The 43,002-nt window shown below is 66.5% G+C and carries 44 protein-coding genes and 2 pseudogenes (1 of these 46 only partly in view); 13 read left to right on the top strand and 33 right to left on the bottom strand.

Annotated elements, in window-relative coordinates; genetic code table 11:
- On the bottom strand, positions 1–652 hold a 652-nt coding region (locus A9W99_RS13875; RefSeq protein WP_156623093.1), incomplete at its 3' end, for an IMP dehydrogenase.
- Between the two features lie 154 nt (positions 653–806).
- Between A9W99_RS13875 and A9W99_RS13870 the strand changes: the two genes are divergently transcribed.
- Complete coding sequence (locus A9W99_RS13870; protein WP_067241274.1) at positions 807–1,217, top strand: DUF5319 domain-containing protein; 411 nt, start codon at positions 807–809, stop codon at positions 1,215–1,217.
- An 8-nt stretch (positions 1,218–1,225) separates the two neighbouring features.
- Here A9W99_RS13870 and A9W99_RS13865 read toward each other — a convergent pair whose 3' ends face one another.
- The 3 genes from A9W99_RS13865 to A9W99_RS13855 all read right to left on the bottom strand — a co-directional run bounded on the left by A9W99_RS13865 (position 1,226) and on the right by A9W99_RS13855 (position 3,600).
- Positions 1,226–2,119 (bottom strand): anti-sigma-D factor RsdA, encoded by an 894-nt coding sequence (locus A9W99_RS13865; protein ID WP_067378465.1) that lies wholly within the window; start codon positions 2,117–2,119, stop codon positions 1,226–1,228.
- Positions 2,112–2,687, bottom strand: a complete 576-nt coding sequence (sigD, locus tag A9W99_RS13860; RefSeq protein ID WP_067241159.1) for an ECF RNA polymerase sigma factor SigD — start codon at positions 2,685–2,687, stop codon at positions 2,112–2,114. Before sigD ends, A9W99_RS13865 begins: the two co-directional genes overlap by 8 nt.
- Before the next feature lie 82 nt (positions 2,688–2,769).
- Complete coding sequence (locus A9W99_RS13855) at positions 2,770–3,600, bottom strand: hypothetical protein (RefSeq protein WP_253869823.1); 831 nt, start codon at positions 3,598–3,600, stop codon at positions 2,770–2,772.
- Positions 3,601–3,969: 369 nt separating this feature from the next.
- Here A9W99_RS13855 and A9W99_RS13850 point away from each other — a divergent pair, with 369 nt between their 5' ends.
- Positions 3,970–4,266, top strand: coding sequence for a WhiB family transcriptional regulator (locus A9W99_RS13850; protein WP_067241157.1), 297 nt, complete (start codon positions 3,970–3,972; stop codon positions 4,264–4,266).
- Positions 4,267–4,330: 64 nt separating this feature from the next.
- On the opposite strand, the gene A9W99_RS13845 is transcribed toward A9W99_RS13850, so the two are convergent.
- Positions 4,331–4,951 (bottom strand): TetR/AcrR family transcriptional regulator, encoded by a 621-nt coding sequence (locus tag A9W99_RS13845; protein WP_067378458.1) that lies wholly within the window; start codon positions 4,949–4,951, stop codon positions 4,331–4,333.
- Between the two features lie 84 nt (positions 4,952–5,035).
- On the opposite strand from A9W99_RS13845, the gene A9W99_RS13840 reads away from it, so the two are divergent.
- Positions 5,036–5,710 carry a hypothetical protein gene (locus tag A9W99_RS13840; protein ID WP_067378456.1) on the top strand — a complete coding sequence of 225 codons (675 nt, stop codon included), beginning with the start codon at positions 5,036–5,038 and terminating at the stop codon, positions 5,708–5,710.
- A gap of 136 nt (positions 5,711–5,846) precedes the next feature.
- Here the strand turns inward: A9W99_RS13840 and A9W99_RS13835 are convergent, their stop codons facing one another.
- Positions 5,847–6,245, bottom strand: coding sequence for a nitroreductase family deazaflavin-dependent oxidoreductase (locus A9W99_RS13835; protein WP_067378453.1), 399 nt, complete (start codon positions 6,243–6,245; stop codon positions 5,847–5,849).
- 87 nt (positions 6,246–6,332) lie between these two features.
- Here A9W99_RS13835 and A9W99_RS13830 point away from each other — a divergent pair, with 87 nt between their 5' ends.
- The 4 genes from A9W99_RS13830 (at position 6,333) to A9W99_RS27785 (ending at position 9,865) form a co-directional block, all read left to right on the top strand.
- Entirely contained in the window at positions 6,333–6,911 is a 579-nt protein-coding gene (locus A9W99_RS13830; protein ID WP_067378448.1) for a TetR family transcriptional regulator, read from the top strand.
- Between the two features lie 23 nt (positions 6,912–6,934).
- A complete protein-coding gene (locus A9W99_RS13825; protein WP_067378445.1) occupies positions 6,935–7,930 on the top strand; it encodes an LLM class flavin-dependent oxidoreductase in 996 nt (331 codons plus the stop codon).
- A 161-nt stretch (positions 7,931–8,091) separates the two neighbouring features.
- Positions 8,092–8,925: a mycofactocin-coupled SDR family oxidoreductase gene (locus A9W99_RS13820; protein ID WP_067378442.1), complete on the top strand. Its 834-nt coding sequence runs from the start codon at positions 8,092–8,094 to the stop codon at positions 8,923–8,925.
- A gap of 166 nt (positions 8,926–9,091) precedes the next feature.
- A complete protein-coding gene (locus tag A9W99_RS27785; protein ID WP_067378435.1) occupies positions 9,092–9,865 on the top strand; it encodes a superoxide dismutase family protein in 774 nt (257 codons plus the stop codon).
- 104 nt (positions 9,866–9,969) lie between these two features.
- Here the strand turns inward: A9W99_RS27785 and A9W99_RS13810 are convergent, their stop codons facing one another.
- Positions 9,970–10,221, bottom strand: coding sequence for a hypothetical protein (locus A9W99_RS13810; protein ID WP_156623091.1), 252 nt, complete (start codon positions 10,219–10,221; stop codon positions 9,970–9,972).
- A 444-nt stretch (positions 10,222–10,665) separates the two neighbouring features.
- On the opposite strand from A9W99_RS13810, the gene A9W99_RS13805 reads away from it, so the two are divergent.
- On the top strand, positions 10,666–11,388 hold the full coding sequence (locus A9W99_RS13805; protein WP_067378429.1) for an adenylate/guanylate cyclase domain-containing protein: 723 nt from the start codon (positions 10,666–10,668) through the stop codon (positions 11,386–11,388).
- Positions 11,389–11,501: 113 nt separating this feature from the next.
- Here the strand turns inward: A9W99_RS13805 and groL are convergent, their stop codons facing one another.
- The 3 genes and pseudogenes from groL to groES form a co-directional block, all read right to left on the bottom strand.
- On the bottom strand, positions 11,502–13,118 hold the full coding sequence (gene groL, locus A9W99_RS13800) for a chaperonin GroEL (RefSeq protein WP_067378426.1): 1,617 nt from the start codon (positions 13,116–13,118) through the stop codon (positions 11,502–11,504).
- Positions 13,119–13,136: 18 nt separating this feature from the next.
- A pseudogene (locus A9W99_RS27780) lies at positions 13,137–13,237 on the bottom strand (2-isopropylmalate synthase); the annotation flags it as partial.
- Positions 13,238–13,310: 73 nt separating this feature from the next.
- Positions 13,311–13,613 (bottom strand): co-chaperone GroES, encoded by a 303-nt coding sequence (gene groES / locus A9W99_RS13795; RefSeq protein WP_065156784.1) that lies wholly within the window; start codon positions 13,611–13,613, stop codon positions 13,311–13,313.
- Between the two features lie 276 nt (positions 13,614–13,889).
- Between groES and A9W99_RS13790 the strand changes: the two genes are divergently transcribed.
- Positions 13,890–14,534, top strand: a complete 645-nt coding sequence (locus A9W99_RS13790) for a C39 family peptidase (protein WP_067378507.1) — start codon at positions 13,890–13,892, stop codon at positions 14,532–14,534.
- Positions 14,535–14,538: 4 nt separating this feature from the next.
- On the opposite strand, the gene tsaD is transcribed toward A9W99_RS13790, so the two are convergent.
- The 14 genes and pseudogenes from tsaD to glmS all read right to left on the bottom strand — a co-directional run bounded on the left by tsaD (position 14,539) and on the right by glmS (position 32,319).
- Complete coding sequence (gene tsaD / locus A9W99_RS13785; protein ID WP_067378423.1) at positions 14,539–15,573, bottom strand: tRNA (adenosine(37)-N6)-threonylcarbamoyltransferase complex transferase subunit TsaD; 1,035 nt, start codon at positions 15,571–15,573, stop codon at positions 14,539–14,541.
- On the bottom strand, positions 15,570–16,040 hold the full coding sequence (rimI, locus tag A9W99_RS13780; RefSeq protein WP_067378420.1) for a ribosomal protein S18-alanine N-acetyltransferase: 471 nt from the start codon (positions 16,038–16,040) through the stop codon (positions 15,570–15,572). The genes tsaD and rimI overlap by 4 nt, the downstream gene beginning before the upstream one ends.
- Positions 16,037–16,660: a tRNA (adenosine(37)-N6)-threonylcarbamoyltransferase complex dimerization subunit type 1 TsaB gene (gene tsaB, locus A9W99_RS13775; protein ID WP_082929989.1), complete on the bottom strand. Its 624-nt coding sequence runs from the start codon at positions 16,658–16,660 to the stop codon at positions 16,037–16,039. The genes rimI and tsaB overlap by 4 nt, the downstream gene beginning before the upstream one ends.
- Positions 16,657–17,124, bottom strand: coding sequence for a tRNA (adenosine(37)-N6)-threonylcarbamoyltransferase complex ATPase subunit type 1 TsaE (gene tsaE / locus A9W99_RS13770; RefSeq protein WP_067378414.1), 468 nt, complete (start codon positions 17,122–17,124; stop codon positions 16,657–16,659). Before tsaE ends, tsaB begins: the two co-directional genes overlap by 4 nt.
- A complete protein-coding gene (locus A9W99_RS13765) occupies positions 17,117–18,169 on the bottom strand; it encodes an alpha/beta fold hydrolase (protein WP_371514959.1) in 1,053 nt (350 codons plus the stop codon). Before A9W99_RS13765 ends, tsaE begins: the two co-directional genes overlap by 8 nt.
- Before the next feature lie 50 nt (positions 18,170–18,219).
- Positions 18,220–19,380, bottom strand: a complete 1,161-nt coding sequence (gene alr, locus A9W99_RS13760; RefSeq protein ID WP_216639726.1) for an alanine racemase — start codon at positions 19,378–19,380, stop codon at positions 18,220–18,222.
- A gap of 35 nt (positions 19,381–19,415) precedes the next feature.
- A complete protein-coding gene (locus A9W99_RS13755) occupies positions 19,416–20,780 on the bottom strand; it encodes a glutamate decarboxylase (protein ID WP_067378405.1) in 1,365 nt (454 codons plus the stop codon).
- Between the two features lie 43 nt (positions 20,781–20,823).
- Positions 20,824–22,245 carry a bifunctional ADP-dependent NAD(P)H-hydrate dehydratase/NAD(P)H-hydrate epimerase gene (locus A9W99_RS13750; protein WP_067378402.1) on the bottom strand — a complete coding sequence of 474 codons (1,422 nt, stop codon included), beginning with the start codon at positions 22,243–22,245 and terminating at the stop codon, positions 20,824–20,826.
- 147 nt (positions 22,246–22,392) lie between these two features.
- Complete coding sequence (locus A9W99_RS13745; protein WP_067378399.1) at positions 22,393–24,270, bottom strand: S9 family peptidase; 1,878 nt, start codon at positions 24,268–24,270, stop codon at positions 22,393–22,395.
- A 3-nt stretch (positions 24,271–24,273) separates the two neighbouring features.
- Positions 24,274–26,055 carry an N-acetylglutaminylglutamine amidotransferase gene (locus A9W99_RS13740; RefSeq protein WP_067378396.1) on the bottom strand — a complete coding sequence of 594 codons (1,782 nt, stop codon included), beginning with the start codon at positions 26,053–26,055 and terminating at the stop codon, positions 24,274–24,276.
- A 1-nt stretch (position 26,056) separates the two neighbouring features.
- Positions 26,057–28,702, bottom strand: a complete 2,646-nt coding sequence (locus A9W99_RS13735) for a carboxylate--amine ligase/circularly permuted type 2 ATP-grasp protein (protein WP_172828870.1) — start codon at positions 28,700–28,702, stop codon at positions 26,057–26,059.
- A 47-nt stretch (positions 28,703–28,749) separates the two neighbouring features.
- A pseudogene (locus tag A9W99_RS13730) lies at positions 28,750–29,456 on the bottom strand (rhomboid-like protein).
- A 37-nt stretch (positions 29,457–29,493) separates the two neighbouring features.
- Positions 29,494–30,345: a DUF4436 domain-containing protein gene (locus tag A9W99_RS13725; RefSeq protein ID WP_067378501.1), complete on the bottom strand. Its 852-nt coding sequence runs from the start codon at positions 30,343–30,345 to the stop codon at positions 29,494–29,496.
- 111 nt (positions 30,346–30,456) lie between these two features.
- A complete protein-coding gene (glmS, locus tag A9W99_RS13720; RefSeq protein WP_067378393.1) occupies positions 30,457–32,319 on the bottom strand; it encodes a glutamine--fructose-6-phosphate transaminase (isomerizing) in 1,863 nt (620 codons plus the stop codon).
- Positions 32,320–32,944: 625 nt separating this feature from the next.
- On the opposite strand from glmS, the gene A9W99_RS13715 reads away from it, so the two are divergent.
- The 4 genes from A9W99_RS13715 (at position 32,945) to A9W99_RS13700 (ending at position 35,617) form a co-directional block, all read left to right on the top strand.
- The gene (locus A9W99_RS13715) at positions 32,945–33,148 is read left to right on the top strand and encodes an Rv1535 family protein (RefSeq protein WP_067378391.1); all 204 of its coding nucleotides are present in this window, start codon (positions 32,945–32,947) and stop codon (positions 33,146–33,148) included.
- A 155-nt stretch (positions 33,149–33,303) separates the two neighbouring features.
- The gene (locus A9W99_RS13710) at positions 33,304–33,678 is read left to right on the top strand and encodes a DUF2510 domain-containing protein (RefSeq protein WP_082929988.1); all 375 of its coding nucleotides are present in this window, start codon (positions 33,304–33,306) and stop codon (positions 33,676–33,678) included.
- Between the two features lie 9 nt (positions 33,679–33,687).
- Complete coding sequence (locus A9W99_RS13705; protein ID WP_067378380.1) at positions 33,688–34,527, top strand: dienelactone hydrolase family protein; 840 nt, start codon at positions 33,688–33,690, stop codon at positions 34,525–34,527.
- A gap of 46 nt (positions 34,528–34,573) precedes the next feature.
- Positions 34,574–35,617, top strand: coding sequence for an LLM class F420-dependent oxidoreductase (locus tag A9W99_RS13700; RefSeq protein ID WP_067378378.1), 1,044 nt, complete (start codon positions 34,574–34,576; stop codon positions 35,615–35,617).
- 4 nt (positions 35,618–35,621) lie between these two features.
- Here A9W99_RS13700 and A9W99_RS13695 read toward each other — a convergent pair whose 3' ends face one another.
- From A9W99_RS13695 to eccCa, 9 genes are all read right to left on the bottom strand, one after another.
- The gene (locus A9W99_RS13695; protein ID WP_067378376.1) at positions 35,622–36,974 is read right to left on the bottom strand and encodes a hypothetical protein; all 1,353 of its coding nucleotides are present in this window, start codon (positions 36,972–36,974) and stop codon (positions 35,622–35,624) included.
- A 2-nt stretch (positions 36,975–36,976) separates the two neighbouring features.
- Positions 36,977–37,291 carry a type VII secretion target gene (locus tag A9W99_RS13690; RefSeq protein ID WP_067378373.1) on the bottom strand — a complete coding sequence of 105 codons (315 nt, stop codon included), beginning with the start codon at positions 37,289–37,291 and terminating at the stop codon, positions 36,977–36,979.
- A 47-nt stretch (positions 37,292–37,338) separates the two neighbouring features.
- Positions 37,339–38,676, bottom strand: coding sequence for a phosphoglucosamine mutase (gene glmM, locus A9W99_RS13685; protein ID WP_067378370.1), 1,338 nt, complete (start codon positions 38,674–38,676; stop codon positions 37,339–37,341).
- A 124-nt stretch (positions 38,677–38,800) separates the two neighbouring features.
- Positions 38,801–39,280 (bottom strand): 30S ribosomal protein S9, encoded by a 480-nt coding sequence (gene rpsI, locus A9W99_RS13680; RefSeq protein ID WP_067378367.1) that lies wholly within the window; start codon positions 39,278–39,280, stop codon positions 38,801–38,803.
- Positions 39,277–39,720: a 50S ribosomal protein L13 gene (rplM, locus tag A9W99_RS13675; protein WP_067378364.1), complete on the bottom strand. Its 444-nt coding sequence runs from the start codon at positions 39,718–39,720 to the stop codon at positions 39,277–39,279. The genes rpsI and rplM overlap by 4 nt, the downstream gene beginning before the upstream one ends.
- A 242-nt stretch (positions 39,721–39,962) precedes the next feature.
- On the bottom strand, positions 39,963–40,259 hold the full coding sequence (locus A9W99_RS13670) for a WXG100 family type VII secretion target (RefSeq protein WP_067378361.1): 297 nt from the start codon (positions 40,257–40,259) through the stop codon (positions 39,963–39,965).
- A gap of 11 nt (positions 40,260–40,270) precedes the next feature.
- Positions 40,271–40,597, bottom strand: a complete 327-nt coding sequence (locus A9W99_RS13665; protein ID WP_067378358.1) for a WXG100 family type VII secretion target — start codon at positions 40,595–40,597, stop codon at positions 40,271–40,273.
- A gap of 61 nt (positions 40,598–40,658) precedes the next feature.
- The gene (locus A9W99_RS13660; protein WP_067378355.1) at positions 40,659–41,900 is read right to left on the bottom strand and encodes a type VII secretion-associated protein; all 1,242 of its coding nucleotides are present in this window, start codon (positions 41,898–41,900) and stop codon (positions 40,659–40,661) included.
- Positions 41,897–43,002, bottom strand: partial view of a type VII secretion protein EccCa gene (gene eccCa, locus A9W99_RS13655; protein ID WP_067378352.1) — the 3' portion only. The gene runs 2,569 nt beyond the window's last position; only the last 1,106 of its 3,675 coding nucleotides appear in the window; its start codon lies off the right edge, out of view — the gene reads right to left on this strand; the stop codon is at positions 41,897–41,899. Before eccCa ends, A9W99_RS13660 begins: the two co-directional genes overlap by 4 nt.

The raw sequence follows: 43,002 nt of genomic DNA, 5'->3' as shown, positions 1-43,002 counted from the left end.
TCTTGTTGCGCCGCAGCAGACCGAGCGCCGCGTCGGCGCTGACGCCTTCCTGCGCGGTGATCAGCGGCGCCTTGGTCATCACCTCGGCGACCTGTCTGGACTGGTCGACCTCGAATCGCATGTCGCGGTTGGTGATGATGCCGACCAAGGCGCCGGAGTCGTCGACCACGGGCAGCCCCGAGATCCGGAACTTGGCACACATCGCGTCTACCTGGGCCAGCGTGTTGTCCGGCCGGCAGGTGACGGGGTCGGTGACCATGCCGGCTTCGGACCGCTTGACCATCTCGACCTGGCCGGCTTGTTCGGCGACGGGCAGATTGCGGTGCAGCACACCCATGCCGCCCGCCCGGGCCATCGCAATGGCCATCCGCGCCTCGGTGACGGTGTCCATCGCCGAGCTGACCAACGGCACCTTGAGCCTGATCTTCTTGGTGAGCTGGCTGGACGTGTCAGCAGTGGCCGGCACCACGTCGGACGCTGCCGGCAGCAGCAAGACGTCGTCGAACGTCAGACCCAGCATCGCGATCTTGTTCGGGTTGTCGCCTCCGGTCGCCACGGGTTCGGGGGCCAGGCCGCCAAGGGAAGCGTCGCGCACGTAGGGACTGGCAACCAGGTCAGAGCTGTCTTCGAGGCCGGACATGCCACGGGACATCGGCGGGCCTTCCTTAACCATGCTTTGCGGTGAAGAACCCATCCTATCGGCTCCCCGGTGTCGCTACTTGCAGCTCTTGGGCGCGCCGACGATGAGGTTGGGCACCGGACCGGCCGCTAGCGTTATGGCGGCCCGCCTGCGTACGCTAGGAGGCGTGCGCGACCACCTCCCCCCGGGTTTGCCGCCCGACCCTTTTGCCGACGACCCCTATGACCCGTCGGCGGCCCTGGATGCAGTCGAGCCCGGTCAGCCCCTGGATCAGCAGGAGCGGATGGCGGTCGAGGCCGACTTGGCCGATCTCGCCGTTTACGAAGCCCTGTTGGCGCACAAGGGAATTCGCGGACTGGTGGTGTGTTGCGACGAGTGCCAGCAGGACCACTATCACGACTGGGACATGTTGCGCGCCAACCTGCTGCAGCTGCTGATCGACGGCACCGTTCGCCCGCACGAGCCGGCCTACGATCCGGAGCCGGATTCCTATGTCACGTGGGACTACTGCCGTGGCTACGCGGACGCTTCGCTCAACGAAGCGACATCCGACGCCGACGGGTATCACCGCCACTGACCCTGATTTCAGGGTGCTGTCGGGTCCATCGAAGTAGTTGTTGTCGAACCGTGATGATGCTTGTGCTTGGTCGACGAGGGAGTTGCCGGCGCGGTTGGTGACGGCGTCGCGGATTCGCTCGCGGACGGATTTGGCGGCGGGGAAGTCGTGCCGGCCACGGTCGACGGCGTGGTGGCCGTCGGTGCCGAGGGAGTCGTCGTCCTGGCCGGGGCGGTCTTCGACTGCGGGGCCGGGGTCGCCGGCGAATTTGCCGTCGGCGGGGCGGCCGGCGGCAGCGTCGCATTGGGGTCGCGGCTTTCCACCTTCGTATTGAGCAGGTTCAGCTGGTTGATCAGGTCCTGCCGGCGGCTGGGGTCGTTCATGGCCTGCACCGTGCTGCTGACCTCGGCCAGCTGGTTCTGGGCCTGCGCCCACTGGCCCTGGGCGATCATCTGCTGGACCTTGGCCAGATCGGCCTTGGCCGACAGTACGACCTGATCGTCGTTGACCCGCCGCTCGTCGAAGAACATCGCGTGCAGGCCGTACAGCGCGTCGCCCGGACGGGCGTCGGCGACCACCGCCCCGAAGCCGCTCAGCATCAATAGCGACGCAGCCACCGAACCGACCGCCGCCAGGCCGTGCCGTGCACGCCGACGCTCCTCGATTCCGGTGCACAGCGCTTCTACCGCCTCGTCCGGCGAGACCAGCGCGCTGGCCGGGGGCCACCGTAAATCGTCGCGCCACTGTCCCAGCAGGGCGGCCAGCGCCTTGTCTTCCAGGCCGTCGGGATCGTCCAAATCGATATCGGAACGCTCGGCGAGCGCGTCGAGCATCAAATCGGTGCGGGCCAGCTCGCCCAATCCCGCGTCGAAGGCCGACGAGTCATCACCGGTAAAGCCCAAATCGGAACCTAGGTCACGCATAATCACCTGCCGCGACAATCTCATCTTTCAACCGTTGGAGCGCGCGATGCTGGGCCACCCGGACCGCTCCCGTGGTACTGCCGACGGCGGCGGCGGTTTCCTCGGCGGACAGGCCGACGACGACCCGCAGGATCAGGATCTCGCGTTGCTTGGCCGGCAAGATCTCGAGCAACTCGTTCATCCGGGTGACCGAATCGGCTTCGATGGCCAACTGCTCCGGGCCGGCGTCGGCCGACCAGCGCTCAGGCACCGATTCCGCGGGGTAGGCGAGATCGCGGCCGGCGGCCCGGTGAGCGTCGGCAACCTTGTGGGCCGCGATGCCGTAGAGGAACGCCAGAAACGGCCGTCCCCTGTCCCGGTATCGCGGCAACGCCGTGATGGTGGCCAAGCAAACCTCCTGGGCAACGTCGTCTGCTGACAGGCCGCCCCGCTCGGCCGTCCCGACTCGCGCGCGGCAGTATCGGACGACGATCGGGCGGATGGTCTCCAGTACCTCCCGAAGCGCATTTCGGTCTCCTGCTACGGCCTCTGCAACCACAGCGTCGAGACTTTCCCCTCGAATTGTCATCGACGGCGGTATCTCCAACGTTACGAACTGGACACATCCCGGGGCTAACTCGTAAGGATGACAATAACCGTCGAAAGCAATTTCACCCGGTACGCCAGGTCCCCCCGGCGCGTCGCACCTGACCTGCGCAGATATCGCGAAATTCGCCAAGTTCCCGTGCTGAAAATGTGACACTTCCGATATCGATCAGCAAGCAAGCCAATGCCCAGCGAAGTGGAATCAGCGCGAATTCGCCGGCGGCTTCCAGCGCGTTTTCGGCGACTTTGCGGGCGCGCTCGATGGAACCGGCGCTGCATAGTGCCGCGGCCAGCACCACGTCACTCTTGACGCGGTGCCGGGCCGACGGAACGGCCATGGCCTGAGCCAGTTCGACGCCTTCGGAGGCGTGGCGCACCGCGGTTGTCCCGTCGCCGGACGCCATCGCCAGCTCGGCGCCCACCCAGCGCCTGCGCACTCGCAGCCGGTCGGCGACCCGCGCTGGTAACTCGGCCGCCTCGGGCAGGGTGTCCGCGCGCGCCAACAACGTCGCCGCGGCGGCCAACCGGCCGACGCCGAGGGCGTCGGCCGCCAGCCCGACCAGCGCGTCGGCCCGGGCCTCGGGATCGCTGCCGGCCAGCGCCAGGGCACGTCCGTCCCAGCCGCGCGCCAATGTGTGCCAGCCGAGCTGACGCAGGAAGGATCCCTGCGTGCTGTGAGCCAGTGAGACCAGCGAACCATTCGCTGCTCCGCCGCGCAGCGCCGCCAGATCGCGGTAGGCGCTGCCGTAGCGGCCCTGCCCGCCGGAAGCGATTGCGCGCAGCCACAATTCGTAGGGCGTCGTCGCCGTTGGCAGCGGCCAACTTTCGGGCCGGTCGCCAAAGGCGGCAGCGGCCAGCGTGCGCTCAATCATCGAAGCCTGCAAAGTTTCGCTCACGGTGATAACGGAGTGTCATTCGGTAAACAGTTTGTGGTTTCTGCGTTACCGAGATATTACTCACGAGCGGCAGTGTGCTAATTGCTTCGGGCTGCCCGCACCTTCGTGAGCTGGGAAATCTCTGTCTCGGTCGGGCTGCTGTTAGCACACCTAGGGTTCTCCGAATGCATAACACATGAACGCAGAGTTAATTCTCTTGCAACGCATAGGAATTTGATCACTCCGTGCGGTCATTGACGGAAATTTGGCGGCCCGCTTAGCGTCTACTCTAAGCGGCAGGTAGTCATCGGTGACGCCACTCTTAGTCGCATAACTCGCTTCACAAACCCTGACCTCACTTGGGCGTGCTGTGTAGAAAGGGACCAAGCTATGCCACAACCGGAGCAGCTACCTGGACCGAATGCCGACATCTGGAATTGGCAACTCCAAGGCCTTTGCCGCGGCGTCGACTCGTCGATGTTCTTCCACCCCGACGGCGAACGCGGCCGGGCCCGGATGCAACGCGAGCAACGCGCCAAGGAGATGTGCCGGCGTTGCCCGGTGATCGAGCAGTGCCGTTCGCATGCCCTCGAAGTCGGTGAGCCCTACGGCGTCTGGGGCGGGCTTTCTGAAGCCGAGCGCGACATGCTGCTCAAGGGCGCCCTCGGTCGCCGACGCACCGCCTAACTGGCCGAGCAGACGCAAAGTCCCCTAAACGGCACGTTTCAGGGCGATTTTGCGTCTGTTCGCGCTACGAGTTTGCGATGCCCTCGAACATCAACCGGACTGCGGCATGGACAGTGCTCGCCCGCTCGTCGTCGTCGAGAGCCGGGTTGAGATTCATCATCGCCAAGCCGAAGATCATGCCGATGACGGCGCGCGACGTGGCAGTGGTGTCCAGGTCGGCCCGCAGATAGCCGTGCTCCCGACCATGCTCGTAGAAGTTGGCGTTCATCTGGACGGCCAGGTCGAACACGTCGTCTATGCGTTTGCGCAGCTCGGCGTCGACGCTGGCGGCTTCGATGAGTAACAGCCGCACCACCCGAACATCGCTGCTGATATCTGCCAGCGCCGCGGCGATGCGCGCAGCCTGATCCCGGTACTCGTCGAGCGTGCTCGCGGCTTCCGGCGCGTTCTCGGCGGCGATCGCCGCCATGGCCCGCTCGATGACAGTGTTGACGACCTCGTCGAGGATCGCGCGCTTGTTCTCGAAGTGCCGGTAGAAGGTGGAATGCCCGATGCCAACGCGTTTGGCGATATCGGCGACACCGGCGTCGTGATAGCCCGATTCGGTGAATATGTCGATGGCCGCATCGATGATCTCCTCGCGCAGCTGCAGCTTGCGGCGTTCGGCGTACGACGGTCGAGTCACCGAGCCAGGATATTTGATTCCTGAGCGGAATCGTGATTCCGTTATGGTGGTGTATATCCCATCAACAATCGAGGAGCGCTACGGATGACGGCACAGGCAGCGACACATTCCCTGGTAGACGACCGAATCTCCCGGTTGCGACAGATTTCCGGGATCGACCCGCAGGCTGCTCGGGACGCGGCCTGGGCATGGATAGAACGGTTGGGCGCCGGGCTACCGGGTGAGGCCGCGGAGATCGAGTTGGCCCAGCTGTTCGCGGCAGGCACGCCCGCTGTGGTGGACGGACAGACCGAGGGCATGCTGGTGGGCTGGACGAAGCCCGACGCCGACCTTGACCAGACCGGACGGCTACTGCACGCGGCTGCGAAAGCCGTGACCGATCAGCTGGGGCTGATGCCATGGCTGGGCAAAAAATTCGACCGCCCGGCTCAGCGGGGAACCAACGCGGTCACCGTCACGGCCACGATCCTCACCAAGCTGTTGGCCCCGAGCTACCGGCTGCGTCGCGTCGGTGGTCATTGGGAAGGCTTCGACATGCTCAACCGCGTCGAGGCCAGCGTCGTCGCACCGGACACGCGCGTGTTGGTACTGGACTACGAGACCATCGGCACCAACCCGTGGCCGATCAACCGCATCCGCGACGAGGCCGTGCAGATCGTGCCGGGCATCTTCCTGGGGGCCAAGCTGTGGCACCAAGACAACGGCTATCGCCAGCTGGCGTACTGGGCGGCCAGGTCGCCGATAGAGGTCTGCCCGTGATTCCAATACAGCTCGACGGTGCCGCGGTAGCGATCACCGGCGCCGCGCAGGGTGGGGAAGCCTGGCATCGGTCCGCCCTCCGTCGAGATGACGCAATTTTACGAAATCCTGCGGATATGGCGGGTTTTTCGGCTTATTAGGCAGCTCGCAGTTCGCGTATCACGTCGACGCGCAGAAAGTCCGGCGCATTGATCACCCAGCGCAGCATGAACCGGATCAGTAGCGGCATATCGCTGGCTTTTTCGTCGCGGTAGACCGTGGGATTGCCGACTTGGTAGTGCCGCCGCCGGGCGTCGATTTCACAGCCGCCGGCGGCGAGGACATTCCGCACCCAATCCGCCCCGGGCCCGTAGGTCAGCGCGATCACGAAGCCGTCGCCCCGGCGAAACGCCCACAGCGGTGTCCGGAAGATCCGGCCCGATTTGCGACCACGATGGACGATCACCGCCCATCCCGGAGCCCACGGCGCGATGAATTTGGTCAGCTGGTTCAGCCCGACCTTATTGAGGTGGGCGACCCATCGAGGGGTTGGCATGAGTAAAACTCCTCACTTGTGGAATTCTTGTATCGAGGCTAGCGCCGATTCGCCACAGAAGTCAACGGTTGTAGAATTCCTGACACTATGCCTCGTACGGGACGACGACCGGGCAAGACCGACACCCGCCGCATGCTGCTGGAAACCGCGGCTCACAGGTTCGCCGAGGCGGGCTACGACAAGACTTCGGTGCGCGACATCGCGGGCGCGGCGGGGGTCGACCCTGCGCTGATCAGGCACTATTTCGGCAGCAAAGCAGGGTTGTTCCGGGCAACCATGGGGTGGCCGTTCGAACCGGCGCAGATCGCCGCACAAATCACCGAAGGCGACCGCAGCGGCCTCGCGGAGCGGCTGACGGGGGTTTTCTTCAACGCCTGGGAGCAGCCTCAGTCGCGCGCCGCACTGTTGGCCATCCTGCGCGGCGCGGCAACCCATGACGAGTCCGCCGCCCTGGTCCGGCAATTCATCACCGGGCAGCTCTATCCGCTGATCGCCGAGGCGGTGCAAGGTCCAGACGGTGAATTACGGGTCGATCTGGCAATGGCTCAACTATTGGGCGTTGCCCTGCTGCGCTACATCATCCAGGTGGAGCCGATCGCGTCGCAGCCCGCCGAGGAGCTCAAAACCCGTGTCGCCCCGGTGATCAGCGTCCATCTGAACCAGTAGCTGCACCCGCGTAGGGTCCGGCTATGGACATCTCATGTGCGTTCGCAACTTCGTCCGAAACCCCGGCCCACGTGGAGTTGGCCGAGGCTCTCGGCTACCGGCGTGCATGGCTCTACGACTCGCCGGCTCTCTATCCGGACGTGTGGATGATCCTGAATCGATGCGCAGAGCGCACGTCGCGGATCGGCCTCGGGCCAGGTGTGCTGGTTCCAAACCTGCGTCATCCGATGGTCAACGCTGCAGCGATCGCCGAGCTGGTGAACCAGGCGCCTGGTCGGGTCGTCGTGGCCGTCGGCTCAGGTTTCACCGGCCGAATGGCTCTGGGCCAGCGGCCGATGCCATGGCGCCAGGTCGCCGAGTACGTGCGGTGCCTGCGGGCGCTCCTCGCCGGCGAGACCGCCGAGTGGGACGGAGCCAAGATCCGTATGCTCCATCTGCCCGGCTTCGGGGCGCAGCGACCGATCGATGTGCCGATACTGATCGGCGCCGACGGCCCGAAGGGACTGGCTGTGGCGGCCGAGCTCGGCGACGGCGTTTTCTCCGCCGCCGTCCCCCAGCCCGATGCCGCGAAAGTTTCCGATTGGCGGGCGCTGCTCTGCTTCGGCACGGTGCTGGACAAAGGCGAGGACTTGACGTCGCCGCGTGCCGTCGCTGCTGCGGCGCCCGGTGCGGTGGTGCTCTATCACGCCATGTATGAGCGCGGCGGCGCCGCGGCGGTCGATGCGCTGCCGGGCGGGCAAAGCTGGCGGAAGGCGATCGAGGCCCACCCAGCGGATGAGCGCCATCTGGCGATCCATGCGGGGCATCTGGTCAAGGCCAACCCAAGCGATGAGCCGCACGTTGCTGATCTACTCCCCTTCGCCAGCTCGGCGGCGCTGACCGGCCCGGCGGAGCAAATAGTCGAGAAAATTGCGGGATTCACCAGCCTGGGAGTGACTGAAATCGTCTATCAGCCAGCAGGTTCCGACATCGAACGAGAACTCAACGCATTCGCGTCCGCCGCCGGCCTGGCGGGCTGATAGGCCAACAACCCAACGCGACACTTACATGGCTGCGCCGACACATCAAGAATGCCGCAGCCGTTTAAGTCTCGGGGCACGAAAAGTTGAGTAATCGATTACTCGATCAAGGCGAGGCCCGGCGGCGGATACTCGAATCCGATAGTCGGAAGGAGACGGTCATGGCAGGTCAATTCGACGGCAAAGTCGCGTTCATTACTGGGGCCGCGCGCGGCCAAGGCCGGTCACACGCTGTTCGGTTCGCCGAGGAGGGCGCCGACATCATCGCCGTCGATCTCTGCGATCAGATCGCCAGCGTCGCCTATCCGATGACGACCCGCGAAGATCTGGATGAGACCGTCAACCTGGTCGAGAAGACCGGCAGCCGCATCGTCGCGGAGCAGGGCGACGTCCGGGACTTCGAGAGGCTCAAAGCCGTTGTAGCCGAGGGCGTTTCCGAGTTGGGCAGGCTGGACTTCGTGCTCGCGAACGCGGGAATCCTGCCGGCGGTCGGCGAAGAACGCCATGACATCTCCGCCTACGTCGATTCGGTCGACGTGCTGCTCAACGGTGTCTACTACACGATCGAGGCCGCATTGCCCGCGCTCTTGGACCACGACGAGGGCGGCGCCATTGTGATCACCAGCTCGACGGCCGGGCTCAACAGCCTCTGTCCGACGTTCAGCAGTCGAAGCCACGGCCTGGCCGGCTACCACGCCGGCAAGCATGGCGTCGTCGGCCTGATGCGGTATTACGCAACCTCGTTGGCGGAGAAGAACATTCGGGTCAACACCGTGCATCCCACCGGTGTCAACACGCCAATGATCGTCAACGAGCCGTTTGCGCAAATGATGGCAGAACATCCCGAAGGTGCTTCCGCGTTACAAGCGGCTTTGCCGGTAGAGCTCGTCGAGGCCGCCGACGTGAGTGAGGCCATGGTGTACCTCTGCGGGCAGTCGGGCCGTTACATCACCGGGATCACACTGCCGGTGGACGGCGGAATCTCGGTGAAATAGCCAGCTTGCCGAGGTGGCAAGGTCGACGGCGGCGCACGACGACGCGTAAATGGCTGCAGAGACTCGCCGAGAACGGTCGCATGGCTTAAGTCTCGCGGAGAGCAAACCAATCTCATCGACCATTCGCAACCGTTTCGACGTCGGTAAATCCGGGTAGGCACGGCCCATGAAAAAGGGCGTATTCTTCGCGGTCGCGGCGCTTACCGCAACCATCGCACCGTTAGGCGCTTGCTCAAACCAGGGCGGTAACCAGTCCACTACGTCGCCGTCCTCTGGCGCGCCGCCCGGCACAGAGCGGATGACCACGCAGTTGAAAGGCGCCGACGGCAGTCAGGTCGGCACCGCCACAATCGATTTCACCAATGGCTACGCCACCGTGACCGTGGAAGCCGGACCGAACCACGTCCTGAGCCCTGGCTTCCACGGGCTCCGGGTCCACTCCGTCGGCAGATGTGAGGCCAGTTCGGCTGCGCCGGCGGGAGGCGCGACCGGCGACTTCTACTCCGCAGGAAGCGTCTACCAGGCGTCAGGTCACACTGGCTATCCCGCCAGCGGCGACCTAACTGCGTTGCAAGTACGGCCCGACGGCTCGGCGAAATTGGTCACCACCACTAACTCATTCACCGCCGCGGACTTGAGAAATAGCTCGGGTACCGCCCTCGTCATTCATCAAGATGTGGATTACCTCAGCAACGGCGCTGCGGGTGAGTCGGGTAAGCGGTTGGCCTGCGGCGTGATTGCAGCGGCGGCCGCGACGACGACCTCGTCTACCACGCCGACAACCACTGTCACGACGGTCATCACTACGACCGCTGTGCCGCCGGCGTCCACGAGCACGAGTACCAGCACCAGTACCGTCACTATCACCAGCGGCCCGACCACCACGTACCCGACGACGTACCCGCCGACAACGACCGTAACGACTCGCCCCGGCGGCTGACACCTACGCATGAATAGCGCCGATGGCGGTAACCGTGACCGTATTCGCTCTGCAGCGGCTTCCGCCTGCTGAGATAGAAGTCGCTCTGCCGACCGGTTAACCAATCACCTGTGCGCGAATTCGGCGAGCTTGGCATTGGCTGCCCCAGGATCTGGATCTGCATACGTCTTCGGATCGCGCTTCTTGACCCATACGAAGAAGGGGCAGGTGGTTGCGGGACCGTCTACTGCGCCCAGTTGTTCGATGTGCTTGCCGGTCGCGGCCTCGCGAAGTTCGATGTTGTACTGCACAACGTAATAGTCGACAGCAACGTGTTCGCCCGCCTCGGTCTGCAAGTCGCAAGTGAGTGACTTCACCTCGGTTCCCAGTTTGCGGGTAAGGCACGCAACAGCATTCACCGATTGGAAGTCGTCGCGGCTCACCCGGTAATCGGCGCGGGAGGCGAGTTCCAGGTGGCTCCAGTGATCGGATGTGAACTGGTTTATCGGGTCAGGCTGCTCGTCCCGGGCGAACGCAGCGATCTTTATGGCTTTTGGTATGTGGCGGCGTTACTGATTGACACTCGTGTTGTACGGCGCATATCCGCGCATGACGTGGGCGCCTGACTACCCGGATGGTTTTCCCGAAGACTCTGGGCTGAAGGTGCTCAGCAGATTGAGCAGAATTGGGGCCGCGAGCAGGGAGGACTGCCCGTCTGGCTGTTCGCGCCCGACCTCGCCGACGATCCCGCCTGGCTCAAAGCACACGCCCGATGGGAGCGGCTATCCGCAAGTCCGGGTGCCGCCGCCGCCCTGCAGCGCATGATCACCGAGATCGACGTGCGCCACCTCTTGCCGACGATCCGGGTGCCGACGCTTGTTGTGTATAGAACGGCGGATTTGGGGCATGCCGCGGGCAGCCGTTACCTCGGTGCGCACATCCCCGGCGCGAAAGTTGTTGAGCTTCTAGGCAATACCTACTTCCCGCATCTTGGGGATCAGGATGCGCTCCTGGACGAGATCGAGGAGTTCCTCACCGGTGTTCGGCCCGTGCCCGCGCCGGACCGCGTCCTGGCGACTGTGCTGTTTACCGACATCGTTTCCTCAACCGAACAAGCCGCCGCCGTGGGAGATGACGCGTGGACGCGGATGTTGGATCGTCACGACGAGGTCGTCGCCCGCGAGGTCGAGCGTCATCGCGGTCGCAGAATCAAAACGACGGGCGACGGCATGCTCGCCACCTTCGACGGCCCGGCGCGCGCCGTACGTTGCGCGCAAGCGATCCGCAACGCGGTGCAGCAGCTGGGTATCGAGGTGCGTGCGGGCCTTCACACCGGTGAGATCGAGCTCCGCGGTGCCGACATCGGTGGGATCGCAGTCCACATCGGCCAGCGCGTCTCGACTTTAGCCGGGCCGGGAGAGGTGCTTGTCTCGTCAACGGTCAAGGATTTGGTTGCCGGCTCCGGTATCACGTTCACCGACCGGGGATCCCACATGCTTAAAGGGGTCCCCGACGAATGGCGAGTGTTCGTTGTCGAGGACTGACACGACCGTCAGCAGGTGCTACCACGGCGGAAAGCGGAGAACGCCGAACGTGGGGCTTAGGTACGAAAACCTTGCGATTTCGTACCTAAGCCCCACGGTCGGGCGTCAAACAACTAATGCGCGTGGCCGTGATGGTGGTCGTGGTCGTCGGCCTTTTCAGGTTTGTCCACAACAGCCGTCTCGGTGGTGAGCACCATCCGCGCCACCGAGGCCGCATTGAGCACCGCCGACCGGGTGACCTTGACCGGGTCGATCACACCGTCGGAGGCCAAGTCGCCGTAGCTCAACGTGTCGGCGTTCAGGCCCTGGCCGGCAGGCAGCTCGCTGACCTTGTTGACGGCGACCGCGCCGTCCAGCCCGGCGTTGGTGGCGATCCAGTACAGCGGCGCGCGCAGTGCATCGGAGAACACGTCGACGCCCAGCGCCTCGTCGCCGGACAGCGAGGCACGCAACTCCTGCAGTCCCTTGCCGGCCTGGATGAGCGACGATCCACCGCCGGCGACGATGCCCTCCTCGACGGCGGCCTTGGCTGCCGCGACGGCATCCTCGACGCTCTCCTTGCGCTCCTTGAGCGCGGTCTCGGTGGCAGCACCGACCTTGATCACGGCCACCCCGCCGGCCAGCTTGGCCAGCCGCTCGGTGAGCTTCTCGCGATCCCATTCCGAGTCACTGGCCTCGATCTCGGCACGCAGCTGCTTGATGCGGTTGGCCACCGCGTCCGCCGAGCCGCCGCCGTCGACGATGATGGTGTCGTCCTTGGTGACCACCACGCGCCGCGCCGAACCCAGCACCTCGATGCCAACCTCCCGCAGCAGCAGGCCGGTGTCGGGGTTGACCACCTCGCCGCCGGTAACCACCGCAAGGTCCTGCATGAAGGCCTTGCGCCGGTCGCCGAAGTAAGGCGACTTGACGGCCACGGCTTTCAGCGTCTTGCGGATGGAGTTCACCACCAAGGTCGCCAGCGCCTCACCCTCGACGTCCTCGGCGATGATCAGCAGCGGCTTGCCCGACTCGGCAACCTTCTCCAGCAGCGGCAGCAGATCGGGCAGTGAGCTGATCTTGTCCTGGTGCAACAGGATCAGCGGGTCGTCGAGCACGGCCTCCTGGGCGTCGAAGTCGGTCACAAAGTACGCCGACAGGAACCCCTTGTCGAAGCCGACGCCCTCGGTGAACTCCAGCTCGGTGCCCAGCGTCGAGGATTCCTCGACGCTGACCACACCGTCGTGGCCGACCTTGCTCATCGCCTCACCGACCAGCTCACCGATCTGGGCGTCGCGCGACGAGACCGTCGCCACCTGGGCGATCGCGTGCTTGTCGGAAACCGGCGTGGCCGACGAGAGCAGGGCCTCGGACACCGCGTCGGCGGCCTTGCCGATGCCCGACCCGAGGGCGATGGGGTTGGCGCCGGCCGCTACCAGGCGCAGGCCGGCCTTCACCAGCGCCTGCGCCAGCACGGTCGCGGTGGTGGTGCCGTCGCCGGCGACGTCGTTGGTCTTGGTGGCCACCGACTTGACGAGCTGGGCGCCCAAATTCTCGAACGGGTCTTCCAGATCGATCTCACGCGCGACGGTCACGCCGTCATTGGTCACGGTGGGCCCGCCGAATGACTTGGCCAGCACGACATGCCGGCCGCGCGGACCCAGCGTCACCCGGACCGCGCCGGCGAGCTTGTCGACGCCGGCCTCCATGGCCCGCCGCGCGGTTTCGTCGAACTCAATGATCTTGCTCATAAGGCTCCCTGTTCATTGGTGGCGACCCGCTTCGCCCGGCTCCGCCGCGCTTGCGATCGCCACGGGGTTCATTGGTGGCGACCCGCTTCGCCCGGCTCCGCCGCGCTTGCGATCGCCACGGGCGTTAACGCATGCCGCCCCGGAAATCGCCCGCGGAGAAACGCGGGGATCGCCGGGGCGGAACACGGTGTCTTACTTGTTGACGACAGCCAGCACGTCGCGTGCCGACAGGATCAGGTACTCCTCGCCGCCGTACTTGATCTCGGTACCGCCGTACTTGCTGTAGATGACGGTGTCGCCCTCTGCGACGTCCAGCGGGATCCGCTTCTCGCCGTCCTCGTCCCAGCGGCCGGGGCCGACTGCGACGACGGTGCCCTCCTGGGGCTTCTCCTTGGCGGTGTCAGGAATGACCAGACCGGACGCGGTCGTGGTCTCGGCCTCGTTGGCCTGTACGAGAATCTTGTCCTCGAGTGGCTTGATGTTCACCTTCGCCACGATTGGAGCCCTCCACTAGTTCGTTCGGGTTCGGGGCATCCACCCCGACCAGAGTTGGCGGTCGGTCGGGGGCTTGCCCCCGAACCGTCCGAATTACCAGGTGATTCGGCATCCGTCCGGGTCCAAGCGCCGTCGTCGCGGGTGCCGGCACAGGGCTCGTCCGATTGCCACCTAGCACTCTATACACGAGAGTGCTAGCACTCAAGGGCGGCCCGGCGCTTCCTGGTCGACATGCTCTTTCAGGAATCCGTCAGGAGCGAGGCGAATAATGCGCGCATGTTCACGGGCATCTTCAATATCAACCGCATTCTCGCCCTGGCCACGGTGATTGTCGCCGCCACCATCGGACTGGCCGGCGTCGCGTGGGCCGACCCCAACGGTCAGATGTACGGCGACCCCGGAGCCGCCGCCCCCTACTGGCGGTATCAGCACCAGGAAGATTGCGGCCTGATGGCCGTCGCCGACGTGGTCGGCCAGCTCACCGGAAGGGAGCCCTCCCAGGTCGGCATCGAGCTACGCGGCGTGTTCACTAAAAGCGAAGTCCACCACGGCAGCATCTACCGCTTCGACGGCACCTCGCCCGAAGACCTGGTCGTGCTGCTGGGCAAATACGGCATCCAATCCGACCTCACGACCGGCAACACCATGGAGGGCTTGGAGCAGGATCTGGCCGGCGGCCACAAAGTGATCGCCGCGGTCAACGCCGAAACCATCTGGAACTACCCCGCGGGCAAGGGGCAGCGGACTCAGGTCGACCACGCCGTGGTCGTGACCGGTGTCGACACCCGCACCGGCATCGTCCATCTCAACGACAGTGGCACCCCCACCGGCCGCGACGAGCAGATCCCGATGGCCACCTTCACGCAAGCCTGGTCCACCGGAAACAACCTGCTCATCGTCACCCGGCAAACCGGCCGCTGACCCGTCAGGGCAGCTGCCCTCTGACAACCGGCAGGCCGGGGTCGCTGGGGACGTCCAGCGGCGACGGCTGCGCCCCCGCGGCAATAAGGTGCGCGGCGAAGGCGGCGATCATGGCGCCGTTGTCGGTGCACAGCCGCGGCCTGGGGATCCGCAACGTCAAACCGGCTACGGCACAACGCCTTTCGGCCAGTTCGCGCAGCCGGGAATTCGCGGCCACGCCCCCCGCGATCAGCAGGGTCGACACACCGAGCTCCGTGGCCGCCCGCACCGCCTTCTTGGTCAGCACATCGGCGACGGCCTCCTGGAAGCCGGCCGCGACGTCGGCGGTCCGGAACTCGGGGTGACTCTCCACATAGCGGGCCACGGCGGTCTTGAGCCCGGAGAAGCTGAACGCATACCGGTCGTCGGCCGGGCCGGTCATGCCTCGCGGGAAGATGGGGATCTCCGCGGCCTCCCGGCCGCAGGTGCGGGCCAGATCGTCGAGTACCTTGCCGCCCGGATAGCCCAGCCCCAGCAGCCGCGCCACCTTGTCGTACGCCTCGCCGGCGGCGTCGTCGACGGTGCTGCCCAGCTCGACGATCGGCTCGCCCAGCGACCGCACGTGCAGCAGGTGGGTATGACCGCCGGACACCAGCAACGCCACGCATTCGGGCAGCGGCCCGTGCTCGTAGACATCGGCGGCCAGGTGCCCGCCCAAATGGTTCACGGCGTAGAACGGCACTCCCCAGGCGGCCGAATACGCTTTGGCCGCAGCAACTCCCACCAGCAAGGCGCCGGCCAGCCCGGGCCCGATGGTGGCGGCGACGACATCGGGCCGGCTCAGATCGGCCGTGGCCAGCGCGCGCCGCATCGCGGGACCGAGCGCTTCCAGGTGCGCCCGGGAGGCGATCTCGGGTACGACGCCACCGAACCGGACGTGCTCGTCGACGCTGGATGCCACCTCGTCGGCCAACAGCGTGACGGTGCCGTCGGCGTCGAGCCGCGCGATGCCCACACCGGTTTCGTCGCACGAGGTCTCGATGGCCAGGATGGTCGTCACTGCGCGCCCCTCCGCATGGTGTAAGCGTCGGCGCCGCTGACCCGGTAGTAGCGCCGGCGCAGGCCCACCTGGTCGAAGCCGACGCTGCGATATAGGGCGATGGCCGCCTCGTTGTCGGTGCGGACCTCGAGGTAGACGACCCCGTCGCCGGCGAATTCCAGCAGTTCGTTGAGCAGCCGGCGCCCGATGCCCCGTCCCTGATAGACGGGGTCGACACCGATGGTGTGCACTTCGTACTCGAACGGCGGCTTACGGCCCAACCGCGAGATGCCGGCGTAGCCGACCAGCGTGCCGTCGGCGGTGCGGGCGCACACATAGTGGTTGTGGGTGCTGGCCAGTTCGCGGTTGAACGCGACCGCCGGCCACGGGTCGTCGCCGTCGAACAGCTGGGCTTCCAGTTCTGCGCAGCGACCGGCGTCGGCGGGGGTGAGCGCGCCGACGGTCACGGGTTCGATATGGGCGGTCACGTTCGAGCCGCCAAGGGCTTGGCATCCGGCCGGCGCAGGTATAACGGCACCAGCGGCGCCGGTTCGGCGGCCCAGTCCGAAACCGCGGCCACCAAACCCGCGGGCGCCGGGGACGCCGGGCCGGATACCGGCAGGCCGAACAGCGCCGCGTGCTCGGGCGAGCCGGCGACCGTGCGCGCGGGGCCGGGGTCGACGTCGGCGGGCGCGGCGACGGCGGGTCCATGAGTCCGAATCCCTTCGCGGTAACGCGCCCAGTAGATTTCGCGCCGCCGGGCGTCGGTGACCACCAGCGTGTCGCCAGTGGTCTGCACGCCGATGGCGTCCAGGCTGCACACCCCGTGGACCGGAACGTCCAACGCGTGGCCGTACGCGGCCGCCGTGGCCATGCCGGCCCGCAGACCGGTGAACGGGCCGGGACCGCAGCCGACCACCACCGCGTCGAGATCCGCCATCGTCAGCCCGGCATCGGCTAGAGCGGCCAGCACGTTCGGTGTCAGCCGCTCGGCGTGCGCCCGCGCGTCGACGGTTACCCGCTCGGCTAGCGCAGCGCCGTCCTCGAGTCGGACGATGCCCGCCGTCACCGCCGCCGTGGCGGTGTCGAGAGCCAAGATCACCGTCACGAGCGACTCCATTCCCAGGTCGCGATCCGAACGTCGGAATGGCTGACGCGTTCCAGGCGGACGTCGAGGTGCCGATCGGACAGCCGCTCCGCGAGGCCCTCGCCCCACTCCACCACGACTACCGCATCGTCGAGTTCGGCGTCGAGGTCCAGCGAGTCTAGTTCGGCCAGCAGATCGGCGCCGCGATGATCCAACAGCCGATAGACGTCGACGTGGATCATCGCCGGACCGTCCGGCCGCCTGGCCGGGTGTACGCGGGCCAGCACGAACGTCGGCGAGGTGACCGGGCCGTCGACATCCATGGCCGCGGCAATACCCTTGGCCAACACCGTTTTTCCGGCGCCCAATGGCCCCGATAGCACCACCACGTCACCCGCACGTAGCTGCTCGCCCAGCCGGGCACCCAGCGCCACGGTGTCCTCCACGTGCTCCAAAGTCGCTGTGCCGGAGGATCCGTCACGCATGGTGCCGCCACCTATCCCGGAATCTGCGGTAGCGCAACGCCATCTTGTTCGGCGTGACTCGATCGACCAGGCGGATGAGTCCGTCGTTGATCGGATCGGGCTTCTCGAGCAACGCCAAATGGCTTGCCCCGGTCACGATGACCAGCTCGGACTGCGGCATGCAGCCGGCCATCTTGCGGGAGTATTCGTCCGGGGTGAGCAGGTCGTGGTCGCCGCACGCGACCAGGGTCGGGATTTTCAGCAGCGTCCACAGCCCGGCGGTTTCGTCGTGCACCTCCAGGGCGTGCAGAAATCCGATCAGGGTGGGGATCGGGGTGCCGTTCATCATCCGCTGGGAGAACGCGTCCAGGCTCCGGCTGATGCGCAGGTCGCTGTACGACGCGGCGCGCAGGATCGGGCCGATCAGCGACCGCGAGGCGGTGCGTCCTCGGTGCATCAGCTTCGGCGCGGAGCGAGCTGTGAACCGGACCGCTTCCAGCGCAGGGTTTTTCAAGAACTCACCCAACGGCGACCTGGAAACTCCTTCGGCCGCAGATGAAATCAACGCGGCGCCTACGATCCGGCGGCCATAGCGCTCTGGATACTGCCGGGCATGCGACAGCACCGTCATGCCGCCCATCGAATGACCGACCAACACGATCGGCCCGTGGGGAACCACCGCCTGCAGCACGGTTTCCAAGTCCTGCCCGAGCTGGGTCAGGGTGTAGCTGTCAGGCTCGGCCTCGCCCGACAACCCGTGCCCGCGATGGTCATAGAACACCATCCGCACGCCTGGGCCCCACCGCTGTCCGAGCCGCGTCCGCTGAAAATGGAAAGCGCCCATGCGTAGGCAGAATCCGTGGACGAAGACCAGCGTCAGCGGTGCGTCCACCGGACCGGCTTCGCGCACGGCCAGCTGCACCCCGTCGGGCGTCGTCACCACTCGGGCACGGTCGCTGTCGAACCGCTCGAAATCCTCGTCAGCCCAGGGGTCTTCGCGATCAGCGGCCCGTTCGGCCAGCGAGCGCCGCGCCGAAGCACCTACGATCGTGGCGACAGCGGTCAGGCCGGCACCTCCCGCAAGCCAGGCGCTGCGCTTGCGAGTTTGCTTATCGCTCAACGTTTCTCGGCCTCGCGATAGGTCCTGGTGATACGCCCGCGCGGGCTGGTGACCACCTCGTAGTGGATGGTGCCGAGCAGATCCGCCCAGTCCTGCGCGGTGGGTTCGCCTGAGCTGCCGGGCCCGAACAGGACAGCCTCGTCGCCCTCGGCGACATCCACGCGGCCCGGGCCCAGGTCCACGACGAACTGGTCCATGCAGATCCGCCCGACGCCGGGATATCGCCTTCCGTTGATCAGTACCTCCAGACGCCCGCCCAACGAGCGGAATACGCCGTCGGCGTAGCCGACAGGCATTAGCGCCAACGTGGTATCACGCTGCGCGACCCAGGTGTGCGCATACGACACGCCTTCCCCTGCGCGGATCGGCTTCACCAGCGAGACAGCGCATTTCACCGTCATCGCTGGAATCAGCCCCATATCGCCGAGCTGCGGCACCGGGCTCAGACCGTACACCGCGATGCCCGGCCGCACCAGGTCGAAGGCCAGGTCGGGTCGCGACATGGTCGCCGACGAGTTCGACAGGTGTGCCACCTCGAATCGCACGCCCAAGTCGCAGGCCTGCTCTAGCATTTCGGTAAACCGTTGAGCCTGAATGTCATTGATGGGGTTTTCGGGTTGGTCGGCGTAGACCATGTGGGACATCAGCCCGCGCATCCGGATGGCATCCTCGGCGACAGCCTGACGCAACGCGGTCAGCACCGCAGGGAATTGCGCCGCTGCCACGCCGTTGCGGTTCAGCCCGGTGTCCACCTTCACCGTCACCGTGGCCGGCTGGCCGGTCCGGCGGACCGCGTCCAGCAGCTCGTCGACCTGGCGTACCGACGACACCGCGATCTCCACGTTTCCCAGCAGCGCGGGCGCGAAGTCCACGCCCGGTGGATGCAGCCAGGCCAGCACCGGCGCGGTGATGCCGTCGGCACGCAGCGCCAGTGCCTCCTCGACGGTGGCGACACCGAGCTCGGCCGCACCGGCAGCCAGGGCGGCGTGGGCGACCCGGACCGCGCCGTGGCCGTAGCCGTCGGCCTTGACAACAGCCATGACCTGCGCGGCGCCGGCGTGCTCGCGCAGCACCCGCACGTTGTGCTCAATGGCGCCCAGGTCGACGACGGCCTCGGCCAACAGGCCCGGCGTCAGCGAGATCGGCGTAACGGCCACGGCGACCATTGTCCCAGAGCCGAAAAACTGCCGGACTAGTGCGCGAAGTGCTGCGCGTCGTAGTGCCCGCCTGGCTTGATCTTGTCCAGCGAGGCCAGCGCCTTGGCGGCATCGTCGTGCAGCGCGCGGGCCAGGTCGGAAGAGAGTCCCTCGCGCACCACGATGCGCAACACCGTTACGTCGGTGGCGTTGTCGGGCATGGTGTAGGCGGGCACCTGCCACCCGAAAGTCCGCAGCTCGTGGGAGACGTCGAACTCGGTGTAGCCGCGATCCTTGGCCAGCCGGAAGGCGACCACCGGGATCGCCGAGCCGTCGGAGATCAGCTCGCAGTGTTCCCCGTTTCGCAGTTGCTCGCCCAGCCAGCGCGCGGTCGACGACAGGGCCTGCATCACCTTGGTGTAGCCGTCGCGGCCCAGCCGAAGGAAGTTGTAGTACTGGCCGACGACCTGATTTCCGGGGCGAGAGAAGTTCAGCGTGAACGTCGGCATGTCGCCGCCCAGATAGTTGACCCGGAAGACCAGGTCCTCGGGCAGGTACTCGGCACTGCGCCACACCACGAACCCGATGCCGGGGTAGGTGAGCCCGTACTTGTGTCCGCTGACGTTGATCGACACCACCCGGGGCAGCCGGAAATCCCACTCCAGGTCCGGGTGCAGGAATGGCACCACGAAGCCGCCGCTGGCGGCGTCGACGTGCACGGGGACGTCCACACCGCCGCCGGCTGTTAGTTTGTCCAGCGCCGCGCAGATCTGCGCAACAGGCTCGAGTTCACCGGTATACGTGGTGCCCAGGATCGCGACCACGCCGATGGTGTCCTCGTCGACGGCATCGACGACCTGCTCGGGGGTGATGACGTAGCGCCCCTCTTCCATCGGCAGGTAGCGCGGTTCGACGTCGAAATAGCGGCAGAACTTCTCCCAGACCACCTGCACGTTGGAACCCATCACCAGGTTGGGCGTGCGGCCCTTCCAATCTTTGCCGACCTTTTGCCGCCAGCGCCATTTCATCGCCAGCCCGCCCAGCATCACCGCCTCGCTGGAGCCGATGGTGGACACCCCGCAGGCGCTGGACGGGTCCTGGTCGCTGAGGTTTTCGGCGTGGAACAAGTCGGCAACCATGCATACGCAGCGCTGCTCGATGGCCGCGGTCGCCGGGTATTCGTCTTTGTCGATCATGTTCTTGTCGAAAGTCTCGGCCATCAGTTTTCCGGCCTGTGGGTCCATCCAAGTGGTGACGAACGTGGCCAGGTTCAGCCGCGAACTGCCGTCCAGCATCAACTCGTCATGGATGAAGCGGTACGCCGCCTCGGGATCCATCGACTCGTCGGGCATCCGCAGCGCCGGTACCGGCGCGGTGAACATACGGCCGGTGTAGGCGGGGGCGATCGAATGCAGGGCCATCAACTGATGACTGTGGGACACGGCGGAATCCTTTCGGTGCTGGTTACAAGGAGGCCAGGGCGGTCCGGATGTGGTGCAGAATTCGCGAAGCCGACGTCGGCGCGTCGCCGGGTCCCGGGTCGGCCGCCGAAGCCGCAGCGGCGCGGGCGTGCACGAAGGCCGCGGCAGCGGCGGCCTCACCGGCCGGCAGGCCGGACGCCAGCAGGGCGCCGATCATGCCGGACAGCACGTCGCCGGACCCGGCAGTGGCCGCCCAGGACTGACCGGCCGGGTTCAGGTACACCGGCCCGCCCGGATCGGCGATGACGGTGACGTTGCCCTTCAGCAACACCGTGGCCCCGAACGCGTCGGCCAGCTTGCGGCACGCGCCGACGCGGTCCTCCCCCGGCGGTGCGCCGGCCAGCCGGGCGAATTCGCCGGCGTGCGGGGTGAGCACCGTGGGCGCGCTGCGGTTGACGACCAGGTCGGGGTGGGCGGCCAGGATGGTGAGCCCGTCGGCGTCGACGATCACCGGCAGGTCGGTCTCCATCGCGAACCACAGCGCGGCCGCGCCGGCGTCGTCGGTGCCCAGCCCCGGCCCGACGACCCAGGCCTGCACCCGCCCTGCCGCCGCCGGGGTGGGCGACGCGATGACCTCGGGCCACTGGGCGAGTACCTCGCGGTGTGCGCTTCCCGCGTACCGGACCATGCCGGACGTGGCTGCGACGGCGGCACCGGTACACAGCACCGCGGCACCCGGATACGTCGACGAGCCGGCCATCACCCCGGTGACGCCCTGGGTGTACTTGTCGTCGCGGGGACCGGGCACCGGCCAGCGGGCGAGCACATCGGCCGCCTCGAAACCCAGCATGTCGGTGGGCGGCAGGTCCAGCCCGATGTCGATCAACGTGACGCGGCCGCAGTCGGCGAGCGCGTGTACGAGTTTGAGGCCGCCGAAGGTCACCGTCAGCGCGGCGCGTACCGCGGGACCGGTGATGGCTCCGGTCGCCACGTCGACTCCACTCGGTATGTCGACGGCCACCACCGGGATCCCGTCGCCAGCGACACCGTCGAACACCTCGGCTGCGGCCGTCCGCAGCGGGCCGGAGCCGGATATGCCCACCACCCCGTCGATGACGAGATCGGTTGTCGGCAAGACACTTTCGACAACGCGGCCGCCGGCTTTGGTGAACGCCGCCAGCGCTTTGCGGTGAGTGCGGTCAGGCTTGAGCAGCACCGCATCGGCGGCCGCCCCCCGACGACGCAGGAACGTCGCCGCCCACAGCGCGTCACCGCCGTTGTCACCGGAGCCCACTACCGCGCACAGCCGGCGGCCGGTGACCCCGCCGGTGCGCGCGGTCAGTTCGCGGATGATCTCGGTGGCCAGTCCGTACGCCGCGCGCCTCATCAGCGCCCCATCGGGCAGGCTGGCCAGCAGCGGCGCTTCGGCCTCGCGGATCTGGTCTGCAGAGTAGTAATGCCGCATCAAGGCCAGCTTTCCATGCTCGCCCACGAACTACACACAGCACTTGTAGGACTCGTCCGTAGGTCTCCCTCGCCGAACGTGGGTGTTATGCATGAAAAAGGACCGAAACGAGTGCGTATCCCCCACACTCGACGCGCTCATAGGACACTAAACAGCCGCGCGCCCACCGCCTTTCGTAGCTTCGAATGCCCTGGTCAGCCACTCACTCATTGCCGCGGCCAGCGCCTCCCGATTCTCGCGCTTGACGATCTCGTGTCCGTCGTCGCTGAAGAGCAGGTAGCGCACGTCGCGACCAGCCTGGCGCAGCGCGTCGACGATCTGGTCCGATTCGCTGACCGGAACATTGCTGTCGTTGGCCCCATGTACCACCAGCAGCGGCGCGGTCAAGGCGTCGATCCTGCGCAGCGGCGATAATTGCTCGAGTAACACGCGGTCGTTGACCGGGTGGCCGTACTCCGGATATGCGGCTTCGGCGATCCATGGTTCGGTGTGACGGTAAAAGGTGGTGAGGTCGCTCATCCCGCAGATGCTGATGCCCGCCGCGAACAATTCGGGGTGGAACGTGAGTGCCGCCAAGGTCAGAAAGCCGCCGTACGACCTGCCCGCGCACGCAACGCGCCGTGGGTCAGCCAGGTCGTTGTCCACAAGGAAGCGCACACAGTCAGCGACGTCGTCGATGGCCGCAAATCGTTTCTCTTTGTCGTCGGCGTGGACGAAGGTCCGGCCAAACCCACCGGAGCCGCGGACATTCGGCACCAGCACGGTGATCCCGTCGTTGACCAATCGCGCAAAGACCTCGCTGTAATCGGGCCGGGACTGACCCTCTGGCCCTCCATGCAGGTAGACCACCGCGCCCCCAACGCCACTGTTTGCTGCCGACCGGTACAGCCATGCGTTCAGGCTCAGCCCGTCGCGCGCGGTGATTGTCTCTGGTCCTGTCGAGGCGGTGAATCCCGGGATCACCGGACCGCGACTGGGTTCGCGGTCGATGGGTTCCCATTCACGCGAGCGCGGGTTGACCAGCTCGACGGTGGGAGGCATGGCCGGCCCTTCGACCGTCATCGCGATCATCGAGCCACCGGCGCTGATGGACAGCTCGGTTGCGACCAGACCGGGCAGCGCGATCGGTTCGGTCATCGTGTAGTCGGCGTATTCGAGGATCTGTAACTCGCTGCGGCCCTGCAGGTTCCACAGCAATGCGACAGTGGAAAGGTCGTCGCTGACAGCGAACTCATCGAGATCACAGTCCGCGCGCTCGGCCACGACAAAGTAGGTGACGCCGTCTCGCGTCACCGTTACTTCCAGCAGCCGGGCGTGCTCGCATCCGTTGTCGCTGCGGATCAGCGCCCTTACGTATCCCGGGCCACCTAATCCCGGGTAGTACAGCTTGGTCAGCTCCCCGGTGGGGCCGTAACGAACGCGTCGGGGGTGGTGGTCGTCGAGGATGACGCCGTCGTCGGTCGTGGACCCGGGATCGGAAGGCAGCAGAGCGATGTCGGTCTGCTCGTACCGCATGATCATTTCGTGGTAGCCGCGTGGCCCGACCCGAATCAGCGACGCCTCGGCCCACGCATCGACTAGTCGGCCGCCGGATCGGCGGTCCAACACGGTGCAATGGCCGTCGGCCGGATCGATCAGAGAAGACTGCCCAATTCCGTCCTCGCCCGTCAGGATCGCCGACACTCGGGTGCCGTCCCACCCGATCAACTCAGCGGTCCCGGCCGTTTGGCTGTCTATACGCCGGGCCATCCGGTCGTCGGGATCGGTGGTGACGACCCAAATCTGGTGACGGGTGCTCCCCCCGGGAGCTACCTCACACGCCAGCCACTGGCCGTCCGCGGAGTGGATGACACGGGAAACCGGTCCCTCGACCGGTAATACGACATCTCTCGACGAGCTGGCCCGACGGCCGCGCAGAAAGCGTTGCACCGCACGGGGATAACCGCCCTCGTCGATCAGGTGAGCGAACGCCGTCGCGTCCGGGGACAGTGACGCGCCGTAGGTGGTGCGCACCCGCTGCTCCATCGCTCAGGCCTCCATGCTCTGCAGCCACATCTCCAGCACCGCCAGTTGCCACAACGCATTTGAGCCCAGCGTGGTCCGTGTCTGGTTCGGTGCGGCCAACAGCGCCTTGACGGCGTCGGGGCGGTACAGTCCGCGGGTGCGGGCCGCATCGTTGGTCAGCGCGTCGTGCACCATGTCGAGCACCTCGCCGTGCAGATGGCGGATGCCTGGTACCAGGAAGTGTCCCTTGGTCCGGTCGATCACCTCCGACGGCAGTAGCGCTCTCGACGCGTCTTTGAGCACACCCTTGCCGCCCGACGCCAGCTTCAACTCGGGCGGGCAGGTGGCTGCCAGCTCGACGAAGTCGTGATCGAGGAACGGCACGCGCCCCTCGAGACCCCACGCCATCGTCATCGAGTCGACGCGCTTGACCGGATCGTCGACGAGCATGACCTCGGTGTCCAGCCGCAGTGCCGCGTCCACCGCCGAGTCGGCCCCGGGCGCTGCGTGATGCGCAGCCGCGAAGTCACGGCTGACGTCGACGTCAATCCCGTACTCGGGGGCGAAGATCGACAGCACATCGTCGTGGCTGCGGTCGAAGAACACTTTGGCGTAGGCCTCGGTCGCCTGTTCCCGGGCGATATTAGCCAGCGGCGGATACCACGAATAGCCGGCCAGGATCTCGTCGGCGCCCTGCCCGGACTGCACCACCTTCAGCGATTTACTGACTTGTTCTGAGAGCAGGTAAAAGGCCACGCAATCGTGGCTCACCATCGGTTCGCTCATCGCCGCAATGGTTTTCGGCACCGCAGGCGTCAGGAGCGAGGCGTCGATGTGGATCTGGTGATGGTCGGTGTCGAACGTCTTCGCGATCAGGTCGGAATAGAAGTACTCGTCGCCGGCGTCGCCGTCGGACGAGTCGAAACCGACGGTGAAGGTGGCCAACCCGTGCTGGCCCTGCTCTGCAAGGAGCGCCACCACGATCGAAGAGTCGATGCCTCCGGACAGCAGAACGCCGACCGGTACGTCGGCGACCATCCGTCGTATGACGGCCGTGCGCAGCGCCTCCATCAACGCGGCCTCCCAGTCACGGGTCGACCAAGACGCCTTGGCCGGATCGCGGCCGAACGCCGGTGTCCAATACACGGTGTCGGCGTGTGAACCGTCAGGCTGAATCACCCGCACCGTCGCCGGGGGGAGCTTGCGCACTCCGCGGTAGATCGTGCGCGGCGCCGGCACCACCGAGTGGAAGGTCATGTAGTGGTGCAGCGCATGACGATCCAGTTCGGTGTCCACGCCGCCCGGGGCAAGCAACGCCCGCGGTGTGGAGGCGAACCGCAGCCGGCCGGGCGCCGACGCCAGATAGAGCGGCTTGATGCCCAGTCGGTCCCGCGCCAGCGTCACCACACCGGTGTCGCGCTCGGCGATGGCAAACGCAAACATCCCCTTGAACTTCTCGACGCACCGCACGCCCCACCTATGGAACGCCTTGATCACGACCTCGCTGTCGGCGGTCGAGAAGAAGCGGTACCCCACGGCTTGAAGTTGGTTGCGCAGCTCCTGGTAGTTGTAGATGCAGCCGTTGAATACCAACGTCAACCCGAGCTCGGCATCAAGCATCGGCTGTGCCCCGTGGGCGGATAGGTCGATGATCGCCAGTCGCCGATGCCCGAGAGCGACGGGTCCATGAGCCACCACGCCGTCGGCATCGGGTCCGCGCGAGGTCATTGCGCCGGTCATCCGGGCGACCGCCGCGACATCGGCCGCTCGTCCGTCCCAGCGGATCTCACCGCAGATACCGCACATATCACCCACTTCCCTTGGATTCAGCCCGCCCGTCGGCCCGGGAATTCTCAAGAATCCAGGTGTCTTTACTGCCCCCGCCGAACGACGAGTTGACGATTCGCGACCCGCGGCTGGCGACTCGCGTCAGCGCCGCAGGCATCACGTGCGCCGACGTCTGACCGCTGCTGCCGGCCCTAAGGTGAACGAACGCCCGCAGGTCGACGTGATGAGGGTATAGGCCATCACCGTCGAAGGTCGGATGGGTGGACAGGTTGATCACCTCTTGGGCGATGAACCGCTCCGGCTGTATTTCCAGCTCTCGTCGGCGTGCGTCTAGTGCGGCATCGGAGGCTTCCGGCCCGATCAGCACACCGCTTCCGCCCAACCCGTCGATCGGTTTCACTACCAGCTCGCCCAGGTTGGCCAGGACGAAATCACGCTGTTCGCGCTCAGCGCAGATCCAGGTCGGCACCTGAGCCAGACGGGGCTTTTCGCCCAGGTAGTACTCGATCATGGCTGGAACGTAACTGTAGATCGCCTTGTCGTCGGCCACTCCATTCGCGAGGGCATTGGCGATGGTCAGGTTGCCCTCGGTGATCGCGTCAAGCAGGCCCGGCCGCAGTGGCACGCCGTCGTATCCGGTAGAAGACAGCAGCATGTCCTCGTCCATCCGCGCGTAGACGACGTCGATGGGCCGGACGTTTGAACCGACATGCTGCACCAGCTTCCCGTCGCGAACCGACAACTCTGACGGCTGCACCAACGCAATCGACATTTCCTCAGCGAGAAACGTGTGTTCGAACCACGCGGAGTCTTCCCAGCCAGCGGACAGCAGTACCACCCTGGGCTCGTCCGGCGCGTGCGCCGGTGCCGCTGCACGCAGAGTTTCGAGCAGCATCTGGGGGGTCCGGTCGGCGTCCTCGATCGCGCCAGGCGGTTGCAGCTCTGGGAAGTACCTGCTTAGCAACCGGTGGTTGACGATCGCGTACGCGACGCCGGACGGCACTCGCAGATTGTCCTCGAGCACCATCCAGTGACCAGCACGGTCGCACACGATATCGGTACCGCTGATGTGCGCTCGGACCGTGTTGCCTGCCAGGCGGCCCGTCGAGCGGAAGCCTGGGGCCCGGTCGAGAACGTGCACACCCATGATCCCGTCCGCCACGATTGCCTGCTCGGAGTAGATGTCCCGAAGGAACGCATCCAGCGCCGTGGCCCGCTGGCTCAGGCCTTCGGCAAGCTGCGCCCACTCCTCGGCGATTACGATGCGCGGTAACAAGTCGAGCGGAAACAGCTGAGCTCGGCTCTGACCGGTCACGCGGAAGGTGACGTTGTCGGCGCGCTGCTCCTGCTCTATGGCCGCCTCCCGGGACCGCAGCTTCGCCGCGCCAAGGCCGGCAATGGTGTCGAGGACGTTCCGATAATGAAGTCGTGGCTCACCGTTGGGGTCGACCGCTTCGTCATAGCTGAGGTCGAGATGGCGGCGGCCCGCATCGACAACCGGTTTGCTGCCGGGGTGGTAACCGTACAGCAAAGTGGGGTCGTCCCCGACCGTGATCGCCAGGCTTTGTTCGTACCTGGCCGTCTCGGCGATCAGCTGATCAACCACGTCGGTGAGACGTCCGCGACGGCGCAGCGCCCGACGTTGCCGAGCCGACGACGTACCCGCGGTCAGCGCTTTACGGCTCAACTCGCTCACGGTGTCCCAATCACCGCTTTGCTCCAGTTGCGGGCGTAATGAGTCGACCAGCTCGGTCACCACCTCTGACGCCGGGCGGCTGACCGGGCCACTCACGTCGACCAGCTCGCCCTCCAGCCCCGACCGGGCGGCTCGCCACAGCGCGGCCCGCCCAAGCGCCGGGGACAGGATCGTCGGGGCGACGCCGGTCCGCGCCGCCTCGCCCTCGCGCTCGACCAGAGCCCGGAATAACCCGGCAATCAGCAAGACAGTGTCCACGGATGGGCAACTGTCGCACACCCGCAGTTCCAATGTCGGCGCGGAATTCGACGGCCGGACGTCGAAGTACACCATTCCGGAATCGCTGATGACTCCGCTGGCCACCAAGTCGTTGACCAGCTCGTCGTATTCTTTGGCCGATTGCACCGGGGCGGACAGGCCAGTCGTGGGCCAGCGCTGCCAGACCAGCGTGCGCATGCTCGCATAGCCGGTGTCCGAGCCATCTGCCGCGAACGGCGAACTGGCCGACAGCGCCAGCAGCGTGGGCAGGAACGCACCCACTCGATGGCCCACCGCGACCGCCTCGTCGCGGTTGTCGACGCCGACGTGCACTTGAGTGCCGCAGATTAACTGCTCGCGTGCCAACAGTTGGTAGTCGGCGAGCATTTGCCGATATCGCGGAGTCCTAGTGACCTGCATTTCGGCCGGTACCGACAACGGAACCGTTCCTGCGGCCACTACCCCTACGCCAATGCCGGCTGCGGCTTCAGCGAGGATCCGGCGGTGCCGGACGAGTTCACCGCGCAAACCTTCGAGTGAATCGACCACCCGGGTGTTCGTTTCGACGACGCAACGCTGCAGTTCCGCGACATACTCCCCGCTCAGCTCGGCAAGAAGTTCGGGGGCACGTGCGGTGAGTCGCCTTGTCTTCAGATCGACAAGGTGAAACTCCTCTTCTGCGCCCAGCGTTCGCGGCGACATGCGTCGCATTCAGCCACGTTATAAGGCACGCGATTACCGTCGCGTTAACTGATCAGTTACTGCGGCAAAGTTTGGTCGCGACTCCCTCGGGCTGACTGCTCGCGGGAGCGGGACCGTCGGAGCGCGGCTTTGAGTCGTGCTGGGCGCCACTGTCTGCCGTCTCTCTCCCGGACCATCGGGTAGAACGCGAGGCCGACGAGGATCGCGGCAAAGTGGCCGATCACAGTGAAGTCCAGCCCTAGGCGGTCCATCGTGATCAACGGGAAACCAAAGATGAGAAACAGCACGGCAAGATAACCCCAGCGCCACGGCCGGGCGATGTGATAGGCGAGGACGGTGATCACACCGACCAGGAAGTAGCTGACCCCGATATCGTGGGCGTGCACATACCGCTCAGAGGCGTCATGTTTTCGATCGCCCAGTAGAGCATGCCTTCGCTGAAATACGTGGCCACGATGTGCGAGCTCAATCCCACAGCGAGCCAACGCACCTGGCCTAGCCAATGCTCTGCGGGCGCCAGGAACAGGGTGAACAGCAGCAGGTAGGCTTCCAGGCTTTTGCCGTCGATCCAGAACAGGCTGGAGAACAGCACGCCGAGCGGATCTGTCGCCAATTTGTGGAGGTTGGTGGAGCGGTGTAGCAGCAAGGTGTGCAGTTGCTGGCCGGTGAGCAGGTGTTGGCAGACGGTTGTAGTCAGCAACGCAAGCAGCCAGCTGTAGGTCAGTGGCGCGTTGCTGACGAACTGCCACACTGCCAGGCCCACGCTGCGAAGTCGTGCCTTCACCGATTCGGCCACGGGGTCAATCTTTGACGGGCTCTTCCGACTGCTTGACGACGGGTTGCAAGTGCCGCCACCAGCTGGCGACGTAGAGCAGCATCGAGATCACCAAGACGACGAGCACCCAGACGACGAGTGTGATGTCCACCCAGCCGCCGAACGGCGGCGAGCCGGGGAGCGCGTTACGCAGCGGCACCACCGCAAATAGCATCGCCGCGTACCACGTCGTCATCGGCGGCTGAAACGGTCGCCGGTCACGCAGCGTCTGAACCGCGACGAACAGGCCCAGACCGGCGATGGCGACCAGCACGCCGAGGATGACCAGTCCGAACGCCGCTGCGCTGAGCGATCGCTGCAGGCTCACGCGGTAGGGACCGACCCCGCTGTCTTCGCTGACGAGTACGTGCCAGCCAGGAAGGTCGGCGACGAACGTGACTGGGACGCGCTCGACGACGGCGTCACCGGCGCCGTGATGCAGTTCGACCTCGATCGGCCCGGAACGGTAACGATCGAACGGCCAGTCCTCGATCTCACCTGCGATGGTGAGCTGCACGGCGATGACACCGGGCAGCATCCCCCTCGTCCAGGTGATGCGGGTAGGCATCGCCGCGGACCTGACACGAAGGGTGACGTCCTGGTTCAGGTGCTGGGTTTGCGGATCCAGCAGGGCGGGTCCGGGCGAGATGGTCAGGTTGGCCGAGACGACCCGGTAGTTGGACTGGATTTCTTCCACCGACAGCCTGGCCGTGCTCCGGTCGCCGGCAGCAGGGGCTTCCGGCGGCTGCCGGAGCGTTCCGCCTTGGGCATACAACACGACCGCCGCGATGTAGGCCCCGACGAGGATGACGATCAAGCCCACGACGCCGAATTTCAAACCACACCCCCCGCTGCCGCGGCGCTTGTTCACCGGCTGAAATGCGTTTCTGCTGATGACATTTAGCACAACGAGGGCATGACCGTCGGCGATATGGCCGAAGCGGCCAAGCTATTCGACGGTGACCGACTTGGCCAGGTTGCGCGGCTTGTCCACGTCGTAACCGCGGGCCTGGGCCACCGACGCGGCGAACACCTGCAGCGGGATGGTCGACAGCAGCGGCTGCAGAAGTGTTGACACCGAAGGGATTTCGATCAGGTGATCGGCGTAGGGACGCACGGTGTCGTCGCCCTCCTCGGCAATCACAATGGTTATCGCACCGCGGCTCTGGATTTCGCGGATGTTGGACAGCAGCTTGGCGTGCAGGGTGGCCGATCCCTTGGGCGAGGGCATCACCACGATGACCGGCAGGTCGTCTTCGATCAGCGCGATCGGGCCGTGCTTGAGCTCGCCGGCGGCGAACCCCTCGGCATGCATGTAGGCCAATTCCTTGAGTTTGAGCGCGCCTTCGAGTGCGACCGGATAGCCGACGTGGCGACCCAGAAACAGCACGGCCGACGACTGGGCGAACCGGTAGGCCAGCTCGGCCACCGGCCGGACCGAAGCGATCACCTGGGCCACCAGGTCGGGCATCGCTTCCAGCTCGCGGTATTCCCGCTCGACCTCGTCGGGGTACTTGGTGCCGCGCGCCTGCGCCAAGGCCAGCCCAAGCAGGTAGTTGGCGGCTATCTGGGCCAGGAAGGTTTTCGTCGAAGCCACGCCGATCTCCGGGCCGGCGCGGGTATACAGCACCGCGTCGCACTCGCGCGGGATCTGTGAGCCGTTGGTGTTGCAGATCGCCAGCACCTTGGCTTTCTGCTCCTTGGCGTGCCGGACCGCTTCCAGCGTGTCGGCGGTTTCACCGGACTGCGAGATCGCCACCACCAGCGTGCTGCGGTCCAGCACGGGGTCGCGGTAGCGGAATTCGCTGGCCAGCTCCACTTCCACCGGCAGCCTGGTCCAGTGCTCGATGGCGTATTTCGCGAGCAGCCCGGAGTGATAGGCGGTGCCACAGGCGACGACGAAGACTTTGTCGATCTCCCGCAGTTCCTGGTCGGACAGCCGCTGCTCGTCGAGCACGATCCGGCCGTTCACGAAGTGCCCGAGCAGGGTGTCGCCGACCGCGGTGGGCTGCTCAGCGATCTCCTTGAGCATGAAGTACTCATAGCCGCCCTTTTCGGCGGCGGCCAGGTCCCAGTCGATATGGAACTCGCGGAACTCGACATCGGTGTTGCCTTCGAAGTCGCTGATCCGGTAGCCGTCGGCGGTGATCACCACAGCCTGGTCCTGGCCCAGTTCGACGGCGCGCCGGGTGTGCGGGATGAATGCCGCCACATCCGAGCCGACGAACATTTCGCCGTCGCCGACGCCCAGTACCAGTGGGGTCGACCGGCGGGCGGCGACGATGGTGCCCGGGTCGTCGGCGTTGGCGAACACCAGCGTGAAGTGGCCCTCCAGCCGGCGTAACACGGCCAGCACGGACGCAACGAAGTCCCCGGCCGTCTCGCCGTGGTGGTACTCGTGGGCGACCATGTGCACCGCCACCTCAGTGTCGGTGTCGCTGGCGAACTCCACGCCGGTGATCTCCAGCTCGTGGCGCAGCGTCGCGAAGTTCTCGATGATGCCGTTGTGGACGACGGCGATCTTGCCGGCCGCGTCCCGGTGCGGATGAGCGTTGCGATCGGTCGGGCGGCCGTGGGTGGCCCAGCGGGTGTGGCCCAGGCCAGTGGTCGCAGTCAGCTTCGATGGCGCCATTTCGGGCACCGCCGCCTCCAGGTTCGCCAGCCGGCCGGCGCGGCGCCGTACGGTCAGTTTTCCGTCGCCGACCAGGGCGATACCCGACGAGTCGTAGCCGCGGTACTCCATCCGGGCCAGTGCGTCCATGACGACCTGGCAGGCAGGACGCTGCCCGACGTAGCCGACGATTCCGCACATAGCAGACCAGGGTAGCGGCGGTCGCAAGCGCGGCGAAGTCGGGCGCAGCGGGCCGCCGCCATCCGGCAGGTGCGGCGGTCGCAAGCGCGGCGAAGTCGGGCGCAGCGGGCCGCCGCTATCCGGCAGGTGCGGCGGTCGCAAGCGCGGCGAAGTCGGCGCAGCCAGGCCAGTTGACCGGGACGCCACCCTCCAGCACACCACGGATATCGACTGCAGCGCCGTCTATGCATTTCAATTCATAGCAGATTCCTATTCGGGGAAAGCGCTTCACCTTATGTATTTCTGACGTTTTCGACGACGTCATTAATGCGTCGGTAGGGCAGACTTAAAATCCAGGCGTAGGCAACACTGGCAACGACTGAGGGACGGTTGATCCGGGAGATGAGAGCTGGTCGAGCCGCTCGTCTACCTGCGGTATCCGCATGGAAACGACTTCCTGGCCTGCTGCGTGCACGGCGTGTCAGCGAAGGAAATAAATCCGGCGCACAAATGCATACAACGGGTAACAAGACAATGTCCACGGCGGAAATAAGCGATTTCCGTGGCGATTCGAAAAATACGCAGTGCCGATCAGGCACACAGCGGTGAGATCTGGAAAAGACCCGCGTTCCATTGGAGGGAAATCATGACTGCTGTTCCGATTATCGATGAGTTGGCGACGTGGCCAGCGACCAAGCTCACGTTGGCGCCTTCGCCTAAGCGGAGTCCGCGACGGCCGATCGGCGCCGGGGACCCGATGGTGGACGCGGCAGCTCGTCTGCTGTGCATCCCGCTGCGCCACATGTACGCGGCGCTCTGGCGTGTCGGGGTGATCGACATCGTCGCCTAGGAGCCAGCGGGCGTGCTTTTAGCTGGGCATTTCCCCACGGGCGGCCGGTATCGTTTTAGCTGCCCAACCCGCCCGAAAGGCCCGCCTTGTCCTACCCGCAACACCAGACCAGCCCCGGACCCGGCTACCAGAATCCGCAGAACGACCGTTATTACATGAGGTTGATCAAGCACACCGGAGCGCTGTTCCTGTGGCACCAGCACAGCTATACGGTCACCGGCACCCTGCCGGAATGCGAAGCCGCGTACCGCTCGGCGCAGACCTATAACCTGGCCCTCGGCTGGTGGAGCATGTTCTCCCTGCTGCTGATGAACTGGATTGCGCTGTTTTCCAACATGAGCGCGATCCGGAAGGTGCGGACGATGGCGCGCGAGGGCACCGGCGGCTATATCCAGCCCGTCGCGCCGCTGCAATCCGGTCCGCCGTCAGCGCCGCCTGCGGGCTGGTATCCCAACCCGTCGGGCCCCGGACAGCGCTATTGGGACGGGACGGGGTGGACCCAGTGGACCAATCCGCCCGGTCACAGCTAACGTCGACGGGTGCCCCGCATCCGCAAGCTCTTCGCCACCCTGCGTCGTCGCGGCCCGCACCGGGTTCTGCGTGGTGACCTGGCCTTTGCCGGTCTACCCGGAGTGGTCTACACCCCCGAAGCCGGGATGAACCTGCCCGCGATCGCGTTCGGCCACGACTGGCTTACCGGTGCCGCCCGCTATTCCGGTCTGCTGGAGCATCTGGCGTCGTGGGGCATCGTGGCGGCCGCGCCCGAGACTCAGCGGGGTCTGGCTCCCTCGGTGCTCAACCTGGCGTTCGATCTTGGTACCGCGCTGGACATCGCGGCTGGTGTGCGACTGGGACCCGGCAAGATCAGTGTGCATCCCGCCAAGCTCGGCCTGGCCGGTCATGGCTTCGGCGGCTCGGCCGCTGTGTTCGCCGCCGCCGGCATGCCCAACAAGCTCGCGTCGGTGGTGCCGATATTCCCGACGGTGACCAGTCCACCGGCGGAACAGCCGGCGGTGACGCTGAAAGTTCCGGGTCTGATTTTGACCTCACCGGGCGATCCGAAAACGCTGAACTCCAACGCCCTCGGGCTTTCCCGGGCCTGGGACGCGGCCACGCTGCGCATCGTCAGCAAAGCCGAATCCGGTGGCCTGGCCGAAGGCCGCCGGCTGGCGTCGGTGCTCGGGCTGCCCGGTTCGCACCGTGCCACGCAAAGATCGGTGCGGGCGCTGGTGACCGGCTACCTGCTCTACACGCTCGGCGGCGACAAGACCTATCGCGACTTCGCCGACCCGGACGTGCAGCTTCCCAAGACCACCCCGCTCGACCCCGAAGCCGAGCCCGTCGCTCCTGAAGAGAAGATCGTCGCGCTGCTGAAGTGAGCACAGCGGAGACTTGGCCGCGCCATCGCCGTGGTAAGCATCGTTGATGCGAATCGGAATCGCCCTGGACTACTCCGGTGGCTTTCGCGAAGCCGTCGACCGGGTCGTCGAACTCGAGAAGTCCGGCATCGACATGGCCGTGGTGGCAGAGGCGTATTCTTATGACGCGATCAGCCAGCTCGGCTATCTGGCCGCCAAGACAACCAGCATCGAACTGGCGTCGGGCGTGCTTCCCATCTACATCCGCACGCCGTCGCTGCTGGCGATGACCGCGGCCGGTTTGGACTACGTGTCCGGTGGCCGGTTCAACCTCGGGATCGGCACATCCGGGCCACAGGTGATCGAGGGGTTCCACGGCGTGGAGTTCGATGTGCCGCTGGGGCGCACTCGCGAAGTCGTGGAGATCTGCCGGCAGGTGTGGCGCCGCGAGCGCGTCCAATTCGCCGGCAAGCATTATCAGGTGCCGCTGCCCGCGGATCGCGGGACGGGTCTGGGCAAGCCGCTTCAGCTCATCAATCACCCTGTGCGCGAACGTATTCCGATATCGATCGCGGCGCTGGGCCCGAAGAACGTCGAGCTCACCGCCGAGATCGCGGAAGGCTGGCAACCGGCATTCTTCTATCCCGACAAGGCCCACTTGGTATGGGGTGAGGCACTGGCGGCCGGTACCGCCAAGCGGGATCCCGGTCTGGGGCCGCTTGACGTGATGGTGGGGACGTCGTTGGCCATCGGCGACCACGTAGACGATCGGCTTGCCGCGACCAAGCCGACACTTGGGCTCTACATCGGCGGCATGGGCGCCAAGGAGCGTAACTTCTACCACAATCTCGCGACTCGCTACGGATTCGGCGAGGTCGCTGACCGGATTCAGGAGTTGTATCTTTCCGGCCGCAAGCGGGAAGCCATCGACGCGGTACCTGCCGAGTTGGCGCGCGGGATCTCGCTGATCGGCCCGCGCGGCTTCATCGCCGAACGGCTGGATGCCTTCGCCGAGGCCGGCGTCAGCACGCTTTTGGTGCGGCCGGTGAGCGGCGACCCCGCCGAAGCCGTGCGCTATGTCGAGCAGCTGCTGGAGATGCGTCCCGCCTGATTCGTCACTGTCCCGCCTGCGGCAGTTCGTCGGCGGCGATCTCGCAGGGGGATGAGGCACCGGCCGGGGCCGCCGGTGGCCCATTCGTGGGTGGCGGCACACCCGACGGCGGTGCCGGCTGCATCTCGCCGGCGGGCGGCTGACCAGGTGGTGGCGACTGGCTCGCGACCAACGGCTCGGCCGCCGGCGGCAGGTCTGCGTGTGGAGTCCCGTTGGCCGGCGGCGCCTTGATTTCCGCTGCGCTGGTCCCGCGATGCTTTCCGGCCTCGTCGGCCTGTTCAGCCGGGTCGTCGTCGAAGGGCTCCTCCGGGTCCAGCGGGCCGTCCAACGTCGACGGGTCGGACGATTGATCAGCCTGCGAACCCAGCAGGTCACCCATCGCCTCGACGATCCGGTTGGCCAGTCCGGCAAGCCCGCCGCCTCCGCCGAGTTCACCGAGTCCGCCGAGCCCGTCAAGCCCGCCGCCGCCAACCGGGGACATGGCCGCGCCGTCGGCCGGCAAGGCCCCCTGTGTAGGCACAGGTTGCGGCAACTGTTCGGCCGGCGCGGGCGGTGCCGGATCCGCCGCACGGGTGGGGAGGGTAGCGACGGGTGCGACCGCGGCGGCTGCCGCAGGTGTTGCCGGGGGGCTCGGCGAGGCCGGCTGGAACGGGTGGCCACTGGGACCGAGGTCGCCGGGGATCTCGAAGGATGCCGCCGGCGCAGCAGCGAACCGATCGGTGACCATGTCGTACGACGCCGCCACCCCGGCCTGCGTCGAACGCATCGCGGTCAGCCACTCGACGCGAACGTCGCTGTCGACGTACGGAATTATCTGCTGGCGAACCAATTCTTCGGCCGTTGCGCGATCACCTGTCCCGGTGGTGAGCGCATCGGCGGCGGCCAACCACTGCGACCGGTGGCCCTGGGTACGGTCGTCGATGTCGATGACCGTCGTGACCTTCGCGTCGAGCAGGTGCCACAGGTTATCGCGCAGCGACTCGCACCGTTGCGCGGCCGCGCGGAGTTCGGCGGCCACCACGTTTGCCGCATCGCAATGACGCTGCAGAAACCAGATGGCGGAATCGGCTCCCGGTCCTGTCCACGCGCCATCCAATACGGCGACCTGGGCACGTTGCATCCGCAGCGCTTCGGTGGCCGCGGCCGCGGCCGCGCGCAGCTCGGCGCAGTCGCTGTCGAGCGCGCGCAGGTCCAGCCCGTCCTCGCTGCCGTACCAGTCACGCAGCTGGGCGGGATGCGCGGTCAGGTCCGGATGCTGGTAGCCCAGCCCTTGGCAGGCCCGCACGTACGCCTGGGTGTGCTCGACGGCAGGCCGGCCCTCGGCGAGGCGCTCCGCGACGTTCAACCGGTCGGCCATGATCAGGCGATCCGGGCCGCTGCGTACAGTTCCGCGTCGGCGTAGCGGCCGGCGCCCACGCGCAGCGCCACGGCGATTTCACCGGCCGCCCGCGACCATTGCGACAACTCGGCGGCGAGGCGTTGCAGCCCCACCCGCAGCGCGTCACCACGGGCGACATGCGCCCGGCCCGCACTGGCCCCGTCGAAGGCCAGCCTCGCCAGGTGGTCGCAGGCGGCGCGATCAAGTAGATCGGCGGCCGCGTCGAATTGGTCGGCCGCCGCCCGTACCGCCGCCACGTCGATACCGGCATGCCCATAGCTCTTGTCGGATCTCATACCTAATCCGACGCCGGGCAGCACGCCCGGGTTCCAGCATTCTCAGCTCAGCGCTGTGCGCTCACCGCATCAGCGACCCGCGTGGCCACCCGGCGTGCGATGTCCTCTTCGGCCGCTTCCACCATCACCCGGATCATCGGTTCAGTTCCAGAGGGGCGCAACAGAATTCGCCCGGAGTCGCCCAGCTCGGCCTCGGCCTCCGCAACGGCGGCCTGCACCGAGGGCGCCGCGGCGGCCGTCGCCTTGTCGGCAACCCCCACATTGATCAGCACCTGCGGCAGCGTCTTCATCGCGGAAGCGAGGTCGGCCAGCGAACGCCCCGTCTGCGCCATGCGCGTCATCAATCGCAGGCCGGTGACAATGCCGTCGCCCGTGGAGCCCAGGGCCGGCATCACGATGTGGCCGGACTGCTCGCCACCAAGGCTGTAGTCCCCGGCGCGCAATTCCTCCAGGACGTAACGGTCGCCGACGGCGGTCGTGCGCACGCTAACGCCGGCCGAACGCATCGCCAGGTGCAACCCCAGGTTGCTCATCACGGTGGTGACCAGAGTGTTCGAAGCCAACTCGCCGGCCTCCTGCATCGCCAGCGCCAGCACCACCATGATGGCGTCGCCGTCGACCAGTTGCCCCTCGGCGTCGACGGCCAGGCACCGGTCGGCGTCGCCGTCGTGCGCCAGGCCGAGATCGGCGCGGTGGGAGATCACCGCCGAACGCAGCGAATCAAGGTGCGTCGAGCCGCACGCGTCATTGATGTTCAGCCCATTGGGCTCGGCGTGGATCGCGATGACTCGGGCGCCGCCCGCGCGATAGGCGCGCGGTGCCGCGGACGACGCCGCGCCGTGGGCGCAGTCGACGACCACGGCCAGTCCGTCGAGCCGGGTGCCGGCCGCCTTGCCCACTTGGCGCAGGTAGCGGTCCATCGCGTCGTCGGCGTCGACGACACGGCCGATTCCCACGCCGACTGGGCGCAACCCCGGTCCCGCCGCGACCAGGTCCTCGATCTCGTCTTCGGTGTCGTCGTCCAACTTGCGGCCGCCCGGGCCGAAGATCTTGATGCCGTTGTCCGGCATCGGGTTGTGCGACGCCGAGATCATCACTCCGAAGTCGGCGTCATAAGCACCGGTCAGATAGGCGACCGCGGGGGTGGGGAGCACCCCGACCCGCAGCGCGTCGACGCCCTGGCTGGTCAGGCCCGCAATCACGGCTGCCTCCAGCATCTCCCCGCTGGCCCGCGGATCGCGACCGACCACGGCGACCCGCCGGCCCGGTTCGCCCGAGCTCGCCAATCGCCCCGCCGCCGCGGCACCCAGCGCCAGTGCCAGCTCGGCGGTCAACTCACGATTGGCGACCCCGCGAACGCCATCGGTGCCGAACAGTCGACCCATGCGGACAAACCTCTCACAATCAGCGATCGTGCATATACCCACTTTTGGCCCCGAGCGTGCCTGGCGGTACGCGGACACGCCGCCGAACGCGCACAAAGATGCACGCTCGCAGCCGAAAAGTGACTCAGCGCTTGCTGTACTGCGGCGCCTTGCGGGCCTTCTTCAGTCCGTACTTCTTGCGCTCGGTGGCGCGCGGATCGCGGGTGAGGAAGCCGGCCTTCTTCAGCGCGGGCCGGTCCTCGGGCGACGCCAGGATCAGCGCCCGCGCGATGCCCAGCCGCAGGGCGCCGGCCTGACCTGACGGACCGCCGCCGTGGAGGTGGGCGAAGATGTCGAAGCTTTCCACCCGGTCCACGGTGACCAGCGGGGCCTTGATGAGCTGCTGGTGCACCTTGTTGGGGAAGTAGTCCTCCAGGCTGCGGCCGTTCAGGTTGAACTGGCCGGTGCCCGGAACCAACCGCACCCGTACCACAGCCTCCTTGCGCCGGCCGACGGTCTGAATGGGCCGGTCGAACACGAACGATTCGTGTGGCCTCGTCGAAGTCTCGGCCGGGGCCTCCGGTGTTTCCGCAGCCGGCGTGGTTTCCAGGCTGGTCTCGGTCATTGCGCCACCTGCTTGATCTCGTACGGAACCGGCTGCTGAGCGGTGTGGGGGTGCTGCGGCCCGGCATAGACGCGAAGCTTGCGCTGGATCTGCCGGCTGAGCTTGTTCTTGGGCAGCATGCCGACAATCGCCTTCTCCACAACGCGGTCGGGGTGCTTTTCCATCAGCTCGCCGATCGTGCGTTTGTGCAGGCCGCCGGGATAACCCGAATGGCGGTAAGCCATCTTGTGCTGCAGTTTGTCGCCGCTGATGGCGACCTTGTCGGCGTTGATGACGATCACGAAGTCACCGCCGTCGACATTGGGGGCGAACGTCGGCTTGTGCTTGCCGCGCAGCAGGTTGGCTGCCGCGACGGCAAGGCGGCCAAGCACCACGTCCGTGGCGTCGATGACGTACCACGACCTCGTGGTGTCACCCGCCTTGGGCGCGTATGTAGGCACAGCGCTTACCTTTTCTCTCGAGTGGATCCCGGTGCTGGCCGGGTGCCGGTCAGGCGTCTACGGCGGGGTTGGTCTCGGCGACCGACATTGACCCGAGGCCCCGCATCCCGTACGCCAACCGAGCAGCTTACCGAGGCGCATCCCCGCAGGTCAAAATGACTGTGTGGTCCCGGCGGCTCTCCTCCGTCGGGACCACACAGAGTTTGTAGGCGCGGCCGCCGCCGCGCGGTGCCTGTTAGCCGCTACCGCGCCCAGATGCCGGCGGCGCGGCGGTCTGCGTCGGCCACGCCGTCGGCGCCGTCGCGTACCGCGTTGCCGAGGTCGACCAGGATCTCGTTGAGCGCCGTCGCCGCCTGGTGCCACTTGAGCTGCTCAATCTGATACGCGGCGGCCGCTTCCCGGGTCCACCGCTGCTGCAGCGGCGCTATCTGTGACCTGAGCTCTTGCAGCGCTGCATTTAGGCGGGCCGAGGTGTGATGGATCTCCTGGCGAACGGAGTATTCGATTTCGCCGAAGTTGTACGACAGCACTGGGTCCACTGGCCATCTCCTCACAAGTTCCCGCCGGCGGCGGCGATGTGCTGGGCGTGGTGCTGGCCGGCCTCGCGCAGCACGGCTTCGTTGTGCCGAATGGTCTCGGCGATCGTGTGCAGTACGTGGTAGAGCCGCGTCGACTCGACGTTCCACCGATCCACCACATCCTTGAAGCGGGCGGCCGCCGGCCCGCCCCACACCGACGACGGCACCGAGCTCATCCTGCCGATGAACGCCTGCAGCATTGCCCGGATTTCCTCGTTGCGGGCATCGGTCGCGGCCGCGACCGACCTCATCAGGTCGAAATCGGTGCTCAGCGTGTTGGCACCTGACGGTGTGCTCACTGTTCCCCTTCCGTTCCGATATCAAGTACGACCGTGTGGGACCCGATTTGGTTCCACCGACTTATCCGATCGCGTGGGCCGACAGCACCGCCTGATCGCATGCATCGCGAACAGCGTCCTCGTCGGCTGGCCGACTCTGGCACCCGACACTGATCCGTACGGCCCCGTCCAGCAGCACCGTCCACCGCACCTGGTGTGCAGCACGCACCTCGCGGTAGGTGACCGCCGGCCGGCCGGCACTGGACCCTGCCGGATTGAAGTCGACGAATACACCCGCGGGTTCGGCATCGATGGCCTCTTTTAGCCGCTCGGCGGTCCGAGTCAGCGTCTCGCTCACGACTGGCGATTGAGTCACGTGCAACGCCACCTCAGGATCCGACGGTGACGTCACCTGGATCCGCGCCGAGCCGGGGCCGTCGAGCACCCGCTGAGTGGGCCAGTCGGCCGGAACCGTCAGCGCCACTCGGCCTTCCACCAGATACGTCGCGGGGGCCCGCGCCGCGGACAGCACGTCGTGGCGGCGCGCCGGGTCCCGCGTGGGCGCGGCCAGCACCAGCACGGCCAGGACAGCACCGGCGGCTCCGACGCCCGCAAGCTTTCGTCCGCGGGGCCCAACGGTGCCGGCGGCCGGCGGCCCCAACTCATCAGGCGGCGGCGTCGCCCCCGGCAGCCGGGCCAGTCCGGGCAGCAGACCGCCGTCTATGTGCAATACCCTCCGGGCCGTGTCGCGCACTGCATCAGTGATCGCATCCGCGAGCGCCATCGCCCCGGCGATATGACCCGGGGTGTCGATCAGCACCACCGGCGACGTGCCCCGCGTCATACCGGCGATGACGTCGGCGACGTCCCTGGCAACCGGCTGCGGGTCCGACCGCCGGGGTACCGCCTGGATTCCCGCGCCGACGATCGCCACCAACCGTTCGCCGATTTCCACGACGACCTTCTCATCGGGAGCAGCATCCGGCGACGCTCGACTCAGCAACCACGAGCGTGGTTGCACTTCTACGTCGTCGGCGTCGGGGGCCGACGCATTGGCCGCCGCGCTGATCAACCCGACACGTGTCGGCGGCCACCACGAAGGGTGCACCATGGTCACACCCGAGCCACCGCAACACAGCGACCGCAACAGGGATCGCCACAGCGAGTCGACGGCAACCGGACTTCCGTCCACCAGCGCTACCGGATCGTCAATCGCGCCCAGTGCCGCTGCGGTCATCTCCGCGTCGGCGAGCACCTCTGTGCCACAACATAATCGGCGGACAATCCCCGGTCCCGCCTCGATCACGGCGCGGTGCGGACTCATCGCGGCGGACTCCAGGCTATCTGCACCAGCCGTTCGTCACCGGCGCCGGCGATCAGAACGCCGCGGCCCGGTGGCAGCACTTCCGGACGGCTGGATCCCAACAGCGCGCCGTCATCAGGATTTCCACTCATCATCAATCCCGTGCAGCCGAGCTCCCGCAATGCTGCCAGTAGTGGCTCGAACATGGCGCGCGCAGCTCCGCCACTGCGCCGCGCGACGATCAGGTGCAAACCGAGATCGGTTGCATACGGCAGGTATTCGAGCAACTCCAGCAACGGGTTGCCAGCCGTCGCAACCAGGTCGTAGTCGTCGACCACCAGGTAGATGTCCGGCCCGGACCACCAGGACCTGGCCAGCAGTTGGGCATGGCTCAGGTGCGGCGGAGGCATCCGCATCCGCAGCGACTCGACCAAATCAGGCAACGAGGCCTGCAGGGCGGCCGGCGACATCGCATGACCGTCAACATGTTCCGAATCGACGGCGCCGAGCAGGGTGCGCCGATAGTCGACGATCAGCAGTTGCGCTTGTGCGGTGGTCTTGGTGCGGACGATCTCGCGGCACAGCAACCGCAGCGCGGCGGTTTTCCCACAATCGTTGTCCCCCAGGATCAACAGATGCGGGCTACGTTCGAAATCGACTGCGACCGGGTGAAGTCGACGTTCCTCGATGCCCAGTAGGATTTCTGGCCCGAGTTCGTCACTCGCTAACAGGTCCTCGTAGTCCACCCGAGCGGGCAGCAGCGGTATCGGAGGAGCGACCAACCCGCCATCCCGCCGCACTGCGACATCATCTCCGGGCCACGCGATCAGCATGTGCAGCCCGCCGCGAGAAAGGCCGCGCCCCGGCCGGTCGTGAGGCACCTGCTGGGCTCGCTTCCGGTCCACGTCGGAATCGGCGGGATCGCCCAGTCGCAACTCGATACGGGTGCCGAGCTGGTCCTTCAACGACGGCCTGATCTCGGCCCACCGCGACGCGGACACCACCACATGCATCCCAAACGAAAGCCCTTGGACCGCAAGGGCGGTGATCGACTCTTCCAGACCGTCGAATTCACGGCACAGACTCCCCCAGCCGTCGACGACCAGGAAGATATGACTCCATC

The organism is Mycobacterium sp. 1164966.3 (genome assembly GCF_001665395.1).
Classification (GTDB): domain Bacteria; phylum Actinomycetota; class Actinomycetes; order Mycobacteriales; family Mycobacteriaceae; genus Mycobacterium.
Note: the sequence above shows the minus strand (reverse complement) of the source record. Positions and strands in the feature narration are given on the sequence as shown.

Coding starts and splice junctions, on each gene's coding strand:
- A9W99_RS13865 (WP_067378465.1), bottom strand. CDS start 2,119: ATGCGTGACCTAGGTTCCGATTTGGGCTTTACCGGTGATGACTCGTCG.
- sigD (WP_067241159.1), bottom strand. CDS start 2,687: ATGACAATTCGAGGGGAAAGTCTCGACGCTGTGGTTGCAGAGGCCGTA.
- A9W99_RS13850 (WP_067241157.1), top strand. CDS start 3,970: ATGCCACAACCGGAGCAGCTACCTGGACCGAATGCCGACATCTGGAAT.
- A9W99_RS13840 (WP_067378456.1), top strand. CDS start 5,036: ATGACGGCACAGGCAGCGACACATTCCCTGGTAGACGACCGAATCTCC.
- A9W99_RS13835 (WP_067378453.1), bottom strand. CDS start 6,245: ATGCCAACCCCTCGATGGGTCGCCCACCTCAATAAGGTCGGGCTGAAC.
- A9W99_RS13830 (WP_067378448.1), top strand. CDS start 6,333: ATGCCTCGTACGGGACGACGACCGGGCAAGACCGACACCCGCCGCATG.
- A9W99_RS13825 (WP_067378445.1), top strand. CDS start 6,935: ATGGACATCTCATGTGCGTTCGCAACTTCGTCCGAAACCCCGGCCCAC.
- A9W99_RS13820 (WP_067378442.1), top strand. CDS start 8,092: ATGGCAGGTCAATTCGACGGCAAAGTCGCGTTCATTACTGGGGCCGCG.
- A9W99_RS27785 (WP_067378435.1), top strand. CDS start 9,092: ATGAAAAAGGGCGTATTCTTCGCGGTCGCGGCGCTTACCGCAACCATC.
- A9W99_RS13805 (WP_067378429.1), top strand. CDS start 10,666: ATGATCACCGAGATCGACGTGCGCCACCTCTTGCCGACGATCCGGGTG.
- groL (WP_067378426.1), bottom strand. CDS start 13,118: ATGAGCAAGATCATTGAGTTCGACGAAACCGCGCGGCGGGCCATGGAG.
- A9W99_RS13790 (WP_067378507.1), top strand. CDS start 13,890: ATGTTCACGGGCATCTTCAATATCAACCGCATTCTCGCCCTGGCCACG.
- tsaE (WP_067378414.1), bottom strand. CDS start 17,124: ATGCGTGACGGATCCTCCGGCACAGCGACTTTGGAGCACGTGGAGGAC.
- A9W99_RS13755 (WP_067378405.1), bottom strand. CDS start 20,780: ATGGCCCTGCATTCGATCGCCCCCGCCTACACCGGCCGTATGTTCACC.
- A9W99_RS13750 (WP_067378402.1), bottom strand. CDS start 22,245: ATGCGGCATTACTACTCTGCAGACCAGATCCGCGAGGCCGAAGCGCCG.
- A9W99_RS13745 (WP_067378399.1), bottom strand. CDS start 24,270: ATGGAGCAGCGGGTGCGCACCACCTACGGCGCGTCACTGTCCCCGGAC.
- A9W99_RS13740 (WP_067378396.1), bottom strand. CDS start 26,055: ATGTGCGGTATCTGCGGTGAGATCCGCTGGGACGGACGAGCGGCCGAT.
- A9W99_RS13735 (WP_172828870.1), bottom strand. CDS start 28,702: ATGCGACGCATGTCGCCGCGAACGCTGGGCGCAGAAGAGGAGTTTCAC.
- glmS (WP_067378393.1), bottom strand. CDS start 32,319: ATGTGCGGAATCGTCGGCTACGTCGGGCAGCGTCCTGCCTGCCAGGTC.
- A9W99_RS13715 (WP_067378391.1), top strand. CDS start 32,945: ATGACTGCTGTTCCGATTATCGATGAGTTGGCGACGTGGCCAGCGACC.
- A9W99_RS13710 (WP_082929988.1), top strand. CDS start 33,304: ATGAGGTTGATCAAGCACACCGGAGCGCTGTTCCTGTGGCACCAGCAC.
- A9W99_RS13700 (WP_067378378.1), top strand. CDS start 34,574: ATGCGAATCGGAATCGCCCTGGACTACTCCGGTGGCTTTCGCGAAGCC.
- A9W99_RS13695 (WP_067378376.1), bottom strand. CDS start 36,974: ATGGCCGACCGGTTGAACGTCGCGGAGCGCCTCGCCGAGGGCCGGCCT.
- A9W99_RS13690 (WP_067378373.1), bottom strand. CDS start 37,291: ATGAGATCCGACAAGAGCTATGGGCATGCCGGTATCGACGTGGCGGCG.
- glmM (WP_067378370.1), bottom strand. CDS start 38,676: ATGGGTCGACTGTTCGGCACCGATGGCGTTCGCGGGGTCGCCAATCGT.
- rpsI (WP_067378367.1), bottom strand. CDS start 39,280: ATGACCGAGACCAGCCTGGAAACCACGCCGGCTGCGGAAACACCGGAG.
- A9W99_RS13660 (WP_067378355.1), bottom strand. CDS start 41,900: ATGAGTCCGCACCGCGCCGTGATCGAGGCGGGACCGGGGATTGTCCGC.